Raw genomic sequence first — 41,907 nt, forward strand, 5'->3', positions numbered from 1 at the left:
GCGGATTGCCCCCCACAGGCGCCTGCGGATCATTGAGGATCATCTCCGCCGAGGTGTCACCAGCAGCCTGAACCCGTGTCGCCAATCCCGCGGCGCCAAGCACGGCCAGCCCCGCAAGAACGGCTCGCCSCCCAATCATGAAAGACGGCACAGAACTTTCTGCCACGGTCGGCGAGTGGTGGGACTTGATATCACGCAGGTCAAACATCGTGAGGCTCCTGATCATCCAGTTTGCTCCTGCGGACCTTGCCGAACTTAAGACAGGCTTAAGGCTGAGCTTGCCGCTTTGACGCAGCGATAGATTTCACAGCATCGCGATATCGACCATCTCTGGGATGAACGGGTCTATGTCGCAGGCAAGCCCGGATGATATTTGCAGGTTGTATTTGCTGCGCGGCCGCAGGGTGATGTCCGTCCATCGGGGCGGACGGACATCTGGCTCATTCGCTGATGTTCTGCGGCAGACCGTAGGCGTCGGCGATGAGCTCTGTCGAACGATGGATTGCGGCCGGGGAATGCCCAAGATTAAGGATCATCATTTCGTCAGCGTTTATGTGCTTCTGCCTTGCGTTGAGTTTCTCGACGACCTGCTCGGCTGTTCCGACCATGGTCTTGGCGTCCCACATTTCGATGATCTGCTGCTCCCGGTCGGTGTAGGGATAGGATTCAGCCTCTTCGGGCGTCGGCACGACGAAGGATTTGCCCTGCGACATGCGCATCATCGCATGCGAATAGGCCCAGGACTGACGCTGCGCCTCACCTTCGTCATCGGCGGCCATCACGCCGGAACTGACGATGACATAAGGCTGGTCGAGCACGGCCGAGGGCCTGAATTTGGCACGATAAAGCGCAACCGCGGCTTCGAGGTTTTCGTCGGCCAGATGCGCCGCGAAGGCGAGCGGAAAGCCAAGATGCGCGGCAAGCTGGGCCGAATAGCCTGAAGAGCCCAGGAGCCAGACCGGCGGACGGCCGAAGTCAGGCGGCCGAAGCTTGATCCCTTTATCCCGATCATCGAGGGCTGGCTTGAGGCGGATCGCTCCATGCCGCGGAAGCAGCGGCACACGGCGAAGCGGGTGTTCGACCGGCTTCGTGACGAGTGCGGGTTCACCGGCGGCTACACGATCATCAAGGATTACATCCGGGAGCGAGAACGGCGGGGCCAGGAAGTGTTCGTGCCGCTGGCGCATCCCCCGGGCCATGCGCAGGCCGACTTCGGCGAGGCGATGGTCAAGATTGGCGGTGTCGAGCAGAAGGCCCACTTCTTTGTTTTGGATCTGCCGCACAGCGACGCCTGTTACGTCCGCGCCTATCCGGCGGCTGTGGCCGAGGCTTGGGTGGACGGCCACATCCACGCCTTTGCCTTCTTTGGGGCAGTGCCGCAGTCGATCGTCTATGACAATGACCGGTGCCTGGTGGCGAAGATCCTGCCCGATGGCACCCGCAAGCGGGCCGTCCTGTTCAGCGGCTTCCTGTCGCATTACCTGATCCGGGACCACTACGGCCGTCCTGGCAAAGGCAATGACAAGGGGAATGTCGAGGGCTTGGTGGGCTATTGCCGCCGCAACTTCATGGTGCCGCTTCCCGAGTTCACGAGCTGGGAGGCATTCAACCTTTGGCTGGAGGAGCAATGCCGCAAGCGCCAGCACGATGTCCTGCGCGGTGAGAGCGAGACGATCGGCGAGCGGTTGCAACGTGATCTGGTTGCCATGCGCCCCCTCCCGGTCGCGCCTTTCGACGCCTGTGACCAGGACAGTGGCCGCGTCTCGTCCCAGTGTCTGGTGCGCTACAAGACCAACGACTACTCGGTGCCGGTTGCCTTCGGCCATCAGGATGTCTGGATCCGGGCCTATGTCCACGAGGTGGTGATCGGCTGCCGGGGCGAGGTCATTGCCCGCCATCCCCGCTGCTGGGATCGCGAGGAGATCGTCTTCAACCCGATCCACTACCTGCCGCTGCTGGAGCAGAAGATCAACGCACTCGATCAGGCCGCACCATTGCAAGGCTGGGAGCTTCCCGAGGAGTTCGCAACGTTGCGCCGGCTAATGGAAGCTCGCATGAACCGACATGGCCGACGCGAATACGTCCAGGTCCTGCGGTTGCTCGAGACCTTTGATCTGGCTGATCTGCATGCCGCGGTGAAGCAGGCGCTTCAGATGGGCGCAATCGGCTTCGACGCCGTGAAGCACCTGCTGCTTTGCCGTGTTGAACACCGTCCGCCCCGGCTGGACCTGGACTGTTATCCCTATCTACCCAAGGCAACAGTCGAGAAAACCAGGCCCGGCTCCTATATGCGGTTGTTGTCGGGCGATGCGGAGGACGCGGCATGAGCGATGGTCCGGAAATCCTGCTCGCCCATCACCTCAAGGCGCTGAAGCTGCCCACGTTCCTGCGGGAACATCAGAAGCTGGCCCGGCAATGTGCGGCCGAAGGCATGGATCATGTCCGATACCTCGCCCGGCTTGTTGAACTGGAGTTGATCGACCGGGAGCGGAGGATGGTCGAGCGCCGCATCAAGGCCGCCAAATTCCCCACGGTCAAAAGCCTCGACAGCTTCGACTTCAGCGCCATCCCGAAGCTCAACAAGATGCAGGTGCTGGAACTGGCCCGCTGCGAATGGATCGAGCGGCGCGAGAACGTCATTGCCCTTGGCCCAAGCGGCACGGGCAAGACGCACATTGCCCTTGGCCTCGGGCTGGCGGCTTGTCAGAAGGGCATGTCGGTCAGCTTCACCACCGCCGCAGCCCTGGTCAACGAACTGATGGAGGCCCGCGACGAACGTCGCCTGCTTCGCTTTCAGAAGCAGATGGCTGCCGTCAAGTTGCTGATCGTCGACGAACTGGGCTTTGTGCCGCTGTCCAAGACCGGCGCCGAGTTGCTGTTCGAGCTGATCTCGCACCGCTACGAGCGCGGCTCGACCCTGATCACCAGCAATCTGCCCTTCGATGAATGGACCGAGACCTTCGGCTCCGAGCGCCTCACCGGCGCACTGCTCGACCGGCTGACCCACCACGTCAGCATCCTCGAGATGAACGGCGAGAGCTATCGCCTCGCCAACAGCACTGCCCGAAAGCGGCAACAAAAGTCCTGAGATCAGATCGCTCGTTTTGGCCCAAAGAGGCCAATGCGCCATGGCACGCGCCAGCTATTGGTAAGCGCGCGCGCCATGGCGCAGGCCACTGCCACCTGGCCTGGTTTTGCGCCGCCGCGTGGCCGGATTTTGCACCGCCGTTGACACATTCGTTGATGCTTCTATTGTGCGATGATAGCCCGTAGTCCGCCGGCGTCCCGGTTCTCAAGCTTCAGTCGCCAACCGCTTCGTCCCAGTGCAAGTTCGACGATCGCCAGTCCCAGCCCGCTGCCGACAGAAACCTTGTTTCGTCCGCGGAAAAAACGCTCTGTGACCCTGGGGAGCTCGTCCTCGGGAATACCCGGCCCCTCATCCTCTATCACGACGACACCGTCCTCCGCCCCGGCACGGCAACGCACGACACTGCCTGAAGGAGAGTGATTGACGGCGTTCTCGATCAGATTGCGCGCTGCCAGTGTGAAAGTCTCCGGCTCGATCGCAAATTCGATCCGGTCTAGCTCGGGGGCGATATCAATCGTCACCTGCCTGGATGGATCGGCGAGTTCGGCGGCCAATGATCGGAGTATTTTCCCCGGCAGTACGATAGCGCCTCGCTCCTCCTGCTCTCGCGCCTCGATCGCCGACATATCGAGCAATTGCCGGACGAGACGCCCGGTACGATCAACACCGACCATGATCTGCCGCAGCGCCTGATCGCGAATTGCACGATCTTCACTAGCCAGCGCCACCTGCGCCTGTGTCTTGAGCCCGGCGAGTGGCGTTCTGAGCTCATGCGCTGCAAAAGCCGTGAAGTTGCGCTCTCGCTCTCGCAACCCGGCGACGCGTGCAAACAGGCCGTTCAACGACTGAAGGACCGGCACGATCTCCTTGGCTGTCTCGACGTCTTCTATGGGCCGCAGGTCGGACGCATGTCGGTGCTCCAGATCGTGCGCGATCCTGTTCAAGGGCGCCAGACCCCGCCTCACACTGAGCCAGATCAGTCCGGCAAGAGCAGGCAAGATCAGCATGGCAGGCAGGAGAAGCCCGCGGATAACGTCATTGACGAGGCCATCGCGTATCCTGAGATTGTCGCCAACCAGCACGCGGACTCCGAGTTCGGCATTGGTGACCGCGTAGACGCGCCATTGTTCGCCATCGATCTCGGTCTGCGAAAAACCGTCCGCGTGTTCGGCCAGCTTTTCCTCAGGCGCGCCACCGGAGCGTCCAATGAGTTCTCCCTGCAGCGACCAGATCTGGCAAGATAGCTGACGATCATAGGTCGAATGAACGCGCACCGGGATTTCGGCAGTCGCGCCTTTAGCACGGTCGACGGAAATCTCCTGGCTGACGATGAGAGAGCTGACCATACGTCCGGCTTCCATCAGGCGCGCGTCGAGCACCCTTTCGACCTCGGCACGCGTGCTCAGGAAAATCCACACTACAGCCGATAGCCAAACCAGACCGGTGGTCAGAACGAGGATCAGAAACAGGCGCCTGCTGATCGATGTCATCACGGCTCCTCCCCCAGGCGATAGCCAACGCCGCGAACGGTCTGGATGATGCCTGATCCGAGCTTGGCGCGCAGATGATGGATATGCACCTCGACGGTGTTGCTCTCGACCTCTTCCTGCCAGCCATAGAGCTTTTCCTCGATCTGCCTTTTGGAGAAGATCTGTCCCGGATGGATCATCAGTGCGTGCAGGATCGAGTATTCCCGGCGTGAAAGTCGCACAGCTTCACCGCCTTTTTCCACGGCCTGCGATGAAGGATCGAGCCGCAAGCACCGCCATTCCAGCACCGAGCGCGACCGGCCGGCAGCACGACGGACCAGGGCGCGCAATCGCGCTGCCACCTCATCGAGATCGAAGGGCTTGCCCAGATAATCGTCGGCGCCTGTATCCAGCCCGGTGATCCTGTCGGAAACCGCATCCCTTGCCGTCAGCAGAAGCACGGGCGTGTCGTCACGGCGATCGCGCAGGGATTTGAGGATATCAAGCCCGGAACCGTCGGGCAGCATCAGGTCAAGCACCAGTGCATCGAACTCGTGGTTCTTCAGAACGGCATGGGCTTCTTCGCAGGTCTCGACGGCATCAGCAGTAAAGCCGCCGATCCCAAGGCCGACCTTCAGGCCATCTCGCAAAATGGCATCATCCTCGACAACAAGTATCCGCATGTCAGTCACCTTGTCCTTCTGTTCGTCCTTATCCTGGAGGCTTAAGGCAGCCTTAAGGATCGCACACCAGAGGGCGACGTGTTTTCGCCAATGATTCTGGGGGCTTCCTTTTGCCGATCCTGTATTTCCCTAAAAACATTACGCTCGCGCTGATATGCACGGCCGCTCTCTCGGCGTGTTCCACATCGCGCGCCGAGCTCCGAATGCCGACTGACCAATCCGCTCCGCAGACGCGAACAGTTACCGCACAAACAGCCTATGGATCGTCTCAAAGAGACCCTGCCGACATGTATCGTGCCGTGTCGGATGGTGGTTTCCGGATTCCTGCCGTCGATACGTCAAGAATGAACCCGAGCCATATTCGGCAGGTCATCGATTACCCGACCGACGAGAAGCCCGGAACGATCGTCGTCGATCAGACCGCGCGTTATCTCTATTTCGTTCTGCCTGGACAAAAAGCCATGCGCTACGCCGTCGGGGTCGGACCGGTTGCGCGCGCCTTTCCCGGTGGTGAAGCGGTGATCGCGCGCAAGGCGGCCTGGCCACGATGGACGCCGACACCCAGCATGATCGAGCGCAATCCCAAGCAGTATGCGCGCTATGGCGATGGCGTCGATGGCGGGCCGCACAATCCCATGGGTGCTCGGGCGCTCTACATGCACAAGGATGGTGTCGACACCTATTATCGCGTTCACGGCACGAACGATCCGTCCTCGATCGGCAAGGCCGTATCCGCCGGCTGCATACGGCTTTTGAACCAGGACATCATCGATCTTCACAGCCGGGTGAAACCTGGGGCGCGCATCGTGGTGCACTAGGCATAGCACGCAACCGCATCTCAACGGCTTGGCTGGCATCTGTCCACATCACCTCGAATTATGTCGATATCGACACTCGAATACCTGATGCTGATCAACTCTTCTTAGGAGGAAGATCACTGTCCCAAGCAAAATGTATGGAGACCACCGTTGACCACCAAACTGAAAACCACCTGGAACGGCAACATGAAGGGCAATGGGACAATCAAGTCCGATCGTCTCGATACACCGATCGCGATCCCGAACAGCCTTGGCGGCACCGGCGACGGCACCGACCCCAAGTCATTGCTCATCGCCTCGGCCGCAGCCTGCTATTCGATGACGCTGGTCGCCATCCTTCAGAACAGGAAACTGCCGGTTTCAGAACTGACGATGGAATCGGAGGTCGCCGATTTCAAGGAAACGGGTTTCAGCATCGACCACCGTCTTCAGGTCAACCTGGCGCCGGATGCAACGGACGAGCAGATTGATGCGGTCAAATCGGCGTTTCAGGCTGCCGACAAGGCCTGCACGATCGGGAACCTGCTGAAAAAAGCCGGCGCGCAAATCCAGATTGACGGTTCAGTATCTGTCGCCGCTCCTGCAAACGCCTGATCTGGAGCTTTCATCTATATCGAACTGAAAACTCCTCGAGGAGCATTGCCGTGAAACTCATTCCTGTCACGGAGAAATTTTCCGTCACGGGGCAAATCCAGCCCGAAGACTTTGCCGAACTGCGGCGCCTTGGATTCCGAACCGTCATCAACAATCGCCCGGACGGTGAAGAAGAGGCGCAGCCGGGATCGGCGGCGGAAGAGGCCGCGGCCAAAGCAGCGGGCCTCGAATATGTTCATATCCCCGTCACCAGCACGTCGATGACGCAAGAAGATGCTCGGCGCTTCGGCGAAGCGATCATTGCCTCGGACGGACCGGTGATCGCTCATTGCCGTACAGGAGCTCGCGCATTCTATATGTGGGTGCTCGCCGGAAACGCCGATGTCGAGGGGTTCAGCGACGACAGACTGATCACCACGGCGACTGGCATCGGCATCGAGCCTGCGGCGGCCCAGACCTGGCTTGCAGCGAACCGCGGTTCCAGATCGGCGAAACCGAACGTGAGGGGTTTTTACGAGCCCCGCACCGGAAGCATACAGTACGTTGTCAGCGACCCGGCGACCGGCAAATGCGCCATCATCGATCCGGTTCTGGACTATGACGAAAAGTCAGGAGCTACCAAAACCGAACAGGCCGATAAACTTCTCGCCTACATCGCCGAGGAAAAGCTCTCCGTCGAATGGATTCTCGACACCCATCCACATGCCGACCACTTCTCGGCCGCTCCTTATCTGAAAGACAAGACCGGCGCACCGACCGCAATCGGCGCTCATGTGGTCGATGTCCAGGCTCTTTGGAAGGACATCTACCACTGGCCGGATTTTCCGGCGGACGGCCGGCAATGGGACCGGTTGTTTGCCGACGGCGATAACTTCAAGATCGGCTCGATCGACGTCAGGGTCATGTTCTCGCCGGGCCATACTCTTGCATCCGTCACTTATGTGATCGGTGATGCAGCATTCGTCCACGACACATTGTTCATGCCGGATTCCGGCACTGGGCGCGCTGACTTCCCCGGCGGCAGCGCCAAGGCGCTCTGGCAATCCATCCAGGCCATTCTTTCCTTGCCGGATAAGACCAGGATATTTACCGGGCACGATTACCAGCCGGACGGACGTCCGCCACGGTGGGAGAGCACCGTCGCGGAGCAAAAAGCCTACAACCCCCATATCACCGACCAGACCGAAGAGAGCTTTGTCGCGCTGCGCGAGGCGCGCGACGCCACGCTCCCCATGCCCAAGCTCATCCTGCATGCGCTGCAGGTCAACATAGCCGGCGGACGCCTGCCAGAACCCGAGGCCAACGGCAGACGCTATCTCAAGATACCGTTGAATGCCCTGGAAGGAGCGGTCTGGTGATGGAAACCTATCTCGGCCCCGCTGTGGGCGGTGCGCTGATCGGCTTGTCCGCCASCCTGCTGATGCTTCTCAATGGCCGCATCGCCGGCATCAGCGGCATCGTCGGCAGCATTCTGGGCAAGCGTGGCGAACGTTTCGGTCACGACATCGCATTCGTTGTCGGCCTTCTGTCAGGTCCGCTGGCCTATCGCCTCATGTTCGGTAGCGCGCCGCTGGTAGAGATTACTGCCACGTGGCCGCTGCTGATCATCGCTGGACTATTGGTCGGCTTTGGCACCCGCCTGGGGTCGGGATGCACCTCCGGTCACGGGATTTCCGGTCTGGCGCGGCTATCGCCTCGTTCCTTCGCCGCCGTGTTGACCTTCCTGACAACAGCGATCCTGACGGTCCTCGCGCTGCGCCTTGGAGGCTGGTTATGACAAACGCGCTCCGCATCCTGGTCGCCCTCGTTGCCGGCCTTCTGTTCGGCCTGGGCCTTGCCATTTCCGGCATGCTCAATCCAGCCAAGGTCAAGGCCTTTCTCGACATCACTGGCGCATGGGATCCGAGCCTGATCTTCGTGCTGGGGGCAGGCGTTATCGTCGCCTTCCTCGGCTATCGTCTGGCCTTTGCCCGCAACAGGCCCATGCTCGACAGCCGGCATCATCTTCCCGCCAAGACCCGTATTGACCGACCTCTTATCGTTGGTTCGGCAATTTTCGGCATCGGCTGGGGAATGGCTGGGTTCTGCCCTGGACCAGCAATCGCGTCATTGTCCCTCGGGCTGGCGCCTGCGGTGATTTTCGTGGCCGCAATGCTCTCCGGAATGGTCGTTCACGATCGTTTCGTCGCCCCGAAAGGATAGCCATTATGCTGTCCACAATTGGACCGGCGCTCTTCTCTGGCGGCCTTGTCGGGTTTTCCCTCGGTCTCATTGGCGGTGGCGGTTCTATCCTCGCCACGCCGCTTCTTCTCTACGTTGTCGGAGTCTCGCAGCCACATATCGCCATTGGTACAAGCGCGATTGCCGTATCGATGAATGCATTTGCCAACCTCATTGGTCACGCAAGGAGCGGCAATGTCCGCTGGCCGTGCGCTTTGGTCTTTGCTGGTGTCGGCACGATCGGTGCCTTGGCCGGATCGAGCCTTGGCAAGCTCATCGACGGTGAACGCCTGCTCTTCCTCTTCGGTCTCGTCATGCTCGTCGTCGGGGTAATGATGTTGCGCCCCAAGCCCAAGACAGTAGCTCCTGAGCGTACAGTGAACTTGCGCACCTGCCTGATCACGGCGGGCGTGGCCTTCGCTGCTGGCATTGCCTCCGGCTTCTTCGGTATTGGTGGTGGTTTTCTCATAGTTCCCGGACTGATGCTGGCAACCGGCATGCCGATGATCAACGCCATCGGTTCCTCGCTGCTCGCCGTCGGCAGCTTTGGATTGGCGACTGCGCTCAACTATGCCGCTCCGGTCTGGTTGATTGGCCGATCGCCTTGGAATTCATCGCCGGTGGAGTCCTTGGTGGCGTTTTCGGCATGACGTTGGCCAATCGTCTGTCATCAGGCAAGAATACGCTTAACCGCATCTTAGCGGCGATCATCTTGGTCGTCGCGCTCTATGTGCTCTACCGTAGCGTGGGCGCGTTCGGGAAATAAGGGTTGATCGAGCTTTGGCGGCGCATGGTCTCTTTCTCGCAAAGTACGATCTTCTCATTCATCCCCGTTACGATTGATAACGCCGGTCAAGTCGTCTCGGGTTACGAGGGTGCCCAGTTCGGAGCGCCCCCCGGACGACCGCCATCAAGAGAATGCGACGGTTCCAGACGCTGCCACCAATGATGGCACAGATGTAAAACCAGGCGTAAGATCGTATGTCCGCCTCTGCCTGTGATATGGCTCGCCCTACACTGCGCGTCCGAGGGTTGCTTCAACGAGCTGGGGACAGAGGAGCAGTTGAAGGCACACGCTATCCCGGCTGGAAGGTGATTTGAGAGAGCCTGGAACCGGCTCGGCTTTTTTGCCCTCATCAACCTTTCCTATATGCACGCCATACTATCCTACCATCCCACCTGCCCAGGATTTCTCTTGTCATCAAGGAATTGAGCTTCAATCTCCAGCTTTTTTGGGGATGAGCGCGCATGTCCGGCACAAAAATCCTCTGGGGCCAAATTACCATCGTCTTCCTGATCGTGCTGATCTCGGTCTGGTCCGGCACGCAATGGGTCGCCTTCAGGCTCGGTTTCCAGCCTCAGCTCGGCCCAGCCTGGTTCGAGGTAATGGGCTGGCCGGTCTACTATCCGCCCGCGCTCTTCTGGTGGTGGTATTTCTATGATGCCTATGCCCCGCGCATCTTCGCCGAAGGCGGTATCATCGCGGCCTCCGGCGGGTTCCTCGCCATCGGTATCGCCATCACCATGTCCGTCATGCGCGCACGCGAGGCGGCCGATATTGACACCTATGGCTCCGCCCGCTGGGCCGAGCGGCCAGAGATTGAGGAGGCTGGGCTCCTGGGGCCTGACGGTGTGGTCCTTGGAAAGCTCGATCGCGACTATCTGCGCCATGACGGGCCGGAACATGTGCTGTGCTTCGCACCGACGCGATCGGGGAAAGGCGTCGGCCTCGTTGTCCCCTCGCTGCTCACATGGCCGGGCTCGGCGATCGTCCACGACATCAAGGGCGAAAATTGGGAGCTCACGGCGGGTTTCCGTAGCAAACATGGGCGGGTGCTCCTCTTCGATCCGACCAATGCGAGTTCAGCAGCCTACAATCCATTGCTTGAGGTTCGTCGCGGCGAATGGGAGGTCAGGGACGTCCAGAACATCGCCGATGTGCTGGTCGATCCCGAAGGCTCGCTTGAAAGGCGCAACCACTGGGAAAAGACCTCACACTCCCTGCTGGTCGGCGCTATCCTCCATGTCCTTTATGCCGAGAAGGACAAGACCCTTGCCGGCGTCGCAGCGTTCCTGTCGGACCCCCGCCGCACGATCGAGGCAACGCTGGATAGCATGATGGCCACCAGCCATTTGGGAGAGGCAGGACCGCACCCGGTGGTCGCCTCGACAGCGCGCGAGCTTCTGAATAAGTCGGACAATGAACGTTCTGGCGTGTTGTCGACTGCCATGTCCTTCCTGGGGCTCTACCGCGATCCCGTGGTGGCGGCCGTCACCTCGCGCTGCGACTGGCGCATCGAGGACCTGATCGCCGGCGAAAAGCCATCGACACTCTACCTCGTGGTGCCGCCCTCCGACATCTCCCGGACCAAGCCATTGATCCGCCTGGTGCTGAACCAGATCGGTCGCCGCCTGACCGAAGAGCTGCACTCGGAAAAGCGCAGGCATCGCGTGCTGATGCTGCTCGACGAATTCCCTGCGCTCGGCCGGCTCGACTTCTTCGAAAGCGCTTTGGCTTTCATGGCCGGCTACGGCATCAAGTCCTTCCTGATCGCCCAGTCGCTCAACCAGATCGAGAAAGCATACGGCCAGAACAATGCGATCCTCGACAACTGCCATGTGCGCGTCAGCTTCGCCACCAATGACGAGCGCACCGCAAAGCGTGTCTCCGATGCACTGGGCACCGCCACCGAAATGAAGGCCATGCAGAACTATGCCGGCAGCCGGCTTGCGCCCTGGCTGGGGCATATCATGGTGTCGCGCTCGGAAACCGCCCGTCAGCTTCTCACGCCAGGCGAGATCATGCAGCTTCCCCCCGACGACGAGATCGTCATGGTGGCCGGTACACCACCGATCCGGGCGAAGAAGGCAAGATATTTCGAGGACAGCCGACTCAACGAGCGCATCCTTCTGCCACCAGACCCCGCAAAACTCGTATTCACGCCCCGGTCGGATGGCTGGTCTGCGCTCAAGCCCGTTGAGCCGGACGAGGCCCTGATAGCTGCGGCGGAAGAGGCCAGGAAGAAGAAGGAGGACAAGCATAACTCCAGCCTGCGCCGCGAGCCGGAACTGCCCCAGCATGCCGAGATCGTCCACGAGAAGAAAGAACCCGCGCCTGAGAACGAGTTCAAGATCATGCTCGACGATGACCAAGAGGACAACGCCCGCCAGCGACAGGCGATCCGCCGCCAGATGGGCGGTATCGCCCGGCAGGCTTCCCTCAACCCCGATGACGGTATCGAACTGTAAGGGATACGGCCATGCGCGATCGTCTCAACTCCTCCCTTCCAGTTGCCCTGATCGATCAGGTCGTTGAACTCGCGGCTCGTAAAAAGATCTCGCGATCGTCGGTGGTCGAAGCGGCGCTGGAATCCTTTTTCTCCCCGGACAATACCCAGATGCAGGAGGCAGCACTCACAAGGCGTCTCGACCGTCTGTCCCGGCAGGTTGCCCGCATCGAGCGCGATCTCGGGATTTCTGCCGAGACGCTCGCGCTTTTCGTGCGTTTCTGGCTCACTGTCACGCCCCCCATAGCACCCGATGCTTATTCGGCCGCACAAGCCAAAGGCCGGGAGCGGTTCGAGGGCTTTATCGACACACTCGGCCAACATCTGCAATCCGGCCGGAGCTTTCTGAAAGAGATTCCCGATGACGTTGGAGCTCAAGCCGCTGACGATAATATGCCGTCCACTCCCGAACCCTGATCCGATAACCATCACGGTTGGGCCTCGGGAACGTTGATCCGCGGGACGGCTTTGAAATATGGTATCGCCATTCCGGATATGATTGATTGCCCTCATTCGGGCGCAGGAGGGCAATCGAGCGTAAACGGATAGTATTCAACGCATGATGCGCCACATCAAAATTGCTCCGACAGTCCTTCGGTCGATCGTTGCCTACACCTTGGCCGGTGTCGCCTTTTCCGCTGCCCTACTTGGCGGCTATCTCACTCCCGTACCGGGCGCGCTCACGATTGTTCTCCCATTCGCCGCCGCCTATGCCGTGTTGCTTGCGCTCTCGCGCACTGCAAGGTTTCACGATGCGTGTCGAGAGCGAGGCAACACATTCCCCCGCCTTATCTCCATTCTGCTCATCGCAATTGTCCTGCTATGGTCATTGTCCGTGACCGATCTCTTCGATCAGGTATCAGCCCTCAATGACGGCACGCCACTGACGATCAGCTTGCTTCTCGACCTCACCGCAGTGGGGCTCCTGATCGTGGCTGCGTTGACCGCCGGACAAGCCCTGTCTGGTCGAGAGGCGCTCGACATAAGCCGCATCCATCCTTTCATGGCTCTCAATGGGGTTGTGCTCGTATATGCACTGGCGGCAATTCCGATCGCTATTCTTCCTGCCAATCCGAATCCACTCATTCCCATTGCAGCCGCTGGCTTGATGACGCTTGGCTATCTCCGCGCGGCGATTCACTCGAAAACCGACCCGGCATCACTCTCCGAATAATCTGGCGCCAGCTCGTATCAGGTCGGGACGTGAGAATTGTGCAGGCCTCCGTCTTCCCGTCGTTAGGCACCGCTCAATACAGCAACACGCGCAAGCGCGGAGGTGAAGCCGGAAAGGGAGATTGAGAAGCCCAACTCCTGGCCGCTTCCATGGGCCGCTGTGCTGACGTTCAATACGGAGCCCACCCACATCGCCAACATTACATCCTGATTGAAGGTCAGTGGAACCAGGCAGCCGGCTGGAAGGCAGGTCGAGAACCGTAGGGGCGGCAGGATTTCGCTTTCATCTATGGACAGTGCCACCCCTTGATCGAGATTGAGACCGAAAGGCAGCACCAGCGTGCCGCTGGCCGCGTTATCCCCCTCGATTGCGGCCAGTTCGATGGCAAGAACCCGCTGCCCGTTGTGGCGATTCACCTGCGTCTGCGCGATCACGCAGCGCGCCGCACCCTGGGGTGCCGCGCAGGTGACGGTCCAGTCTCCATGGGTTTCGGTGAGGGACGTGGCGTTGCCGGGAAGGCCCGTCTCCTGGGCAGCCCCGGCCGAGCTGACGAGAGCGGACAGTATGATGACGGAAAGGATGCGTCCTACTGGAAACATAGTTTCATCTTGGGCTTGGGTCAAATATTGCCCGCCGCTTGAAGATGCAAGCGGCAGGCCAATGTCCTGTCTCAAATGAGGAAAGGTCAGAACCGTACGGCGAGATTCGCCTTGAAGCCGTGATCTTGTGCGCCCGAGGCGAGCTGGCCGGTATAGGAGAAGCCAAGTCTTGCATCAGGGCTGAGGTCGAGATCGAGCCCGGCCTCGATGACGGCGCTACCCTTGGCGATGGGTACGCCGGCAATCGTGAAGGCATCGCCGGCCGAGAAGGCATGCGTGCTTTCGGGCGTGGTGTCGCCAAAGGCGTACCGCCAGCCGATCATGCCCTTGAGCGTGGCCCCCATCGTACCGAAGGTCAGGGTGTGCTCGCCGCGCAGGCCGAGCGTGGTGAAGGTCGCGTCGGTGCTGCCGCTGTGGCCGATCAGGGCAGCATCTCCTCCCTTTTCCCCGAAGCTGCTGCTGTGCAGGCTGACATTGGCGAGATTGGCGAAGGGCTCCAGCCGGATGCCGTTGCCTGGCTCCAGGCGATAGCCCAGCTCTCCGAACGCCTGGAAGGTGCCGGCGGAGTAGTCTGCGGTAAGGTGATTGCCGAGACCCGGGATGGCGACGGGGCGGCTGGTGTCGATGTCGTGCCAGCTATAGGCCACCCCGGTGCGCAGGGCGATGTTGCCCCATTGGGTGCCGCCATAGGCGCCGAGATGATAATTGTCGCTGGAGCCCGAAGACGCCCGGTCCCCGGCCTTGAAGGTCGAATGGCTGTAGCCGGCCAGAAGACCGAGACGCCAATCACCGATCAGACCGTCGGCGCCGATCAGTAGGCCGCGGGTGTTTCGGTCGAGGGCGGCGGCATTGCCGTCGCTGTCGCTCGATCCCCAGGAGCCGAAGCCTTGGCTCCAGAAGACGGGACCAATATGGTCGGCAGAGACGGCCACGGGCGTGTCGCCCGGCCCATAGGCGAGAACGGGAGCCACCGAAGCGCCCGCATCGCCGAAGGCGGCGCGGATACGGTCGTTGGCCGCGTTGCGGATGAAGCGGCTGTCCTCGATGAGCGCGGTCTTTGCCGAGCCGTGGATCTCGCCCGACAGCGCATCGAAGCTGGCCCGGATCAGGTCGCTGTCATCGGCAAGCTGGGCAATCGCGTCGTAGATCGCATGGCCGGCGTCAAAGCCGATGCTTTCGACACCGCCAGCCGTGGCGATCTGATTGCGCGTCGCCGCGACAGAAGCGAAATCGCGATCGTTGCGCGAGAGCTGCAGATCGACCGTGCCCGCCCCGTAGTCGTAGATCAGCTCGGGCGTGAGAAAGGCGAAGTTCGAAATCACATCATCGAACGAACCAGACAGCCCTCCGCCCGCCGACAGGATCGTATAGGTCGAGCGGATATCGTAATTGCCGTTGGCACCGATATGGGCGACCGCGCCGCCGTCGAGAGTGGCGGCGCCGGTCACCGCGACAAGATCGCTTTCGTTTCCTTCAGGGTTCACCTCGACCGCAAATCGAGAGCCCGTCTCGAAGACAAGATCGCCGTCGACCGTCAGCGTGCCGAAGGAGTTTCCCGGCGACAGCGTACCGCCAGAAGCGACCACGACGAGGGATCCGACTCCCGAACCGACGGTGCCCGCGCCGCCGAGAGTCGCGCCGTCCAGTACATTGAACGAACCGCCGAGCGCGCCATTGCTATCGGCATCGCCAACCAGCAGCGTGCCGGCGCCGATGCTGGTCCTGCCGGAAAAGCCGGAGCTGTCGCCTGTCAGCACCACCGTTCCTGTCCCGTCGAACGAGAACAGGCCATTCCCCGAGAACGCGCCGCCATAGACCGCGCTTCCGGCATCGCCAAAGCTGAGTGCGGCGCCCGCGCCGTCCAGCAGGACGTCGCCCGCGAACCGAGCGGCCTCCGTCGCAAGCCTGCCTTCGGAGATGGTCCAGTCGAGGGTCGAAGCGCCGCCGAGCGTGAGCGTGCCCGCGCCGGCCTTGACCATGGCGCCGTTCGTGCCGCCGAGGCCGGCGATGTCGCCAACGAAGCTGGCATCGTCGCCCTGATCAAAGCGAACCAGGCCAGCATTGGCGATGCTGCCTAAAATCGAGCCTGCATCGCCGGTTAGCGTTCCGGCCTCGACAAAGGTGTTGCCATAGGCATTATCGCCCGTGAGCCGCAAGACGCCGTCGCCGCGCTTCACCAGGTCGCCTTCGCCGCCGATCACGCCGGTCAGACCAAGCGTGTCACCATCCGTCACCTCGAACGCGCCCACGCCCGCCAAGGTCACAGAACGGCCGGTCTCGAAACTGCTGGTCGCAGACAGCACCCCGCCATTGATAGTGAGCCCACCGGACGTCGCGCCCAGATTGGCATCTTCGGAGACTTGTAGGGTTCCACCCAAGATGCGCGTGTCGCCTGCATAGCTGTTGTCCCCTGATAGGATCAGCGTGCCGGCCTGTGTCTTGACGATGCCGCCTGTGCCGGTGATCTCTGTCGCGATCTTGGTGCTGTCGGCCAGCACGCGGATTTCCGAGCCCTCCGGCACGGTCTCAAGGACGCCGGAGCCTTCGAGATAGTAGCCTTCATCGACGAATTGCAGGCCCTTGAAGCTCTGTGTGCCCTCGACGGTGATCGTACCGCCATTGAAGCCGCCCGGCTCGTTCCTGAATACGGCATGATTACCGGCCCAGGTGACGGGGATATCGCCGTCGAGATTGAACCATTGTGCGTTCGTTGAATCCCAGACCCCGTTGCCGCCCTGCCAATGCTGAAGCGTGTCATTGCCGAGGGTGGCAATGAAAAGGTCGACATTGCCGACGCCGGCCTGGATCTCATAGTCGGCACCGTCGATCGCCGGTGCGTCCCCGATGTTCAGCCCGTTATCTGTCAGTTCACCCTTATAGGTCATCAGCCGATAATAGCCGAAGCCTGCAATGCCATCGGAGGCATCGTTGCTCTGCGAAAGGTTCAGCGTGCCGTTCAACGCAAGGTCGCCGGTTACGTCGATCCGGTCGCTGATGCCGGTAGCCGGATCGCCCCCTGCGCTACCAACCTCGTAATCGAGAATCGAGCCGGATAGTAGCGTCAGGTCGCCATCGACCGTCAACGTGCCGATCGAACTACCCGGCTCCAGAATGCCGCCATCGGCAATCGTGACAGTAGACCCGGCGCCCGACCCAATGGTTCCCGAGCCGCTGAGCGTGGCTCCGCTTTCGACAGTGAGCTCTCCACCCAACCGGCCATCGACAACGAATGTCCCGCCGGACACGGTGGTGGCGCCATCGAAACCCGAACCGTTACCCGTATAGACCGTCCGGCCTGCAAGATGCTCGATCCCGTGCTGGCCGTAATCGCTATCGTCGAAGATGAACGGGTCTGGCCGGATATCCATACCGAAGACATAGTTGTCATCGGAATGGTTGAAGACCAGCGTGCCGGAGCCGGCGCCGAACCAGATCGATCGGGCGTCGATCGTTCCTGCTCCGGCTGGCGTTTCGCCGCGCTCGGCACCGATCACGAGTTCGCCCGAGCTGTTCGCCTCTCTGGCAAGCGCCACATGGCTGGCGGGTGCGTCGCCAAGATCGATGTGCCCGCCATCGCTGAGCACCACGGTGCCTTTGCCGTATTCGCCGATGTAAAGGTTGCCACCCGGGTCGTCCTCGCTCCGCACGCGCCAGATCGACCCCTCTCCGGAGACGCGCGCCATACCAACCCCATCGGGTTGCCGCCCCAATGAGGCAAAATACATGGTATGGACCAGTCCGCCGTCGAGAATGTCGAGGCTTCCGCGCCCGGAACCGCCGATATACATTGGCCGGTCATTCGTGGCGGCCAGGACGGACCCCGCGCCTGTCACGGTTACCGTGCCCGTGCCGGTTGTCCGGTCGCCGATCACGGTGAGATAAGCGCTCTCGACCCGTCCGCCGTTCTCGATCCGAAGGCTTCCGCTGCCCGCACGGCCGATTCTGATCGCGCCCAAATCGCCTGTGGTTTCGAGGAGTGAGCCTTTGCCCGACACAATCACCGTGCCCTCGGAACCCTCGTAATAGCCGGCGACGATACCGTAGCTCCCGTGGACGGCCGCATGCGCGCCATCGGCCACGTTCAGTCGGCCATTGCCGGATATCCCGGCATAGATCGCAGCAGAAGCATTGAGTGTCGTATCCTCGCCCTGAATGATGACATGCGCTTCGTCGCCGTCGATATCATCCACACGAAGCCGCTCGACACTGGACGCGCCCCCGGCCAGCCGCAACTGTCCGGACTGCATATTCAGATTGCCGCCGGCTAAGCCTCCCGACAGCGTTAGTGTGCCGCTACCGAGCTTCGTCAAGTCACCGGTGCCCACTAGCGAGGTGGCGATGCCGATGTCATGACCATTGCTGTCGATGAATGCGCCACCAGCTCCGATAGTCACATCGCCAGCATCGAAATTGCGCAGGAACTCGGCCTCATCGGAGGTGGCGCGCAGAATGCCTCCATCGAAGTCCAGCCGCGCATTTCCTGTACCCTTTTCGACGAAACCGGTTGCCAGAATGCCGCGCGCGCCATTTGTCCCAGACAGGACGAGAGTACCAGACGCGGAATCTCGCCCCAAGTACGTCTGGGAAGCAGTGACCGTGCCGCCATTCTCGACGGCCAGAATTCCAGCGTTACTCCAGTTATGCCCGATGCTGAGGTTCGAGGAGATTGACCAGATCGAACCGGCACCGGTGACCGTCACGGCACCGGTGTTGATGGCTGGTGATCCTTCAGCGGCTCCGGCACCTATTATTCCCGATTTGCTGAAGATGCCACCTCCCGCCTCAATCGTGACAATACCATTGCTGCCGCCAGCAGCGCTGCCGACATATAAGACTGTGTCGACGACCAAGCGGGATTCTTCGCCTGTGACTGTGAGGGCACCGTCGCCGCCTGCGCTGCCAACAGCGGTCAACGTGCCAATATTTACTGTCCCGCCATTGCGAATGGTCAATTCGCCATTCGTCAGGAAACCAATGTCGAGATGTCCATCGATCTCCCACGGGCTGGGCCGCGTGCCGGAGGTGCCGTCGCCACTGCCATCGACGATCTCATGCGCTTCATCGTTAATGACAACACTTTGTGCCAGTGCTGGATCGGCGGCGACCGTCAGCGCCAGCGCTGAGCTGCCGGCCAACAATGCCCGATGCCAGTAGCGCCAAGATCTAATCGCAATAAGCTTCGATCGGATTGCGGTCTTCAATGTCTAGGCCCCTCGCTCCACGGCTGTAGAACAGCCGACAACAATCAGCCCGGCGCAGAACCGAGCAAAGTTTCGGAGCTTGCACTATAAAGTCATTGAAAAATCAGAGGTAATCAGCGCGTCCCTAAAATGAAATCACTGCGTCCAATTGGGCAGGATTTCATCCCGATCAGTGCTACTTCGCGTAGGAACGTTGTGCTATCAGCCGCTGTCGGACCGCTGATGCGCCGCTTCGCGGGCTTCGCTCGGGCTCATGCCGAATCGTCTGCGAAACAGCCGATTGATGTTTGGCAGATCATAGAGACCGCACCGTTGCGCCAGGAGATGGATCGGGGAATTGCCCTTCTCCTTTTGCAGCAGGCGCAATAACTGCTGAAGGCGCAGTTCGCGAATATAGCCTTGGACGGTCAAATTTCGATCGGCGAACACGCGGTAGAGTGTCGACCGTGAGCAGCCCACTGCGGCAGCGACGCCGGAGGGATTGAGCTCATGACTGGTGAGATGTCGCCTTATGTAGCGTTGGGCGGCTGCAAACAGCCCGGCATTGGAATGCTCCGAGATGCCGACAGCTGACGAGAACGCGCCTTCTATCGCCGTTATCGCAAAGGACTCCGAAGCGTCCAGCAGTGCTAATTGCTCGCGCGGCGCCATCCCCGCGACTACACGGGGGAACTGCCGAAGGTGATCCCGCAGCAAGCCGGCGAGAACGGAATTGGCGAGCGCAGCGTTGATAGCCTCCGGATCAGGCATCGAAAGGGGGAAGACCGATTCAAGCAAGGGCCGCGACAGATCCAGCTGGATGCAGCAGTGCCGCGTGAAGCTCAGCGACAAGGGGCGTGAGCCGTCGAGCAGGAAGAAGCCGCCTTCGCCCACCTCCATCGTCTGACCACCATCATAGACATAGCGCATCCGGCCCTTCAGCATCAGGAACAGCGCCAGTTCGTCGAAGGACGCCGATGCGATCGCCTCCTTGCCCAGGTTGACCTGATACGCATCGGACACGGCATAGTGCATTTCGCCGGCCATGGTCGCGAGTGAGGTCACGCTGGCTCTGAAGTTTCGCCGCTGCTGCTCGTCGGGCGCAGCACCTTCGAAACTGCGTATGACTTCGCTAGTCCAGTAGTCGTAGCGATCCGCTGGTGCCGTTTCCCTGGTCGACACAGTCTGGAAGATATGCGCCTTCGGACGCCCCTGCGAGAAGGCATGATGGCCGGTCTGTTCATCGGTATTCACGATGGCGCTCCCTCGCTAAGACAAGCGCAAGATCTCTCGCTCTCGACGATTGATAACTGCCTTCAACCATTGCGACGCTCACTGAAGTCGTTTGCGAACTCGCGTGAAAGGTAGCAGCAGCCACGTCCTGGTCCAACCGTGCGGTGCAAGCTGCCTCCAATGCTCCAGTCAGGCTCCGGCGAGTTCGGCAACGCGCGCAAGCGCGGAGGTGAAGCCGGAAAGCGAGAGCGAGAGTTGACTTCGTGGCCACTGTCGCTGGCGACCGCCCTGACTTTGAGGGCTGTGCCCGCGCGCATTGCCGTCAACGCGTCCTGATTGAAGCTCAGTTGACCAGGCAGCCGGCTGGAAGGCAGGTCGAGAACCGTAGGGGCGGCAGGATTTCGCTCACATCTACGGACAGTGCCACCCCTTGATCGAGATTGAGACCGAAAGGCAGCACCAGCGTGCCGCTGGCCGCGTTACCCCCCTCGATTGCGGCCAGTTCGATGGCAAGAACCCGCTGCCCGTTCTGACGATTCACTTGCGCCGCATCCTGGGGTGCCGCGCAGATGACCGTCCAGTCTCCGTAGGTTTCGGTGAGGGACGTGGCGTTGCCGGGAAGGCCCGATCCGGCCGAACCGGCGAGGGCGGACAGAATGATGACGGAAAGTATACGTCGTACTGGAAACATAGTTTCATCTTGGGCTTGGGTGAAAAAAATGCCTGCCGCCTGAAGATACGAGCGGCAGGCCAATGTCTCGCACCAGACGGAAAGGGATCAGAACCGCACGGCGAGGTTCGCCTTGATGCCTTGATCGGTGAAGCCCGAGCCGAACTGGCCGCTGTAAGAAACCCCCAGCGTAGTGTCCGGCGTCAGATTGACGGAGGCGCCGAGATCGAGAACGAGAGCGTTCTTTGCAATCGGCACGCCGGCAATGGTGAAATTGTCGCCGCCAGCGAATGTGTGCGTCGCAAACGGGGTGATATCACCAAAAGCATGCCGCCATCCGGCCATGCCGAAGAACCGGGCGTTGGTTTCACCGAAATTGACTTGCGTTTCCGCGCGCAGGCCGATCGTGGTGAAGGTCGTGTCCATGCTGTGGCTGGCGGCTGTCAGAGCGGCCGCGCCACCACTTTCGGCATAGCTATCCGCATTGAGATGCACGTAGGCGAGATTGGCGAAGGGCTCGAAGCTCGCCCCGCCATAGTCGAAGCGATAGCCCGCTTCCCCGAAAATCTGCGCGGTTGTCGCATCGTAACTGCCCGAGAGGCTGTCGGAGAACCCGGTAAAGGCGACCGAGCGGCTGGTCTCGATGTCATGCCAGGCATAGGCACCCCCGAAGCGCAGCCCCAGATTGCCGAGCGCAGTACCGCCATAGGCTCCCAAGTGCCAGGTATCGGCCGAACCTGAGGAGTTACGATCATCGACGTCGAAGCTGGAATGGCCATAGCCGCCGAAGAGGCCGAGACGCAGATTGTCCGTCACCAGGGCATCTCCGCCGAGGAAGAAGCCGCCAATCGAGCGCTCAAGCTCGGCGGCGTTGCCATTGCCGTCCCAGCTTCCCCATGAGCCGAAACCCTGCCCCCAGAAGGCGAAACCATCATGGATGCGCCGTTCGGCCATGCCGTTGCGGTCCGCGGCGATACCCTCGAGCGCCACCCGCAGCCGGTCCATCGCCGCCTCGCGGGCAAATCGGCTGTCCTCGATCAGCGCCGTCTGCGTGGAGGCCTGGAACTCGCCAGAAAGCTGATCCAGGGCGACAGGCGCCTCAGCCATCGAGAGGTTCAGGACGGCCGTATAAAGACCACCGCCGCCAAGGGAGAATACGCCGTCCCCTGTCGCGCACTGGTTTGCGGTGAACCCGGCAAGGCAGAAGCTCGACACGCCAAGGCTCGACGTCAGGAAAACGCTATTAGCGTCGTAGCTATCGGTGAAATCAAGGAATGCGAAGTCGTCCGTAACCGTGTCGAACGTGCCGGTCACGCCGGCTGCCGCGGTGATGATGGTGTATGTGCCGGGCGGATAGGTCCTGCCGTCATCGGTCCCGTTCTCGGGCGTTACATGCACTGTCCCACCGTTGATGGTGACTGCGCCGCTGGCATTGAGAAGATCGTTGTTGACTCCAGCGACAAAGCCGCCGCCATTGAGTTCCACCCCGTAAATCGAGCCGGCATCGAAGATAGCGTCCGCCACATGGAGCGTGCCGATTGAACTGCCCGGAGCTAGCGTTCCGCCCGATCCGATCGTCAATTGCCCGCCGATGGTTCCACGGCCACCCAATATACCGCCAGATGCGACCGTCACCGTGGACCCAGCCCCTCCCAGGGTGCCGTCAACCCGCAGCGTGCCTCCGGCAACATCGGTGGAACCGGTAAACGATCCACTGTTGGCTGTCAGGAGCGTCGTTCCGGCAAGATGGCTGACGATTCCGTCACCCCGGAGTTCGGGCGCGAATGTGTAGTTCGTACCAGTATGATTGAATACCAGCGCCGCGCTCGGGGCATCGAACCTGATGGCTTGGGTATCGAGAATGCCGGGCGCGATCGCCCCGCTGGCAACGGGATCGCCGCCGATGTTGATTCGGCCTTGCCCGCCGTTCAGGCCGATGGACAAGTTGTTCGCGGCGACGCGGCCAGCGTTCGCAATCGTCAGCGTGCCGCTGCCGAGGCTGCCCACGACGAGCAGGCCGTCATTCGTCCAGGCCGATCCGTTCCCCGTCACCGTGACCTCGCCACTGGCGGCATTACCCGCCCCGATGGCGGCATTGGTGTTGAACACACTGCCGCCATTGGAAATGATCAAACTGCCGGCGCCGGCGTTGCCGACATAGAGTTCGCCGGTATTTGCCCAAATCGAGCCAGCCCCGTCCACCGAAGCTCGTCCGATAGAGCCGGTGCCATTGCCGATATAACCCTGCCGGTTGGCGACAGCGCCGCCAGCATTGATATTCAGCGAACCGGTGCCGAATTCGCCCACGGACAAGTCGTTGAGGGTGATCCAGGTCGAGCCGTTTCCGTCCACGCGAACGGTCCCGGCGGAATCGATGTCATCGCCGATGTAAGCGAAGCTATTTCCAACGCGGCCGCCACTTTCGATGGCCAGATTGCCGACGCCGCCCCGACCGACGTAAAGGCCCGCGGTATTGTTCCAGAGCGAGCCGCTTCCATTAACCGTCACGCTGCCCCGGCCCCCCGAGAGATTGCCTAGAATGCCGGAGTTATTGAAAACCGCACCGCCGCCCGTGATGCTCAAGGCGCCGTTTCCGCCGACGCCGACATACAGGTCATTGGTGCTGTTGACATCCCCCCACGTCGAACCAACGCCATCGACCGTGACCTCGCCATTCGCACCGTTGCCAAAACCGATATAGCCAATGCCGCTGATGACTTCGCCGCCATCGGTGATGTCCAGCCTGCCGGTGCCGGCGCCGCCGACGGTGAGGTCGTTCAGGCTCCAGCTCGAACCGCTCCCGTTCACCGAGACCGCACCGATTGATCCAAGCTGGCTGCCAACGAAACTGGATTGACTGATAACAAGGCCGCTGTTGCGGATATTCAGCGTGCCGTCGCCACCATAGCCGATGAAAAGGTTGGCGCTCGTCCAGCGCGAGCCTGCGTCCTCCACCGTGACCGTGCCTACAGAATCGGCGGCATCGCCGACATACGCACTGAGAGTGGTGGAAACGATGCCCTCAGCCTGGACGCGAAGCGTGCCTGAGCCTTCATCGCCGACATGAAGGGTGCCGCTGCTTGACCAGCGGGAGCCGCTCCCTGCTACCGTGACAATGCCGCTGGAACCTGCGGCAGTGCCAACATGGGCGTTGAAGCTTGAAACGACGCCGCCCTCCAGGATGTGCAGTGTGCCGGACCCTTCATAGCCGACATCGATGTTGCCGTTGTTCGTCCAGGTCGATCCCGATCCACTCACCGTGACGATGCCGACCGCGCCCGGCGTGCCACCGATGGAACTGTGGGTATTGGAGACGCTGCCTCCGTTTTCGATATCCAGGATGCCGGAGCCGGAACCGCCGACACTGAGAACGTCGCTAATGACCCAGGTCGAAAGCGGCCCGGTGACGGTGGCAGCGCCGCCGGAACCGGAACCGCGTCCGATCGCGCCGCGGAAGCTGGAGACACTGCCGTTCCGGATGGCCAACGAACCGGCCCCCTCCTCGCCGACGACGAGGACGTCGGTGCTGGTAAATTCCCCTCCACTATCCACGACGATGGTGCCCGAGGAACCCTCGACATTCCCCAGGATGACCAGTCCGTCGGCGTGGACCTTGCCCCGGCTGACGATGTTCACCTCACCGCCCCCGATATTGCCCACGATCAGCGAAGAGCCGCCCGTGCCCGTGTTCCAGACCGAACCCAGTCCGCTGACGGTGACGGTGCCGCGGCCGGTGAGGGTGTTGCCGACGATGCTGCCGCTGCCGTTGACGACACCGCCCCCCTCGACGTCCAGCGACCCGGTGACGATGTTGCCGATCACGAGGAGTTCGGGGACAGTCCACGGATGGGGCTGTGCGCCCGGTGGCACCGGAGCCGTTGGGGTAAGGACCTCCCCGTCTGTCGTTATGGTTTGCGCCTGCACGCCGACAGGCAGCATGGCGAGGAGTCCGGCCAGAGCCGTCGAGCAGAGAAGGGCGCGACCGAGCCGAACGTCCGTAAAGCCTGATCGGAAAATCGGCCAAACTGAATTTTCATCGCGCGCGATCGCCGGTAAACGCTGAAGCCGCATCTTGGACTTGCCCCCTACATGCTCGAGACCCCTTTCTTTGTTTGGCAAGCAACAGCCGCCACCACTCGCGGGTCTGGTGGAGCGTAAAGAATAAAGCGACGCATTCGAGTCGGTCTTGGACTGTGGCGCAGCAGCTTTTGTCTGGATACGAAATGGTCCTCACCCAATCAGGTGTGACGAGACCGGCGTTGTGCGCAAATGGCCAAGCCCGATCTTTCGCAAATTCTTGTCCCAAGATATCGGACTCAAGCAAAGACCAGCAGCACAACACAGGGATGGCGAGGGCCGCCGGTCTCTTCGAAGGTCATTGGCCTTCGGGCCGGTTCAGCAGGCGAGCCAGAAGCGTATCCCTGCCGTTCGAATCCACATCGCCCGCCATGCGTGATCGCTGAAGTCGGCGTCGATCACCGTGGCCGTCCCGAGAAAACTCAAGAACTGGCGCGATAGAATTCGTAGAGAGATGTGACCAACATCCGCGCATCAGCTGCTGCCCAAACGTTCTGGATGTGGCCATGGTCGAATTTTCTGCGAGATTTGACGCCTGGATACAGAGACTCAATCTGCCTTCAGGATTGAAGGCGACTGTCTCACGATATTATTCCCGCTGCTGGGGTCGGTTCGGAGCACGGTCCTGTGGCAGGATGCTTTCGTGTTCCCTGTCTTGTTCGGGAATGTGCAGCCATACGAAACCAGATTGCCGCCTTCCTTTATTTCACAGCCCATTGCGCATTTCGATCCGGCGCATCCAGATTGAATCTTGTCTCCGCAGGCCCTTTCCACCGTCGCCTCCGAAACGGGCGCGGCACTAGCGCTCCCGGCAAGGCATAACGCCATGAAGATCGAAAACGCGGTCACAAAAACCGGTCTGGCCATCAGCGACTCCTTTGCTCCCTAGTTGCAAGAGGACGAAGGGAATTCGCCTCTGTTCTCACCTTCGCCGCCCGCATGATCCTGCTGAGATTTGTCCATGCAGGCGCGTAGGAATAGAGGAGTGCCTAGGGCCGGTCTTGGCCTAAGGCGCAAAAGGAATTGTCATTAAGCGAAATCCCCGTAACGTACCCGCCACGCAGGGAGATGCAGAAGCTGCTGAATTTAATGGGGCCGCGCAGAGAGGAATCTGTGCCGCACGTCGGTAGGTGTTTCACCATAGATCTTGCGGAAGCTTCGGTTGAAATAGCTGAGATCACTGAACCCGCAGCTAAAAGCGATTTCGCTGACCGACCTTTGCGCGGAAAGAGGAGCAGACAAGCAGCGGTAGGCCAAAGCCAAGCGCTCCCGCAAGACAAAGCTCGTGAATGTGGTGCCGTCATCGGCAAAAAGCATTTGAATGGAGCGTGGATGTAATCCAAACGCTCTCGCCGCAGCCTCGACATTCAGCTCCGGAGAACCAAGGTGCGTGAGGATCCATCGCTTGACGGCGTCGAGCCGTGCCGCGCGCAAGCCGCGCGCCGAGGCTAGTTCCGCCGCGTCCCTGTTTGTTCCAACAGCCAGTACCGCGAGATCGGTGATATGGGTGGCGACTGTCTGCGCGAATCGAGGATCGCGGACGGCCTCGGTATTCATGAGCTGACGGTGGCTGGCGAGATAAGATGTCAGTAGCCGAAGTGCCTCGTTATCCGCCGGGATCACTTGCATAAGGGCTGCCTCTGCGTTGGGGAGCAATGGCAGCAATACACTGCGCTGCAGCTTCACGGTCACATGATGAAAGGTCTCGTGAGTTTCGCATGTCACGCGATCCGCGCAAGACATCAGGGCGGTCGACCCATCCGCGTGAACCACTTTGCCAAACTGTTCGGCAAAGCCCTTGGCTGGCGATGGGCTCCATAACAGGACGAAATCATCGCTGTCTCTCGACGGGTCGTGGGAGGTTTCCAGGCGGTGGGGGGCAACCCGCGCATCGGTTACGGTGACGCCGGGCAGAAGACGGGTTTCCGTCTCCATATGTAGACTGCCATCGAGTGGAGTGAACTCCACGTTGAGAAAAGCGCGGCCAACCACCTCCCTCACCAGTTCGTCTCGTTGAGGATCAGTTATCTCCAGTGTTGAAAAGCGGATCAACGCTGGATCTTTGAACATCTCTATCCCCTCCGCCCCCGAACGGAATATAGTCCACGTCAAGAATGCGCTTGGCAAATACAGCCAAAGATCGATTTGGCTTGCGTGGTGCAATTGCGAAAACGAAATTCTCTCCGATGATGCTCATCACGGCGGAGAATTCAACCCGGATTCTCAGTCCCGGTACCGTACCTATTCCCGTGAGACGGATCCGCGCTGCATGACCGCGTCCGTTATGGCATCTGGCGAGCCAGATGAATCGGCGACACCAATTCTTTATCGGTCGCAGCGTCGGTTGCATCTGCGACAATTCCATGTTGAATGCGCCCTTGCATACTCGCCCCAGCGGCCAGGCCACCTCCCAGCCAAAAGACGAGTTCGCAAGAGTGTCTTTAGACACGTTCTATTCAACACGGTTCAATATTTTGGGGGACCGATATGGAAGCTATTATTGCACAACTTATTGGCGGGCTTGCCGGCGGCGGTGCCGGCGGCAAGATCGTCAAGGACTCAGATCTCGGCAACATCGGTAATCTGATCGCAGGCGCGATCGGCGGCGTCGGCGGCGGTACACTTCTTGGTTCGCTGCTCGGGGCTGGAGGTGCTGCCGCGGGTGGCGTGGACATTGCCGCACTCGCCGGACAACTGGTCGGCGGCGGGGTGGCGGGGGCGGTCGTTCAGATTGTCGCCGGCCTGATTATCAATAAGCTGATCAAGAAATAATACGGGTAAGGTAAGAACCACTATGGCGCATAAATTCGAAATCTATAAGGACAAGGCTGGAGAATACCGAGTTCGCTTCAAGTACAACAGCGAAGTCATGTTCTCCACTGAAGGCTACTCCTCAAAGGCAAGCGCACAAAACGCGATCGATTCCATCAAGAAGAACGGACCGGCCGCGCCTGTGGAAGACATCAGCTAACCACCGGACTTCCTTCAATGCCGCTGCAACACCGCAGCGGGCATTTTTGCGTCCTCTGATGATGTCTCCCCAGCCTCAGGACAAATGACCCGGTCCCGCTTTGCCTGACAACTCGCAGATGATTCGCCGGCAGGACCCAGATCGGACTCGAATTGCAGCGTGCCGATTCCGCCGATCGCCTGTATTTGCACGCTACGCTACGACGGCGCTTAAATCTTGTTGAACTGTCGCGTTTTGTGGCTCTTTTAGTCATCCCCATTCGGGGATCATCTCTTGCATCCCCGGCGAAACGGGGACGAGATGGCAGCCTTCGACAATAATCGGATCAGCTTTCAGCGCGGGGCACGGATGCTCCGCACCGCGCTCGGCCCTGCCATCGGACGCTTCCTGGAAGACCCCGCCGTCGTCGAGGTCATGCTGAACCCCGATGGCCGCGTCTGGATCGACCGTCTCTCAGAAGGGCTGGCCGATACGGGAGAAAGGCTGTCGGCCGCAGATGGCGAGCGCATCGTGCGCCTGGTCGCGCACCATGTCGGCGCCGAGGTCCATGCCCGTGCGCCTCACGTCTCTGCCGAGCTTCCGGAGACCGGCGAACGATTTGAGGGCCTGTTGCCGCCCGTCGTCGAAGCGCCGGCCTTTGCCATCCGCAAGCCTGCCGTCGCTGTCTTCACGCTCGCTGACTATGTCGCTGCCGGGATCATGACGGCCGGCCAGGCCGCGATACTGCGTGAGGCTGTTGCCACACGTGCCAACATCCTTGTCGCCGGCGGAACCTCGACCGGCAAGACGACACTCACCAATGCGCTGCTGGCCGAGGTCTCCAAGGGGACAGATCGTGTCATCACGATCGAGGATACGCGCGAACTGCAATGCACCGCTGACAACAAGGTGCCGATGCGCAGCGTGGACGAGGTGATCGATCTCCTGACGCTGTCGCGCGCCACGATGCGTTTCCGGCCCGATCGCATCATTGTCGGCGAGGTGCGCGGCCCGGAAGCGCTGGGCCTTCTCAAGCTATGGGGCACCGGTCATCCCGGCGGCATCGGCACGTTGCACGCCGGTTCCGCCATTGGCGCACTCCACCGTCTCGAGCAGCTCATCCAGGAAGCCGTCATCACGGTGCCCCGATCACTGATCGGCGAGGCCATCGACCTTGTTGCCGTCCTTGCCGGCCGCGGCTCGTCGCGCCGGCTGGCCGAACTCGCCCGCGTCGACGGGCTCGGGCCGGACGGCGCGTACCGCATTTTCCCAGCCACCAACCCGAATGGAGATTCCGAATGATACGTCACGCCTTCCGTTTCCGCCGTCATGTCGCCACCGCGGTGGCCGTCACCTATGTCAACCTGTTCATGGCTCCCGCTGCCCATGCATCGGGCTCGTCCATGCCCTGGGAAGCGCCGCTGCAATCGATCCTCGAATCCGTCGAGGGACCGGTTGCCAAGATCGTCGCGGTGATCATCATCATCGTCACCGGCCTGACGCTCGCCTTCGGCGATACCGGCGGCGGCTTTCGTCGGCTGATCCAGATCGTCTTCGGCATCTCCATCGCCTTCGCGGCCTCAAGCTTTTTCCTCTCGTTCTTCTCCTTTGGCGGCGGGGCGCTGATCTGATGGCGGCAGGATTCGAACAACTCGACGCCGTTCCGGGGTTCACCGTCCCCGTCCATCGCGCCCTTACCGAGCCGATCCTGCTCGGCGGCGCGCCGCGTTCCGTGGCGATCCTCAACGGCACGCTGGCCGGCGCCGTCGGCCTCGGCCTTCAGCTCTGGCTCGCCGGGATCGTGCTCTGGGCCATCGGTCATCTCGCCGCCGTCTGGGCCGCGAAACGCGATCCGCTCTTCGTGGAAGTCGCGCGCCGGCATCTGCGCGTGCCTGGGCATCTGTCGGTGTGAGGAACGCGCCATGATGAACCTTGCCGAATATCGCCGTACCGCATCCCGTCTGGCCGACTATCTGCCCTGGGTGGCGCTCGTCGGATCAGGCGTCGTGCTGAATAAGGACGGCAGCTTTCAGCGCAGCGCAAAGTTCCGCGGTCCCGATCTCGATTCCGCCGTCGCCGCCGAGCTCGTCGCTGTGGTCGGGCGGCTCAACAATGCCTTCCGCCGCCTCGGTTCCGGCTGGGCGATCTTCGTCGAGGCGCAGCGTTCAGAGGCTTCCAGCTATCCCGACAGCACCTTTCCCGATCCGGCCTCGGCCCTCGTCGATGCCGAACGCAAGGCCGACTTTGAGGAAGAAGGCAGCCATTTCGTCTCGGAATACTACCTGACCTTCCTTTGGCTGCCGCCTGCCGAAGAGGCCGCCCGCGCCGAAAGCTGGCTCTATGAAGGCCGTGAGACTTCTGGCGTGAACCCATGGGAACAGGTGCGCGGCTTCATCGACCGTACTGATCGGGTGCTGGCGCTGCTCGACGGCTTCATGCCTGAATGCCGTTGGCTCGATGACGGGGAGACGCTGACCTATCTCCACGCCACCATCTCGACCAACCGGCACCGGGTCCGCGTGCCGGAAACCCCGATCTATCTCGACGCTCTGCTCACCGACCAGCCGCTGACCGGCGGGCTGGAGCCGCGTCTCGGAAACGCGCATCTGCGCGTGCTCACCATCACCGGCTTCCCGTCTACCACAACACCCGGGCTTCTCGACGATCTGAACCGGCTGGCATTTCCCTATCGCTGGTCCACCCGCGCCATCCTCATGGACAAGGTGGATGCCACGAAACTCCTGACCAGGATCAGGCGGCAATGGTTCGCCAAGCGCAAGTCGATCGCCGCGATCCTCAAGGAAGTGATGACCAACGAGCAATCGGCGCTCGTCGACACCGATGCCGCCAACAAGGCGGCCGACGCCGACATGGCGCTGCAGGAGCTGGGCGCCGATGTGGCAGGACTTGCCTATGTCACAGCAACGATCACCGTCTGGGACGACAATCCCCGCCGCGCCGACGAGAAGCTGCGGCTGGTCGAAAAGGTCATCCAGTCCCGCGATTTCAGCGTCATGGTCGAGACGGTCAATGCCGTTGACGCCTGGCTCGGCAGTTTACCCGGACATGCCTATGCCAATGTCCGGCAACCGCCGGTCTCGACGCTCAACCTTGCCCACATGGTCCCATCGTCCGCCGTGTGGGCGGGACCGGAACGGGACGAGCACTTCGGCGCGCCCCCGCTGCTTTATGGCAGGACCGAAGGCTCCACCCCGTTCCGGTTTTCCCTTCATGTCGGTGACGTCGGTCACACCCTCGTGGTCGGCCCCACCGGCGCGGGCAAATCCGTGCTGCTGGCGCTGATGGCCTTGCAGTTCCGTCGCTACGCCCGTTCCCGGGTCTTCGCCTTCGACTTCGGCGGCTCGATCCGCGCCACCGCACTCGCCATGGGCGGCGACTGGCATGATCTGGGCGGTGAACTGACCGAAGGCTCGGACGCTTCCGTTTCCCTGCAACCGCTGGCCCGGATCGACGACGTCCATGAACGGGCCTGGGCCGCCGACTGGATCGTCGCAATCCTCATGCGCGAAGGCATTCCGATCACGCCGGAGGTGAAGGAGCACATCTGGACAGCGCTCACCTCGCTGGCCTCCGCGCCGGTCACGGAGCGCACCATCACGGGCCTTGCCGTGCTGCTTCAGTCCAACGATCTCAAGCAAGCGCTGCGGCCCTATTGTTTTGGCGGCGCGCATGGCCGGCTGCTCGACGCCGAATCTGAACATCTCGGCTCCGCCGATGTGCAGGCCTTCGAGATCGAGGGCCTGGTTGGAACCGGTGCTGCCCCGGCAGTTCTGTCCTATCTCTTTCATCGCATTGGCGACCGGCTCGACGGACGCCCGACACTGCTCATCATCGACGAAGGCTGGTTGGCGCTGGACGACGACGGCTTCGCCGGCCAGCTCCGCGAGTGGCTCAAAACGCTGCGCAAGAAGAACGCATCCGTCATCTTCGCCACGCAGTCGCTCAGCGACATCGACAATTCGTCCATCGCGCCAGCCATCATCGAAAGCTGCTTGACGCGGTTGCTCCTGCCGAACGAACGCGCCATCGAACCGCAGATCACCACCATCTATCGCCGTTTCGGCCTCAATGACCGGCAGATCGAGATCCTCGCGCGGGCGACACCCAAGCAGGACTACTACTGCCAGTCGCGCCGCGGCAATCGCCTGTTCGAGCTGGGCCTCTCCGAGGTCGGGCTCGCGCTCTGCGCCGCATCGTCCAAAACGGACCAGAGGCTGATCAGCGACATGCTTGCCGAGCACGGGCGCGCAGGCTTCCTCGATGCCTGGCTTCGTGCGCGCGGCGTCGAGTGGGCGGCGGACCTTATCCCGAACCTCACCAACATTGAAGCGGGACGAGAACCTGACCGGGATTCTGTATCGACCACGCCCGCAAACCCCGTCTTCGATGACGAATTCGCTTTTGAACTGGACCTCACAGAACAGGAGATCGAGCTATGACTGTTTCCCGCCTTGCCCGACTTGCCGGCGCATCCACCCTAGCGCTTGCCCTGGCCGCACCGCTCGCATTGTCACCCATGCTCGCAAGCCCGGCGCATGCGCTCTTCGGCTTCGGGAGGATCGTCTACGACCCGACCAACCATGCGGAGAACCTGCTGACGGCCGCGCGCACGCTCGAGCAGATCAACAACCAGATCCAGAGCCTTCAGAACGAAGCGCAGATGCTGATCAATCAGGCCCGCAACCTCGCAAGCCTGCCCCATTCTTCGCTCCAGCAGCTTCAGCAGAATGTGCAGCGCACCCAGCAATTGCTCGGTCAAGCGCAGAATATCGCATTCGATGTGCAGGAGATCGACCGGCTGTTCCAGCAGGATTACGCCAAAATCGACCTTTCCGCGACCGACCAGCAGCTTGTCGCCGATGCCCGCTCACGCTGGGAAAACACTGTCGCCGGCCTGCAGGACGCCATGCGCGTCCAGGCCGGCGTCGTCGGCAATATCGACACCAACCGGGCCGAGATGTCGGCACTGGTCGGCCAGAGCCAGGGTGCGACAGGCGCGCTGCAAGCCACGCAGGCCGGCAACCAGCTCCTGGCGCTCCAGTCCCAGCAGCTCTCCGACCTGATCGCGGTTATGGCAGCGAACGGTCGCGCCAACGCCCTGACCGAAGCCGAACGCGCAACGGCGGCCGAACAGGGCCGCATCCAGCGCGAGCGTTTCCTGACGCCGGGCACGGGCTACCAGCCCGGCAATGCGCGGATGTTCAACAACTGACAACCAGACGGAGGGGGCCGTTATGGACGGCAAGATACTTGCCCGGCTGGGCGCAATCATATTCGTCGCCATCGCGATTACCGCCACGGTGATCGAACTGGCCCGGAAGGAAGAACCGGCGCCGGTCCGATCAATACCGGTGCTGCAGCCGCGTTCCGATCCTCTCCGCCAAAGCCTGCGCCGTTGCCAGCAGATGGGCGAGGCAGCCATCAGCGACCCTGAGTGCCTCGCCACATGGGCAAAATCCCGCGACCGGTTCCTGGGCCGCACGCCTGTGACTGAAGCACCGCAATCGAACGAAGGGCGCTAGGCACATGGAAGGCACAGGCGTCATCGACAATTTTCTGGGGGTCTTCACCTCCTATATCGATAGCGGCTTCGGATTGCTTGGCGGTGAAGTCGCCTTCATCGCCACCACGCTCATCGTCATCGACGTGACGCTCGCAGCACTCTTCTGGGCCTGGGGCGCCGATGACGACATCATGGCACGCCTGGTCAAGAAGACGCTGTTCGTCGGCGTCTTTGCCTATCTTATCTCCAACTGGAACAACCTGGCGCAGATCGTCTTCGACAGTTTCGCCGGACTTGGCCTCAAAGGCTCAGGAACAAGCTTTACGGCAAAGGACCTGATGCGGCCTGGCAAGGTCGCACAAACCGGACTAGATGCCGGCGGCCCGCTGCTCGATTCCATCTCCGACCTGATGGGCTACTGGTCCTTCTTCGAGAACTTTATCCAGATCGCCTGCCTACTTTTTGCCTGGGCGCTGGTGTTGCTCGCCTTCTTCATTCTGGCGATCCAGCTCTTCGTCACCCTGATCGAGTTCAAGCTGACGGTGCTGGCGGGCTTCGTCCTCATTCCGTTCGGTCTCTTTGGCAAGACAGCCTTCATGGCTGAGCGCGTGCTGGGCAATGTCGTATCGTCCGGCATCAAGGTCCTGGTGCTTGCCGTCATCATCGGCATCGGCTCGACACTGTTCGACCAGTTCACGCAAGGGTTTGGCGACCAAACCCCCAGCATCGATGACGCCATGGCGATCGTGCTTGCCGCACTTTCCCTTCTCGGTCTCGGCATCTTCGGTCCGGGCATCGCCACTGGTCTCGTTTCCGGCGGACCGCAGCTTGGGGCCGGCGCCGCCGTCGGCACCGGCCTGGCTGTTGGCGGCGCCGCTGTAGGCGCAGGTGGTGCTGCAATGCTCGCTGCAAAGGGAGGCGCTGCGGCGCTTTCAGGAAGTGCAGCCGCTACGCGCGGCGGCGCAGCCCTCGCGGGTGGTGCCTCGACCGCCTACAATCTAGGCTCCCTCGGAAAGTCGGGGGCTGCCGGAATTGCAGCCGGTGCAGGAGGCGTCGCCCGGGCCGCAGGCGGCGCGGCCATTTCTCCGCTCAAACGCGCCGTCTCCCGCGCGTCCCAGAGCCTCCAATCCTCTGCCCAGTCCGGAGCCCGAAGCGCCTTCGCCGCGAGCGGCGGAACATCGTCCATGGGCACGATCCTCGGCGCAGGAGTCTCTTCGGCTGCCGCGCCATCCGCTCCGACCGGGACGCCTCCGGCCTGGGCACAGCGCATGCAGCGATCCCAGGCGCTCAATCACGGCACCACCATGGCCGCCCATGCCGTCCGTTCCGGAGACAGCCACGGCGACGGCTCATCCATCAGCCTTTCCGAAAGTGACCGCTCATGAACATCTTCAAACGCTCCGCCACCCACTATGGCAAGACACCCGAGCCCACGACACCTTACCAGAAGGCTGCACAGGTCTGGGATGAGCGCATCGGCTCAGCCCGCGTGCAGGCTCGCAACTGGCGCTACATGGCCTTCGGCTGCCTGATACTCTCTGCCGGCTTAGCCGCCGCCCTGGTCTGGCAATCGGCGCGCGGCACGATCGTCCCCTGGGTGGTGGAAGTTGACCAGCACGGCGAGGCGCGCGCCGTCGAACCGGCCATCGCCGGCTATCATCCGTCCGATCCGCAGATCGCGTTTCATCTGGCGCGCTTCATCGAGCAGGTTCGCGGCCTTCCCTCCGACCCCGTCATCGTGCGCCAGAATTGGCTCAGGGCCTATGACTTCACCACCGATCGCGGAGCTGTCGCGCTCAACGACTATGCCCGCGCGAATGATCCGTTCACCCGTGTCGGGAAGGAGCAGGTTTCCGTCGAGGTCTCATCCGTCATTCGCGCCTCGCCGGACAGTTTCCGCATCGCCTGGGCCGAGCAGCATTACGAGAACGGCCAGCTCTCCCGGACCGAACGATGGACCGCCATCCTGACCGTCGCCTTGCAGCAGCCGCGCGAAGCCGAACGGCTCCGCGCCAATCCTCTCGGAATCTACGTCAATGCGATCAATTGGTCGCGGGAGATGAGCCAATGATCGCCACCAAATTTATGGGCCGGAGGCACCGTCGTCGTGCCATCCCGATCGCGGCCATGCTCCTGTCTGCCACCATGCTGGCCGGCTGTGCGACCAGCCGGGCACCGCAGTTCAGCTATGACGACAATGTGCCGGATCTGCCTGTCGTCCGGGCGTCGGTCTCCAGCAACACGCCGCGGCCGCTCCATACGCCTCCGGCCTGGACCGTCGCGCGCGGTGGCACAGCCGCCAACACTCCGGAAGGCCGCGTTGGCAACGCCAATGCCGCAGCCCGCGTCGAGCCGCGCCGCGAGGGCTATTATAACGCCATCCAAGTTTATCCGTGGAGCGAAGGCGCGCTCTATCAGGTCTATGCCGCCGTCGGACAGATCACGACCATTGCGCTTGAACCGGGTGAAAGCCTGACCGGAGCCGGGCCGATTGCGGCGGGCGATACCGCGCGCTGGATCATCGGCGATACCGAAAGCGGTTCAGGCACCACCCGGCGCGTCCATGTGCTGGTCAAGCCCACACGGACTGACATCTCGACCAATCTCGTCATCACCACCGACCGCCGCACCTATCTGATCGAGCTGCGGTCTGATGAAAAAACATGGATGCCGGCCATCGCATGGGCCTACCCCACGCCGCCTGCGAGCCAGCGTGTAGCCGCGCCTGCTGCCCCGGTCATTCCAGCCGAGGCCGCCCGCAATTATCGCTACGGCCTATCCGGCGACAGCCCGCCGTGGCGCCCGATCTCTGTCTTCGACGACGGTCGCCGCGTCTATGTTGTCTTCCCCGGCGGGATCATCCAGGGAGAAATGCCCCCGCTCTTCGTTCTCGGCTCCGACGGCAAACCCGAGATCGTCAACAGCCGCATTCATCAGAACGTCCTGATCGTGGATCGGCTGTTCGGCGCGGCCGAACTGCGCCTTGGATCCGGCAACCGCCAGCAGACGGTTAGGATCGTGCGCGTCCAGCCCCAACAGATGACCACATCCGCGAATGCTCAACCTGCCGCCGCCGGAGGATCGTCATGAGCCAGGATGAAGACCAGAAAGAGGAAGAGATGGAACTTGCCGGAGCCGCCGAGGATACGTCAACGCCCATGCGCCTGCGGGCCGAGACACCGCGTGTCACCCGCATCTCGCGCAAGGTGCTGATGGGCGTCGGCGTGGTTGCTGGCATGGGAATCGGTGGGGCGCTGATCTATGCGCTCCAGACGGCTGATCGCGACGGCGAGCAACAGGAGCTCATCACCACCGATCGTCGCCAGACCGCGGAAGGCTTGCAGGGGCTTCCGGGCACCTATGGCGATGTCCCGGTCCTGGGTCCGCCACTTCCCGGCGACCTCGGCGGCCCGGTGCTGCGCGCACGCGAGGAGGGACAGCCGATGCCGGCCACCGATCCGGAGGAACAACGCCGCCTCGCGGAACTCGAAGCCGCACGCACCAGCCAGTTATTTTTCCAGGTGAGACCGGGCGCCGGCGCTTCCGCATCGACAAGTCAGCCTGGAGCGAGCACCGCACTGGCCGGGCTCGGCGGCGCAGGAACGCAAGACCCGCAGCGGGCTTTTCTCAATGCGGAGGTCGATCGCCAAACCGTCGCGCCGGATCGCGTGATGCCGCCGGTGTCCCCCTACGTGCTTCAGGCCGGATCGGTGATTCCGGCTGCACTTATCACCGGCATCCGCTCCGATCTTCCCGGCCAGATTACCGCACAGGTGACGCAGAACGTCTATGACAGCCCGACGGGTAGTCTGCTCCTCATCCCGCAGGGCACCCGTATCATTGGCGAATACGATAATGGCGTTTCCTTCGGCCAGCGCCGTGTCCTGCTCGTCTGGAACCGGATGATCTTCCCCAACGGTCGTTCCATCGTGCTGGAACGCCAGACGGGCGCCGATGCCTCCGGCTTTGCCGGCCTCGAGGACGGCGTCGATTATCACTGGTGGGATCTGATGAAGGCCGCCGGCCTCTCCACGCTGCTCGCCGTCGGTGCTGAGCTGGCGACAAGCGACGAGGACCGCCTGATCCGAGCCATCCGTGACGGAGCGCAGGACACCGTCAACCAGGCCGGCCAGCAGATCGTCCAGCGCCAGTTACAGGTCAAACCCACACTGACCATCCGGCCGGGCTTCCCGTTCCGGGTTATCGTGTCGCGCGATTTGATATTGGAACCTTACGGAGCATCATGATGACCCAGCTCAAACTCGGACCGCTGCCCAAGGCCGGAATGACGCGCGTCACCATCGCGCTGCCCGATCCGCTCAAGGAAGAGCTCGATCTCTATGCCGCCGAACACAGCCGCCTTTATGAGCCTGTCGAGGCAGCCACGCTGATCCCGCATATGCTGGAATCGTTCCTGCGTTCGGACCGGGGATGGCGGAGCCGCAAGGCCAAAGCGGCGAGGCCGCAGCCGGCCGTAAACACGAATGCTATACCGCCGCGGAATGCCGGCGAGCTGACCTAAATCCGCTGTGCGAAGCGCGCCGCTTCAGGTGAATTTGAGGCCTAGCTTTTTACGGCTTCGAGGCGCAGGAGCCGCCTCCGCAATAACGGGCTTCCGGCCAAGCCCGCTGCTTTTTGCCAGCGCCGACCGCTTGGCGGAGTAGCTCGGCGCTACCATCGGATAATCTCTCGGCAAGCCCCACTTCTCGCGATATTGCTCCGGCGTCATATTGTAATGCGTTGCTAGGTGGCGTTTCAGCGACTTGAACTTCTTTCCGTCCTCCAGACAGATGATGAAATCGGGCGTGACCGATTTCTTGATCGGAACTGCGGGTGCGGGTTTCTCTTCGACGACCGGGGCGCCTCCTGCCTGCAGGCCGGAAACGGCGGCGTGCGTATCGGCAATGATCCTCGACAGTTCGTTCACCGGGACAGGATTGTTGCTGACGTAGGCGGCGACAATCTCCGCGGTCAGGCCGATCAGGTCGGTACGGGTTTCTGAAACGCTATCGGTCATTCTTCCCCTCATAAACAAAGCTGTCCAACTGCGCTGATATAGCTATTCTGGCTGCAATAACATGTTCCTGGCCGCAATTAATTGCCGTGCCAGCATTCTCCCCAAGGCGCTACCGGGAACTGCGCCGACCGTTGGCCAAGTTCCGCGCAAAGCTTATGAACCAGCGCAGTGCCGGATTGTCGTTAAGCGGCGACCAGACCGCGCTGAACGGAACGATGTCCTCGGGCGCCGACAGCGGCCGCAGGGCAAGATCAGGAAACCTCATGCTCGCCCATCCCTCCGATACGACCGTGATTTCCCTGCCCAGGGCAATCGTGTGCATCAGTGTCTCCAGATCCATCGGCCGGTACGTCACCTGCGGATAGGTGCTGTAATCGGCGATCCTGCGCACGATGTAGTCATGCACTTCCGGCCCGGGCTCCTGTGCGCTCACGACGAACCGTTCATTCTCCAGGTCTGGCCAGTCCAAACCGCTGCGCTCCGCCAGGGGATGGTCCGCTGACATGGCAACATGAACGCGTTCATGCCAGAGCTCCTGCACGTCGCACTCGAGCAGCGGACCATTACCGGTCAGGAAGGCGACGTCGATTTCCCGTGATCTGATCTTGGAAAGATGATCCCGCCGGCCTCCGGTACGGACATCCAGGAAAACACCCGGATACTGATCATCGAAGGCAGCGATCAGCTCGCGCAAAAAACCGCCAGCAAGAGTGGTTATGATGCCGATCCGAACCGTGCCCAATTCGATGCGTCCGGCCGCGCCTGCATGATCTAGAGCCATCTCGATTGTCTGGATGGCAGGCACGATCTCAGCGAGGAACCTTGCACCAGCAACGGTCAGGCGAACCCCGGCCGATGTCCGCTCGAACAGCGATACGCCGATCGCATCCTCGAAATTCCGAACCCGCCGGCTGACGGTCGATACCTTGGTCTTTAGTGCCTGGGCGGCGCCCGAGAAGCTCATGCTCTCCGCTGCCGCCAGCACATAGCGCAACGGCCGAAGATCAAACGGTAAGCCTTTGTCAGGCCATCGGACGGAACGCCCCCATAACGGACTCCCGTCCGGTCTACGCGACGCGACTTTCTGTGCGCCTGCTCCCTTTGTTCGCCACGATGTCATACATCTGCGCTCCCCCAATAGTTTCCGAATTACCGACAGGCTGACCCGCAGCAGCCTGACTGATCTTGTTGAGGTACGTCGCTCCGAACCCCACCATGACGATAGTGGCGAGGCAGAGTGCGAGGACCAGACGAACCTTTAATGTCAAGAACGGGGCGCTCGTGTGACGAAACAATGAACACAAGGACGATGGCGGCGATTGCCTGAAGCGCCGTGCCAGGGAGTCGCCCTTGGAGCAACACCGCCATTGGCGGGAAGTATATCCATGAAGATCGGTTACGCTCGGGTCTCGACAGATGAACAAAAACTGGACCTTCAAATGAAGGCCCTGAAAAACGCGGGATGCGAGCGCATTTACGAAGACTATGGAGTTTCAGGGAAATCTTTTGACCGGAGCGGACTGGAGGCCGCGCTTGCCACCCTCCACAAGGGGGATACACTTGTCGTGTGGCGGCTTGATCGGCTCGGTCGCTCCCTGACCAAGCTCGTCGAGTTGATGGACAGCCTTGGCGCACGGGGCATCGATTTTCACTCGCTGAGCGAAAGCATCGATACCACATCGTCGGGCGGGCGGCTGGTTTTTCACATGATGGCAGCACTCGCCGAGTTCGAAAGATCGTTGATCAGCGAGCGGACAAGGGCCGGAATGCAGGCGGCCCGCGACAAGGGAAAACACCTTGGGCGACCGCGCTCGCTGACTGAGGAGCAGATCGACCAAGCCATTGTCGCCGTCGAGGTGAACGGTGAAATCATAACAGATGTCGCCAAACGTTTCGAAGTGTCGCGGCGCAGCCTTAAGCGTCTGATGAGGATAAGGCAGTCAGAGCTGCGCGGGGCGCATCCGGAGTCTGGCACAACAGACGGCTGCGACCAACGGCGCCTCGCATAGGACACTCAGAGTTTCAGATGACGCGACCGCGGCGGATGTCGCTGGGTGTAATTCCCCAGTATCGACGCATGGTCGCCGTCATCTGGCTGTGCGTGGCGAACCCTGCCTTGGCAGCAATCTCGCCAATAGTCAGTGAGTGGTCTTTCGCCAGCTCGGCGACCAATCTCAGCCGCTCCTTCGTAATATACTGATAGGGCGGTTGACCGGTCCTTTGCCGAAATGCGCGTGCGAAGTGCGTTGGGGATACCCCCGCTAAGGCAGCGAGATCGGCCAGATAGATCCGGCCAGCCAGATTGGCGCGTATATAATCGTCAACTCGGCTCATGATGGTCGTCCTGAGTCCACCACGGGCTCTGGACGGTCTTACAGGCCTGCTACCGTACCTCTTAAGCAGATGTGTGCCGAACACCGTCAACAGTGAATCGACGTAGATCTCGTTGATCGACTCATCGGGAATGCGGCGAAACTCGCTTTCCAGAAGCTGCGCCAAACTGGCAGCCTCCCTGTCGGTCTGGCCGCTTGCTGGGGGAGCAAAGTCGATCCGATCATGATCATATTCGGCGATTGCCAGCGCGCGCAGACGCTCGGGCCAGAGCGCAAAGAGGTAATTCTCCTTGGGACGTCGCCATTCAGCAAAGAGCTCGGCTCCCTGCGGGACAAGCTCCAGTGTGGCGGCTGGCGCCTCGAAAACGTTCCGCTTGTCGCTGTTCAGCGTCATGATCCGCTCGGGCTGCGGCGTCACCAGAAGAATTGCGTAGTAGGCTTCGCTGGTGAATGAAATGGCATTCGGCCCGGTTCGAGTCCTGGTCACGCTGCCAGATGGCGCATGAACCTGTGGCCCCCAAGCCTCCGGGACAAACTTCAGCATTCTTTTCTCGCGGTGACGCCATCGGAGGCCGATTGCCTACACCGTCATGTCCATTTCGACATACGCAGCTTGGTTGGATCGCTTTCGCGCAACGTGTTTGGTGCACCCGACAGGATTCGAACCTGTGACCTTTGGCTTCGGAGGCCAACACTCTATCCAGCTGAGCTACGGGTGCATGCTCTATTTTGCCTAGCCCGAGCGACCAGTGAAGGTCAACGGTTTAGGCCGAAATCATCATCGCTTCGCCAACAGATCAAAGCCGCAACTCAACGTCCGCTACGCTATCCGCTTTCCCGCCACCATTTCCACCAAATTGCTTACGTGGTGCTTACGTGGAAAATTTCGCGGTCTCGGTGGCTTTTTGGCTTAGCCTTTAAACTCCTGTATTCACTTCACTTTTTTCATCGCCGGCTTACGCAAACACCCTTGACAGCAGCCTTCGGAGGG

The 41,907-nt window shown here is 61.4% G+C and carries 35 protein-coding genes, 1 tRNA gene and 3 pseudogenes; 25 read left to right on the plus strand and 14 right to left on the minus strand.

Features of this window, described 5'->3' with window-relative positions:
* Positions 1-208, minus strand: a pseudogene (locus L598_RS21605) (hypothetical protein); the annotation flags it as partial.
* A 232-nt stretch (positions 209-440) separates the two neighbouring features.
* Positions 441-1,061: an LLM class flavin-dependent oxidoreductase gene (locus tag L598_RS11115; protein ID WP_144862132.1), complete on the minus strand. Its 621-nt coding sequence runs from the start codon at positions 1,059-1,061 to the stop codon at positions 441-443.
* Between L598_RS11115 and istA the strand changes: the two are divergent.
* Positions 960-2,327: pseudogene (gene istA, locus L598_RS11120) on the plus strand (IS21 family transposase); the annotation flags it as partial. The gene L598_RS11115 and the pseudogene istA sit on opposite strands and share 102 nt — an antisense overlap.
* Positions 2,324-3,088, plus strand: coding sequence for an IS21-like element helper ATPase IstB (gene istB / locus L598_RS11125; protein WP_028035775.1), 765 nt, complete (start codon positions 2,324-2,326; stop codon positions 3,086-3,088). The pseudogene istA and the gene istB, both read left to right, overlap by 4 nt.
* A gap of 161 nt (positions 3,089-3,249) precedes the next feature.
* Here the strand turns inward: istB and L598_RS11130 are convergent, their stop codons facing one another.
* The gene (locus L598_RS11130) at positions 3,250-4,578 is read right to left on the minus strand and encodes an ATP-binding protein (RefSeq protein WP_144862521.1); all 1,329 of its coding nucleotides are present in this window, start codon (positions 4,576-4,578) and stop codon (positions 3,250-3,252) included.
* Positions 4,578-5,240 (minus strand): response regulator, encoded by a 663-nt coding sequence (locus L598_RS11135; RefSeq protein ID WP_144862523.1) that lies wholly within the window; start codon positions 5,238-5,240, stop codon positions 4,578-4,580. Before L598_RS11135 ends, L598_RS11130 begins: the two co-directional genes overlap by 1 nt.
* 287 nt (positions 5,241-5,527) lie before the next feature.
* On the opposite strand from L598_RS11135, the gene L598_RS11140 reads away from it, so the two are divergent.
* From L598_RS11140 to L598_RS11180, 9 genes and pseudogenes are all read left to right on the plus strand, one after another.
* A complete protein-coding gene (locus tag L598_RS11140; protein ID WP_246658716.1) occupies positions 5,528-6,058 on the plus strand; it encodes a L,D-transpeptidase in 531 nt (176 codons plus the stop codon).
* Positions 6,059-6,208: 150 nt separating this feature from the next.
* On the plus strand, positions 6,209-6,652 hold the full coding sequence (locus L598_RS11145) for an OsmC family protein (RefSeq protein ID WP_144862527.1): 444 nt from the start codon (positions 6,209-6,211) through the stop codon (positions 6,650-6,652).
* A gap of 50 nt (positions 6,653-6,702) precedes the next feature.
* Positions 6,703-8,010, plus strand: coding sequence for a bifunctional sulfur transferase/dioxygenase Blh (gene blh / locus L598_RS11150; protein ID WP_144862529.1), 1,308 nt, complete (start codon positions 6,703-6,705; stop codon positions 8,008-8,010).
* Entirely contained in the window at positions 8,010-8,429 is a 420-nt protein-coding gene (locus tag L598_RS11155; protein WP_144862531.1) for a YeeE/YedE family protein, read from the plus strand. The genes blh and L598_RS11155 overlap by 1 nt, the downstream gene beginning before the upstream one ends.
* Complete coding sequence (locus tag L598_RS11160; RefSeq protein ID WP_144862533.1) at positions 8,426-8,854, plus strand: YeeE/YedE family protein; 429 nt, start codon at positions 8,426-8,428, stop codon at positions 8,852-8,854. The genes L598_RS11155 and L598_RS11160 overlap by 4 nt, the downstream gene beginning before the upstream one ends.
* A 5-nt stretch (positions 8,855-8,859) precedes the next feature.
* Positions 8,860-9,638: pseudogene (locus L598_RS11165) on the plus strand (sulfite exporter TauE/SafE family protein).
* A 482-nt stretch (positions 9,639-10,120) separates the two neighbouring features.
* Positions 10,121-12,121 carry a conjugal transfer protein TraG gene (locus L598_RS11170; RefSeq protein ID WP_144862535.1) on the plus strand — a complete coding sequence of 667 codons (2,001 nt, stop codon included), beginning with the start codon at positions 10,121-10,123 and terminating at the stop codon, positions 12,119-12,121.
* An 11-nt stretch (positions 12,122-12,132) separates the two neighbouring features.
* Complete coding sequence (locus L598_RS11175; protein WP_144862536.1) at positions 12,133-12,576, plus strand: CopG family transcriptional regulator; 444 nt, start codon at positions 12,133-12,135, stop codon at positions 12,574-12,576.
* A 145-nt stretch (positions 12,577-12,721) separates the two neighbouring features.
* Positions 12,722-13,333, plus strand: coding sequence for a hypothetical protein (locus L598_RS11180; protein WP_144862538.1), 612 nt, complete (start codon positions 12,722-12,724; stop codon positions 13,331-13,333).
* Between the two features lie 62 nt (positions 13,334-13,395).
* On the opposite strand, the gene L598_RS11185 is transcribed toward L598_RS11180, so the two are convergent.
* The 6 genes from L598_RS11185 to L598_RS11210 all read right to left on the minus strand — a co-directional run bounded on the left by L598_RS11185 (position 13,396) and on the right by L598_RS11210 (position 27,162).
* Positions 13,396-13,932: an invasion associated locus B family protein gene (locus L598_RS11185; RefSeq protein WP_144862539.1), complete on the minus strand. Its 537-nt coding sequence runs from the start codon at positions 13,930-13,932 to the stop codon at positions 13,396-13,398.
* Positions 13,933-14,018: 86 nt separating this feature from the next.
* Positions 14,019-19,067 (minus strand): autotransporter domain-containing protein, encoded by a 5,049-nt coding sequence (locus tag L598_RS11190; protein WP_246658717.1) that lies wholly within the window; start codon positions 19,065-19,067, stop codon positions 14,019-14,021.
* A gap of 267 nt (positions 19,068-19,334) precedes the next feature.
* Positions 19,335-20,366 carry a helix-turn-helix domain-containing protein gene (locus L598_RS11195; protein WP_144862541.1) on the minus strand — a complete coding sequence of 344 codons (1,032 nt, stop codon included), beginning with the start codon at positions 20,364-20,366 and terminating at the stop codon, positions 19,335-19,337.
* Positions 20,367-20,688: 322 nt separating this feature from the next.
* Positions 20,689-21,036, minus strand: a complete 348-nt coding sequence (locus tag L598_RS11200; RefSeq protein WP_144862543.1) for an invasion associated locus B family protein — start codon at positions 21,034-21,036, stop codon at positions 20,689-20,691.
* Positions 21,037-21,123: 87 nt separating this feature from the next.
* A complete protein-coding gene (locus tag L598_RS11205) occupies positions 21,124-24,954 on the minus strand; it encodes an autotransporter domain-containing protein (RefSeq protein ID WP_186445005.1) in 3,831 nt (1,276 codons plus the stop codon).
* A 1,224-nt stretch (positions 24,955-26,178) separates the two neighbouring features.
* Positions 26,179-27,162, minus strand: coding sequence for an AraC family transcriptional regulator (locus L598_RS11210; RefSeq protein WP_144862546.1), 984 nt, complete (start codon positions 27,160-27,162; stop codon positions 26,179-26,181).
* Positions 27,163-27,579: 417 nt separating this feature from the next.
* Here L598_RS11210 and L598_RS11215 point away from each other — a divergent pair, with 417 nt between their 5' ends.
* The 13 genes from L598_RS11215 to L598_RS11275 all read left to right on the plus strand — a co-directional run bounded on the left by L598_RS11215 (position 27,580) and on the right by L598_RS11275 (position 38,088).
* On the plus strand, positions 27,580-27,864 hold the full coding sequence (locus L598_RS11215; protein WP_186445006.1) for a hypothetical protein: 285 nt from the start codon (positions 27,580-27,582) through the stop codon (positions 27,862-27,864).
* A gap of 22 nt (positions 27,865-27,886) precedes the next feature.
* Complete coding sequence (locus L598_RS11220) at positions 27,887-28,063, plus strand: YegP family protein (protein WP_144862548.1); 177 nt, start codon at positions 27,887-27,889, stop codon at positions 28,061-28,063.
* Positions 28,064-28,363: 300 nt separating this feature from the next.
* Entirely contained in the window at positions 28,364-29,344 is a 981-nt protein-coding gene (gene trbB / locus L598_RS11225) for a P-type conjugative transfer ATPase TrbB (RefSeq protein ID WP_144862550.1), read from the plus strand.
* Positions 29,341-29,673 carry a TrbC/VirB2 family protein gene (locus tag L598_RS11230; protein ID WP_144862552.1) on the plus strand — a complete coding sequence of 111 codons (333 nt, stop codon included), beginning with the start codon at positions 29,341-29,343 and terminating at the stop codon, positions 29,671-29,673. The genes trbB and L598_RS11230 overlap by 4 nt, the downstream gene beginning before the upstream one ends.
* Positions 29,673-29,954 (plus strand): VirB3 family type IV secretion system protein, encoded by a 282-nt coding sequence (locus L598_RS11235; RefSeq protein ID WP_144862554.1) that lies wholly within the window; start codon positions 29,673-29,675, stop codon positions 29,952-29,954. The genes L598_RS11230 and L598_RS11235 overlap by 1 nt, the downstream gene beginning before the upstream one ends.
* Before the next feature lie 10 nt (positions 29,955-29,964).
* Positions 29,965-32,502, plus strand: a complete 2,538-nt coding sequence (trbE, locus tag L598_RS11240) for a conjugal transfer protein TrbE (protein ID WP_144862556.1) — start codon at positions 29,965-29,967, stop codon at positions 32,500-32,502.
* Positions 32,499-33,275, plus strand: a complete 777-nt coding sequence (trbJ, locus tag L598_RS11245; protein ID WP_144862558.1) for a P-type conjugative transfer protein TrbJ — start codon at positions 32,499-32,501, stop codon at positions 33,273-33,275. Before trbE ends, trbJ begins: the two co-directional genes overlap by 4 nt.
* A gap of 22 nt (positions 33,276-33,297) precedes the next feature.
* A complete protein-coding gene (gene trbK-alt, locus L598_RS11250) occupies positions 33,298-33,585 on the plus strand; it encodes a putative entry exclusion protein TrbK-alt (RefSeq protein ID WP_144862560.1) in 288 nt (95 codons plus the stop codon).
* Positions 33,586-33,589: 4 nt separating this feature from the next.
* Positions 33,590-34,951 (plus strand): P-type conjugative transfer protein TrbL, encoded by a 1,362-nt coding sequence (gene trbL / locus L598_RS11255; protein WP_144862562.1) that lies wholly within the window; start codon positions 33,590-33,592, stop codon positions 34,949-34,951.
* Entirely contained in the window at positions 34,948-35,637 is a 690-nt protein-coding gene (trbF, locus tag L598_RS11260; RefSeq protein ID WP_144862564.1) for a conjugal transfer protein TrbF, read from the plus strand. Before trbL ends, trbF begins: the two co-directional genes overlap by 4 nt.
* Entirely contained in the window at positions 35,634-36,656 is a 1,023-nt protein-coding gene (gene trbG / locus L598_RS11265; protein ID WP_144862567.1) for a P-type conjugative transfer protein TrbG, read from the plus strand. Before trbF ends, trbG begins: the two co-directional genes overlap by 4 nt.
* Positions 36,653-37,813 carry a TrbI/VirB10 family protein gene (locus L598_RS11270; RefSeq protein WP_186445007.1) on the plus strand — a complete coding sequence of 387 codons (1,161 nt, stop codon included), beginning with the start codon at positions 36,653-36,655 and terminating at the stop codon, positions 37,811-37,813. The genes trbG and L598_RS11270 overlap by 4 nt, the downstream gene beginning before the upstream one ends.
* Positions 37,810-38,088, plus strand: a complete 279-nt coding sequence (locus L598_RS11275; RefSeq protein ID WP_210244983.1) for a DUF2274 domain-containing protein — start codon at positions 37,810-37,812, stop codon at positions 38,086-38,088. The genes L598_RS11270 and L598_RS11275 overlap by 4 nt, the downstream gene beginning before the upstream one ends.
* Positions 38,089-38,112: 24 nt before the next feature.
* Here the strand turns inward: L598_RS11275 and L598_RS11280 are convergent, their stop codons facing one another.
* Both L598_RS11280 and L598_RS11285 read right to left on the minus strand, forming a co-directional pair.
* Positions 38,113-38,583 carry a MucR family transcriptional regulator gene (locus L598_RS11280; RefSeq protein WP_144862570.1) on the minus strand — a complete coding sequence of 157 codons (471 nt, stop codon included), beginning with the start codon at positions 38,581-38,583 and terminating at the stop codon, positions 38,113-38,115.
* Between the two features lie 109 nt (positions 38,584-38,692).
* Positions 38,693-39,703: a LysR family transcriptional regulator gene (locus L598_RS11285; RefSeq protein ID WP_144862572.1), complete on the minus strand. Its 1,011-nt coding sequence runs from the start codon at positions 39,701-39,703 to the stop codon at positions 38,693-38,695.
* Between the two features lie 265 nt (positions 39,704-39,968).
* Here L598_RS11285 and L598_RS11290 point away from each other — a divergent pair, with 265 nt between their 5' ends.
* Complete coding sequence (locus L598_RS11290; RefSeq protein WP_144862574.1) at positions 39,969-40,592, plus strand: recombinase family protein; 624 nt, start codon at positions 39,969-39,971, stop codon at positions 40,590-40,592.
* A gap of 13 nt (positions 40,593-40,605) precedes the next feature.
* On the opposite strand, the gene L598_RS11295 is transcribed toward L598_RS11290, so the two are convergent.
* Both L598_RS11295 and L598_RS11300 read right to left on the minus strand, forming a co-directional pair.
* Positions 40,606-41,460: an AraC family transcriptional regulator gene (locus tag L598_RS11295; RefSeq protein ID WP_144862576.1), complete on the minus strand. Its 855-nt coding sequence runs from the start codon at positions 41,458-41,460 to the stop codon at positions 40,606-40,608.
* A gap of 98 nt (positions 41,461-41,558) precedes the next feature.
* Positions 41,559-41,635, minus strand: a tRNA-Arg gene (locus L598_RS11300).
* Positions 41,636-41,907: the final 272 nt, after the last annotated feature.

The organism is Mesorhizobium sp. J18 (genome assembly GCF_007829525.1).
GTDB lineage: Bacteria > Pseudomonadota > Alphaproteobacteria > Rhizobiales > Rhizobiaceae > VLJP01.

Bases quoted from the DNA above. Each gene is read 5' to 3' on its own strand.
- istB (WP_028035775.1), top strand. From the start codon at position 2,324: ATGAGCGATGGTCCGGAAATCCTGCTCGCCCATCACCTCAAGGCGCTG.
- L598_RS11130 (WP_144862521.1), bottom strand. From the start codon at position 4,578: ATGACATCGATCAGCAGGCGCCTGTTTCTGATCCTCGTTCTGACCACC.
- L598_RS11135 (WP_144862523.1), bottom strand. From the start codon at position 5,240: ATGCGGATACTTGTTGTCGAGGATGATGCCATTTTGCGAGATGGCCTG.
- L598_RS11140 (WP_246658716.1), top strand. From the start codon at position 5,528: ATGTATCGTGCCGTGTCGGATGGTGGTTTCCGGATTCCTGCCGTCGAT.
- L598_RS11160 (WP_144862533.1), top strand. From the start codon at position 8,426: ATGACAAACGCGCTCCGCATCCTGGTCGCCCTCGTTGCCGGCCTTCTG.
- L598_RS11170 (WP_144862535.1), top strand. From the start codon at position 10,121: ATGTCCGGCACAAAAATCCTCTGGGGCCAAATTACCATCGTCTTCCTG.
- L598_RS11175 (WP_144862536.1), top strand. From the start codon at position 12,133: ATGCGCGATCGTCTCAACTCCTCCCTTCCAGTTGCCCTGATCGATCAG.
- L598_RS11180 (WP_144862538.1), top strand. From the start codon at position 12,722: ATGCGCCACATCAAAATTGCTCCGACAGTCCTTCGGTCGATCGTTGCC.
- L598_RS11185 (WP_144862539.1), bottom strand. From the start codon at position 13,932: ATGTTTCCAGTAGGACGCATCCTTTCCGTCATCATACTGTCCGCTCTC.
- L598_RS11200 (WP_144862543.1), bottom strand. From the start codon at position 21,036: ATGTTTCCAGTACGACGTATACTTTCCGTCATCATTCTGTCCGCCCTC.
- L598_RS11205 (WP_186445005.1), bottom strand. From the start codon at position 24,954: ATGCTGCCTGTCGGCGTGCAGGCGCAAACCATAACGACAGACGGGGAG.
- L598_RS11210 (WP_144862546.1), bottom strand. From the start codon at position 27,162: ATGTTCAAAGATCCAGCGTTGATCCGCTTTTCAACACTGGAGATAACT.
- L598_RS11215 (WP_186445006.1), top strand. From the start codon at position 27,580: ATGGAAGCTATTATTGCACAACTTATTGGCGGGCTTGCCGGCGGCGGT.
- L598_RS11220 (WP_144862548.1), top strand. From the start codon at position 27,887: ATGGCGCATAAATTCGAAATCTATAAGGACAAGGCTGGAGAATACCGA.
- trbB (WP_144862550.1), top strand. From the start codon at position 28,364: ATGGCAGCCTTCGACAATAATCGGATCAGCTTTCAGCGCGGGGCACGG.
- L598_RS11230 (WP_144862552.1), top strand. From the start codon at position 29,341: ATGATACGTCACGCCTTCCGTTTCCGCCGTCATGTCGCCACCGCGGTG.
- L598_RS11235 (WP_144862554.1), top strand. From the start codon at position 29,673: ATGGCGGCAGGATTCGAACAACTCGACGCCGTTCCGGGGTTCACCGTC.
- trbE (WP_144862556.1), top strand. From the start codon at position 29,965: ATGATGAACCTTGCCGAATATCGCCGTACCGCATCCCGTCTGGCCGAC.
- trbJ (WP_144862558.1), top strand. From the start codon at position 32,499: ATGACTGTTTCCCGCCTTGCCCGACTTGCCGGCGCATCCACCCTAGCG.
- trbK-alt (WP_144862560.1), top strand. From the start codon at position 33,298: ATGGACGGCAAGATACTTGCCCGGCTGGGCGCAATCATATTCGTCGCC.
- trbL (WP_144862562.1), top strand. From the start codon at position 33,590: ATGGAAGGCACAGGCGTCATCGACAATTTTCTGGGGGTCTTCACCTCC.
- trbF (WP_144862564.1), top strand. From the start codon at position 34,948: ATGAACATCTTCAAACGCTCCGCCACCCACTATGGCAAGACACCCGAG.
- trbG (WP_144862567.1), top strand. From the start codon at position 35,634: ATGATCGCCACCAAATTTATGGGCCGGAGGCACCGTCGTCGTGCCATC.
- L598_RS11270 (WP_186445007.1), top strand. From the start codon at position 36,653: ATGAGCCAGGATGAAGACCAGAAAGAGGAAGAGATGGAACTTGCCGGA.
- L598_RS11275 (WP_210244983.1), top strand. From the start codon at position 37,810: ATGATGACCCAGCTCAAACTCGGACCGCTGCCCAAGGCCGGAATGACG.
- L598_RS11280 (WP_144862570.1), bottom strand. From the start codon at position 38,583: ATGACCGATAGCGTTTCAGAAACCCGTACCGACCTGATCGGCCTGACC.
- L598_RS11285 (WP_144862572.1), bottom strand. From the start codon at position 39,703: ATGACATCGTGGCGAACAAAGGGAGCAGGCGCACAGAAAGTCGCGTCG.
- L598_RS11290 (WP_144862574.1), top strand. From the start codon at position 39,969: ATGAAGATCGGTTACGCTCGGGTCTCGACAGATGAACAAAAACTGGAC.
- L598_RS11295 (WP_144862576.1), bottom strand. From the start codon at position 41,460: ATGCTGAAGTTTGTCCCGGAGGCTTGGGGGCCACAGGTTCATGCGCCA.